This is a genomic window from Pirellulales bacterium, from assembly GCA_036499395.1.
Taxonomy (GTDB): domain Bacteria; phylum Planctomycetota; class Planctomycetia; order Pirellulales; family JACPPG01; genus JACPPG01.
Map to the genome: position 1 here is coordinate 1 of DASYDW010000105.1, position 57671 is coordinate 57671.

The window sequence follows — 57671 nt, forward strand, 5'->3', positions numbered from 1 at the left end:
GTGGCCATGTCCCTTCTCGAGTCGCATGTTGATGTCGATGAATCGCTGGCGAATAGAGGCACCAGGCTCTTCTTTCCAGCGCTTTCGCAGATCGCGTTTTGTGGTCATGATTGATTTGAGGGTGTGACACGAACGAGGACAATTCCAGTTTCGCCGCGAAGTGAATTAATTAGAAGGAGTAGACGTCCTTCGTCCGCATCAGTCACCTTCCGAGGCATAGAGAATGCCCCGACCGTCGGCGATCCGCTCCACCGGTACAAGTTCCAGGATTGTCGATTGCCCGTGCAAGTAGATGTACAGCTCAGGATCGCCTACGAATAGATTCTTGAAACGCGATCCGCGTCGCTTCGCCACAAGGGACGAGCAGTCCATTTCACGCAAGCCGACCGTACCTGACCAATCGAGCACAACGGGGGGCGCGCCGACTCGCGAAAAGTCTTCTCCGATTGGCACAAGATGCGACGGTTCAATCCTCCAGCATACCTCCGTTTCTTCGACAGAGACGCAAAGACTCAATTCGCAATCGAATCGAAGTATCCAATCGGATAGAGTCCAGCAGGCATCAATGAATACGGAGCCTTCGAGGCGCGCCGCGCCATCGCGGGCGTTTGACATTTCTGAGTGGGCCTTGGCGTGTGCAATCGCCTGCTTGGGCGTAGCAAAACCTCGAATCGGATACGGCTTAACTCGTATGGGCTGCATTTGAGAGTTGGCATTCCTGTCCATCGGCGCGCACGTCGGGGCGCAAAATCAAGACGGGTGCCTGAATGAGGTTGCGTGCGCCCTGCCATGCGTGCAGCGATCGTCACCTAGACGTGACCGCGCGGAATCATTACTCGCGTCCGGAGGCAGCAACAAGGTAGAACGTGCCCATCTTGGCTCCAAAGAGATCCTACCCTGCAGGCATATTCGCCGGATTTCGGTGCCATGATATGCGCACACCTTCGATCGGAGTGCTATTTGCGAGCCAATCTGCGCTAGTTACCCCTTCTCGTCCTTGAAAATCTACTGTGCCCAAACTTTGAACGGAGGTCCACGCACTTTTGTCGACTCCGACAACGATTACTCTACCCTCTCCGAAGTGGTTCGCACCACTCACGATGCCAACACCAACCGCTCCAAAGTTCTTAAGCAGGGATTGATCGAGCAACAATCTGACAGTCATTCTCACCGCATTAACGACGTTGAATCTGGTTACAAATTGTTCAAGAAAGACAAGCCAAACGATGAGCATTCTCCGATTGTTAGAGCCGTCCAGTGCTATATCTTCGACTACGGGATCGCAATCCAGCATTTCGCGCAGCGACTCGACTGAAATCAGTGCGTGCCGGATATTCTCAAACTTTGTCATTTGAACCGGTCGCCGCGGTAAGAGAAATCTGCCCCACCATCTCTTTACACGCAATTATACATTCAGCCAAAGGCTCATTTCGCGCACGAGAATCTGCATAGGTGTCGCAGCCGTTCAAACAAAGACGGAACAAATTCTATTCCGATTGTCCGGCACTCGGACGAAGGCTGCTTTTCGACAGAGCCACTGTCGAACGAATGACTGGCGGCCCGTCAAGGCGCAACGCTCTACGGCATCTGAAGAGACGGCGCGCGCCCTGTGATGCGTGCAGCGCAGAGAATCCGCTACGCCAGTCCCGGCGTGCGGCGTGGCGCTTGCAGCAGGGCATCAGCTCGATCCAGCAAACGGCTCGCATGACTGGGTGCCCCCTCCGGATCGGACGCGATCAATGCGCCGCCGCAGTGCTGGCAAACCAGCCGCTTTCCCAAGTACTCGACGCGTACGTGCAACGCACGCCCACACGTCGGACACTCTTGTACAAAATATGTAGTTTTCGCCATCGGTATCTCCTTCTACCGGCAGGCCCGCCGCCCATTCTTGGACCCCGGTATCGTACCCGAAAAGGCGCGCTTTTCAATGTAAATCAGCTTACATTTCGGCCACTCATTCGGCATATACGCTCACTCGCTCCCCGCCGTTTGGGTGACCCCCAGCAGGCTGCGATTCTTGGAGAGACTTGGGCAACGTCGATCGGGTTCGCGCGACAGCGTAATCCTGCTATCGCGCCCCGACAACGATGCCCCACCGACCCCAGGAAGCGATCTAGCTTCTGCCGGCGTAAACCAGCTAAACCAGGCGAACGTGTGTTACGCGATTCTCAAGCACCCAGTTGAGCCAGTTTTCCTGTTCTTCCGAAAGCTCGACTTCGGTTCGATTCTCGCTATCTAGCGGCGACACTAGCAGAATCGCGCCAGCGTCATACCACGATTGGACCTGCTCGAGATCGAGCCAATACTCCCCGGATGGATCGGCCGGGCGGCCTGCCGTGTTGCTCACATCCATGAAATAAGCCACTTCATGGCGAAACCGCTCCGGCATCGCAAACGGCGCCAGCTCCGGATGATCGATTGACTGGACAAGCACCGCCATGACAAACCGTCCTATGTCCAGATGTACCGAACGAGCATCTTCCGAATCGTCAACCGGGCCGAGCGTAAAGCGCTGCTTCTCGCGGCTAACTCCGACGCATCCGGGGGGCCGATTATTCCGCTGACAATGCTAGCGGCTCGATCTTTTCACTCTGCCCCCGGGGCGGGCCGAATTTACCACGCAACCCAAGTGCCGACCAGCAGAAACGTCGATGATCCTTAGAGTCGGCCCGCCGGCCGTGCCGTCGGCGAGCTATGTTTTCCGTAGGCGAGCCTTTCAACCGATTCCATGCCTCGGTCGTTCGGGGCCGGACGGCAGCTCGATCGTATTCGACCATCGGTGAGACTTATGACTCACACAACGACGCCGCGCCGCTGGTTCTTGTTGAGCCTGGTCGCGGCTTTTGCTGGCCTGGGAACGGCGACGGCCGCGCCGCGCAAGGTCCTGCCCAGCCTCGACCAGGTCGAAGCCACGGTCGAGGGCTATTTTTCGCAACAAGCGCGCCTGCAACCCGGCGAGATCATCTCACGATCGCAAGTCCGCGCTGTGCTCGACCTGCTGCAGCGGCAGGGGTGGAAAGTTCCGCACCAGGCAGAACTACTGGAGCGCGTGCTCGACGATTCAGATCCGCTGGTGCGCGAGCTGCGCACCAAGGACGGCCGCAAGTTCTCTAAACAAATCGCGCACTTCCCACACGCCTACGATCGGCTGGATCGATTGGTGCGCATGCCGACCGGCAAGAGCATCCTGTGGCGATCCGTACACACGCCCGGCGGCTATCAGCTCTTTGAATACCTCACCACGGCGCCGGGCGGAAACGAGATGGGCCGGATGTTGATGAACGGTTCGGCAGGGCGCGATTTCAACAAGCCCACGGGCCGCATCTACACGACCTCGGGCTTGATCGCGGAATTGCGTCCGCGCTGGGAAGAATCGTGGAACGGCATCCGCGATATCCAGGCCCGCGCTCTGGATTTGAATCCAAATCGCATTCGTCAGCCGTAGCGTCGCATGACGGTTGCGATCGTCGAGAGCGCTTCTAGCGCGCCTTAGTGGCGGATTCGATCATCACGGTTTGGACCGGCAGCTTCGCGAAGTCTCCTTCGCTGTGCGTCGGCAGTTTCGCAATGCGATCGACGACGTCCATACCTTCGATGACTTCGCCGAAGACGCAATATCCGCACTGCTCAACCGTGTCAGCTTGATAATCCAAGGAAGGATTGTCGGCGACGTTGATAAAGAACTGTCCCGTATCGCTATCCATGCCGTCGCCCGGCCGTGCCATAGCGACTGTGCCGCGCCGATTCGACAGTCCATTATTCGATTCGTTGCGCAGGCTATAGCGGCCGCGCTTCTCAGTCAGGTCCGAGAGAAACCCGCCCGCCAACACGGCAAAGCCAGGCGTGACTTCGTGGAAGATCGTCTGGTGATAAAAGCCGTTCTCGATCTGCGACAAGAAGTTGTCGACCGTCAGGGGCGCCTTGGCCGAATTGAGTCGTACTTTGATCGGGCCTTGCGAAGTGTTCAGCACCACGGTCGGCTCTGCGTCGGCGTGCAGCGCGCTACCGACATCCACCGGCGTTGCGACGGGCATTTCGGCCTGCTGCTCGCTTGTCCCCTTCTCCGCCCGACTGCACCCCGCGGCCAGGGACAGCACGAGCAAACCACGGATTAACCTGGGGTGATTCATACGGTTCACCTTCGCTTGAGCGTTTCGTCACTGCGAACCGGCGGGGCGTTTCCACTCGGGCGACAATCGTTGATCGATCGCCGCCGAACGACCCGAGGCTCAATCAATACGTGCCAGCCCGATGCAACGTCCCACCGGGGCGGCGTACTATCCGAGGATTGGGCGATTTTGGCAAGGGCGGTTCGCACGCCGGCGGCCAAAGCCCAGAATCGGCCGTGTCTTCTGTGGCTGGCCTCTGTGAGGCCGGGATTGGGGTCGCCGACCCCCGGCTACAGAAATAGAGGCCCGCTAGTAGCTTTTTGCTACAATGGTTTATTGCCACCCAGGCCAGGATCGCAGGGCGTGTCGAGGTCCTATCGTCGTGTTCAATCGCGGTTATAGCATCGCCATTCTCGCCTTCTGGCTCGCCTCGATGGGGTGGCTGGTCAAGGAAAAGTTGCTGCCCCCATTGCTGGTAGGCGATCCTCCCAGCTATCGCACGATTCTCGCCGCCGAGCAGGATAGTCGACCCACAGCCTGGGAGATCCTGCTGAACGGCCGCAGCCTGGGGGGCGCGGTCACCAGCGTCGAGCATCTGCCCGACGGCATCAATCAGATGCGCTGCCGCGTCAGCTTGCAGCAGTTGCCGCTCACGGAGCTTACGCCCGCCTGGCTGACGGCGTTCGTCAAAATCCTCGATTCGCGCAGCGCCGAGGGCGAAGCCATTATCGCCGTCGAGAGCGAGGCGATCATCGACTTCGACCCCTTAAACCGGCCGATCCATTTTACTTCGATCACGAAGATCGGCCCGCCCGACCGGGATGCGCCCCATCGCTCGCTAATGGCCGGCGTCGAGTTCAACATCGTCATGCGTGGCAAGGTCGAAGGGGATGTGATGCACATCGTGATGCGCGCCGGCGAATTGGAATATCACACCGATCTCGACATGCCGCACGACGCTTTGATGGGGGATGTGCTGTCGCCGCAAACCCGGCTCCCCGGCCTGCGCGTCGGACAGACGTGGACGGTGCCGATCTACAGCCCGTTCCGCCCGCCGACATCCCCGGTGGAAATCCTGCACGCGGCGGTCGAGCGCAAAGATCCGCTGTTCTGGCACGATCGCATCGTGCCGGCGCTGTTGGTCGTTTACCGAGGCGATCCTGGGCTGGGGCTCACCAGCAATCAGGCTCCCCGCGCCCAGATGTGGGTCGCCTACGATGGCGAGGTCGTCAAACAGGAGATAACTTTGTTATCCTCCTCTCACATGACGTTTGTGCGCTGCGATCCTGACGCGCCGATACCGGCCCATCTGTTGCCTGACACCTCTCTGCCGCTGCGGGTTCCTCCCAGCGGAATGGAAGATTTGCCCGAGACGGAAACGCCCGCTGAGGCCGAGAGTTCGCCATGATCGAGTTTTGCAACGTGAGTCGCAGTTACGGCCGCAAGCTGGCCGTGGCCGGCTTGGACCTGGTCGTAGGAAGCGGCGAGATCTTCGCCTTTCTCGGCCCCAACGGCGCCGGAAAGACGACCTCGATCAAGATGCTCGTCGGCCTGCTGCGCCCCAGCGCCGGCAACATCCGCGTCTGCGGCTTCGACGTTGTCACCGAATCGCGCCAGGCCAACAGCCGCGTCGGATACATTCCCGACGAACCCTATCTGTACGAGAAACTGACAGGGCGCGAGTTCTTGCAGTTCATCGCCGGCATGTACGGTCTGCCTGGGCGCTCGGGCGATGAGCGCATCTCGCGCGAGATCGGCCGCTTCGAGCTGGCCGATTTCGTCGACGATCTGTGCGAAAGCTATTCGCACGGCATGAAGCAGCGCGTCGCGCTGGCGGCGGCCCTGCTGCACGACCCCGAGGTGCTGGTCCTGGACGAACCCACCGTTGGGCTAGACCCGCGCACGATCCGGCTGGTGAAAGACCTGCTGCGTGCGCACGCCGTGGCCGGGACGACAATCTTTATGTCGACGCATTCCTTGTCCCTGGCCGAGGAACTGGCCGACCGGATCGGCATCGTCGATCGCGGTCGCTTGCGCTGCATCGGCACGCTCGCCGAGCTGCGCGCTCAGTCGTCCACCGGCCAGCAATCGCTCGAACAGCTATTTTTGCACCTCACGGCGGGCGACACCGCGAGTCCCTCGGCCGAAGGCCCGGCGATCTCCCGATCCGCGCACGCAAGTGACCCCAGCGCATGAATAGCGCCAGCCGTGATTCCTGGAATGCACCCACTCGCACGAGCGAAATCGTTGCGCCGGCCCGGCCCAAACTTGTCACGATTGGCGCCGAGGCCGACGTGTTCTCACGGCTGCGACGCAACCTGCTGAGCAACATCGTTCGCCAGGCTTTGGCTGTGTCACGATTGCGCGCCTCGTTGGCCGTGTTTCTTACCGCCTTTCTCTGGGCCGGCCTATTCCTGCTGTTCGTGCTCGGGTTTCGCTTTCTCGACGATGCCATTCGCGAGCCTGATACCCACGACGAGACCGTGCGCGCCGTATACAGCGTCTTCTTCGCTTCGCTGACGATCATGCTCATCATCTCGACGGGCATCATCATGTACAGCGGTTTGTACCGCTCGGACGAGGCCACCTTCCTGCTGACCACGCCCGTGCGGTCGCAGCGGATTTTCCTGCACAAGTTTCTGCAAGGCATGCTCTTCAGCAGTTGGGGCTTTTTATTGCTCGGCAGCCCAATGCTGGTGGCCTACGGCGTGGTGGTCCAAGCGCCCTGGTTCTATTACGTCCTGTTGTTGCCGTTCATGAGCGCCTTCGTGGCCATTCCCGGCGCGATCGGCGCGATCGCCTGCATGCTGATCGTGCGCTTTCTGCCGACCAATCGCATTCACATTCTGGCGCTCGCGGCCGGGCTGGCTTTGACCTTGGGGGTGGCGCTCGTCTGGTCGTTGGCCAGCGTGCAAAACCACGAATTGCTAACGCCGGACTGGTTCCTGGAAATGCTCGCGCGCCTGAGGACCAGCGAGAATCGCTTGCTTCCCAGTTGGTGGCTCAGCTCCGGATTGCTCGAGGCGGCCCGCAGCGGGTGGCGCGAAGCGGCCGCCCGCGCGGCCCTGTTCGAAAGCGTGTTGTTCCTGGCCGTGATGATCTCGAATGCGCTTGTTCTGCATCAAATCGCGGTCTGGACGTCGGGGCGGTTTTATCGCTCGGGATATAGCGTGCTGTGTGCTGAGCATACGGTGCGCCGCAAACGCAAGCTGGCCTGGATCGATCGCTTCATGGGGGTGGTACTCCGTCCGCTGGGCATCCGTCTGCGCTTGCTGATCATCAAGGACTTGCGTCTCTTCCGCCGCGATCCCGTGCAGTGGTCGCAATTCCTGATTTTTTTCGGCCTGTTAGCGCTCTACTTCCTCAACACGCGCCGCCTCAGCTATGACGTCAACTACATGACCTGGGTAAATATCATCAGCTTCTTAAACCTGGCCGTGGTGGGGCTGATCTTGTCGACGTTCACCACGCGATTCATCTTTCCGATGATCAGCCTGGAAGGGCGCCGCTTCTGGATCCTGGGGCGGCTTCCCGTTGGGCGCGACATGATTCTGTGGAGCAAGTTTCTGTTCGCCGCGCTGGGCTCCCTCGTTCCCTGCATGACGCTGATCGTGCTCAGCGACCTGATGCTCGGCGTTTCACGGCTGGTTATCCTGGTACACATGCTGGCGTGCGTGCTACTCTGCTCTGGGCTCTCAGGCATCGCCGTCGGCCTGGGGGCCAAGATGCCCAACCTTCGCGAGGATTCGCCCGCCCGGATCGCGGCCGGCTTTGGCGGCACGTTGAACCTGGTGCTCAGCGCCGCCTATATCGTGGCCCTGGTCGTCATTACCACCGTGCCCAGCCATTTCTACTTGCTGGCAAAGCAAGGGGGGAATCAGTCGCTGCAGCTCGATCCTCATCGGCAATGGATCTGGTTAATCGCCGGGGTCAGCGGCGGTTTAGTCTTAGGAGTCGTGGTCACTATCGCGCCGCTGATCATCGGCATTCGAGCGTTTCGCAAGCTTGAGTGTTGAACGCTCGCCCGCGAGTGAATGCTCGCCCGCGGTCGAGTGGCAGAGCATCCCTGCGGGCCACGAAACGACCGGCCCGCAGATTTTGCCCAGCTCATACGGTGTACGGCCATGGCTCTTGGCAACCCTTTTCGGGCCGTGCCGCCCGCCTATAATGAGGTCCCTTGCACCGCGCAACTCGGGCATCGACAGGCGAAGCGGAACGATCGCGGCCCGCGGCCGCCGTAGGAGAAACGACGATGGAGGCCCGAAACCGAATCCGCATTGGTGCGGTCAGCTATCTCAATACCAAACCGCTTGTCTACCAATTCGAAAACTTCGCCCCGCAGGCTGAGCTTGTCTTCGACGTTCCCGGTCGCCTGGCCGATGATCTAACGGCGGCCCGCCTGGATGTGGCGCTCATCCCGTCGATCGAATTCTTTCGCGATCCCTCGTATGTGATGATTTCCGACGCCTGCATCGCCTGTCGTGGGCCGGTGCTGTCGGTGAAGTTATTCGCGCGGGTGCCGATCGCCGAAATTCGCTCGCTGGCCCTGGACGCAGGCTCGCGGACCAGTGCCGTGCTGGTGCAGATTCTGCTCGCCAAGCGGTTTGGCGTTCGTCCTCGCATTGAATCATTGCCGGTCGAGTGCGGACTGGCCGACACGCAAGCCGACGCGGTGCTGTTGATCGGCGACCGCGCGATTTGCTCTCCCGCAGGGCGCTATGCCGCAGTGTGGGACGTCGGGGATGAATGGTGCCAATGGACCGGCTTGCCGTTCGTGTTCGCCATGTGGGTCGCCCGGTCGGGCTGCGAATTGGGTGGCATCGAGACGGCCCTCAGCCAGGCACGTGACGCCGGCCTGGCCCAACTCGAAGAGATCGCCGCGGCCGAGGCGCCGGCACTGGGACTGACGCGGCCGGAATGCCTGTCGTACCTGCGCGATCGCTTGCACTTTCAACTGGGCCATCGCGAACGCGAGGGGTTGGCGTTGTATCGGCGCCTGGCTGAGGAACTGCAACTCATCGGCGGCGCGGCGAACTATGCCGATGAACCGGCCGGCTCGGCAACTCCCTGAGACCGCTCACCATCATGCCAGGCGTGCTTCGCCCGGCTCGACAATCTGCTGAGGAAAATCTTCGTGGTTGCTTCGATCGACAAACTGCTGGACAAAGCCGTGGCCGGCGAGCGCCTCACGCCTGAGGAAGGGTTGCAGTTGCTCGAATCGCGCGACTTGACCGCCCTGGGGCGCGCCGCGGACGCCGTCACCCGCCGCCTGCATCCCGAGTCGTATCGCACCTACAACATCGACCGCAACATCAACTACACGAACGTCTGCTCCGCGGTCTGCGACTTTTGCGCGTTCTATCGCAAACCGAAGAGCCCCGAAGGTTACGTGCTGGATCGTGACGTCGTGATGACCAAGATCCAGGAAACGATCGACCTCGGCGGCGACCAGATCTTGATGCAAGGGGGCATGAACCCCGATCTGCCGATCGAGTGGTACGAGGATTTGCTGCGCGACATCCGGGCGCGCTTTCCGCAGATCAACATTCACGCCTTCAGCCCTCCCGAGATTCACGCACTGACAAAGGTCGCGAAGCTGCCGCTGCGCACCGTGCTCGAACGCTTGAAAGCGGCCGGGCTCGGCAGCCTGCCCGGCGGCGGCGCCGAAATCCTTGTCGATCGCGTGCGCAAGGGAATGACGCGCGGCAAGGTCATGACCGACGACTGGTTGAATGTCTGCCGCGTCTGGCACCAGATGGGCGGCCGTGGTTCGGCCACGATGATGTTCGGACACATCGAGACTCTGGCCGAACGGATCGAGCATCTGGACCGATTGCGCCAATTGCAGGACGAAACCGGCGGTTTTACCGCCTTTATCTGCTGGACCTTTCAACCCGATCATACCGATCTGAGCCACGTGCCACGCGCCGGCTCTCACGAGTATCTCAAGGTGCAGGCCATCGCTCGGCTTTATCTCGACAACATTCCGAATATTCAGTCGAGCTGGGTCACGCAGGGGCTGAAGATCGGCCAATTGGCCCTGTGCTACGGGGCCAACGACATGGGCAGCCTGATGATCGAGGAGAATGTCGTCGCCTCGGCCGGCACGGTGCATTACCTGACGCTTACGCAAATTCGCGAGGCCATTCAGGAACTAGGGTATGAACCGCGCCAGCGGAACGTGATGTATGAATTGATCGACGAAAGCCCCCCCGCTCCTCAGCCGGCGCTGGCATAAGCTAAGCTGTACTAGCTCAATGCTTTCCTGTTCGCTGGGCCGTGCGCGTCGATCGCGGCCGGACCACCCCAACAGCAACGGGGTGAACGAAGGAACGAATCTGCCGTCGATCGTTGCAACCGCGGGTAGATGCCGGCCATGATCCACGTCGAGAATCTCACCAAGGTCTACGCAGACTTGCGGCGCGGCAAGTTTATTGCGCTGCATGGCATCGGCTTCGAGGCCCTGGCCGGCGAGATCTTCGGCCTGCTCGGACCCAACGGCGCTGGCAAGACCACGGCCCTGCGCGTCATCGGCACCATGCTCCGTCCCACGTCGGGCACGGTGCAGGTCAACGGTTACGACGTGCTGACGCAGGCCTCGGAAGTGCGCCATCAGATCGGCTTCGTCTCGGCCAATACCGGCATGTACGACCGCATGACCGCCTGGGAAGTAGTCGAATACTTCGGCCGGCTGTTCGGCCTGGCCGACGACGCCTTGCACGCGCGGATGGATCACCTCTTCGATCGATTGAAGATGAACGAGATCCGCGACGTGTTGGGGTCGAAGATGTCGACCGGCATGAAGCAAAAGGTCTCGATCGCTCGCGCCCTGGTACATGATCCTCCGGTGCTGATATTCGACGAAGCGACGAACGGCCTCGACGTGCTGGCGGCCCGGGCCCTGCTGGACACCATCACCGAGCTGCGCCGGCAAGGCAAATGCGTGATCTTCTCGACGCACATCATGCGCGAGGCCGAGAAGCTGTGCGATCGCGTGGCGATCGTCGATCGCGGTACGATCCTGACCAGCGGCACGCTCGAAGCCATTCGCGAGCTGCATCACGAACACGATCTGGAAGAACTGTTCTTCCGCCTGATTTCCACCCACGACGAATCGCATCCGCAGCGCGCCGCCTCTTGAGCGATACGGCTCCCCTATGAACTGGACGAACGTAAAAGTCATCTTTCTCCGCGAGGTGCGTGACCAGCTGCGCGATCGGCGCACGCTGTTCATGATCGCGGTGCTGCCGGTCGTGCTCTACCCGCTGTTGGGGATGAGCATGTTCCAGGTGACGCAGTTCGTCCGCGAGCAAACCACAAAGATCCTGGTCGTCGGCGCCAACCGGCTGCCCGAGACGCCCCCGTTGTTCGAGGAGGGGCATTTCGCCGAGCGCTGGTTTCTCGCCCCCGATTCAAACTTGGACGCCGTCGTCGATGAAGGTGAAAGCCCGCACGGCAGGGCGCGCCCCGCAAACAGCCACGTGCTGGCGGTCGATTTTCTGCCGGACGAGCGGACGACCGATGATGACAAGGCACAGGTCGACATCTGGCGCGCCGCCCTGGACAGCGGCAAGTACGACGCGGTGCTCTACTTCCCGCCCGATTTTGCCGAACAACTGCACAAGCTGCAGGAAGCCATCCGCGCCGATCGCGCGATTGACGTCGAATCGATTCCGATCGTCAGGGTTCCTCGTCCGCAAGTATTTTTCAGCACTGCATCGGAAAAATCGCAAGTCACGCTGAATCGCGTCGAGCGCGTGCTGGGACGATGGAGCCAGGAACTAGGGCACGAGAACCTGACCGCCGGCCATATTCCCGAGAACACGGCCGCGCCGTTCATGCTCACCAGCCGTGATCTGGCCGACAAAGGGCATCGCGACGCGGCCCTGTGGTCGAAGATCCTGCCGTTTCTCTTGTTGATCTGGGCGCTGACCGGGGCGTTCTATCCGGCGGTTGACGTTTGCGCTGGCGAAAAAGAACGCGGCACGCTCGAGACCCTGCTCTCGAGCCCTGCCGAGCGTATCGAAATCGTGTGGGGCAAGCTGCTGACCGTGATGCTGTTCAGCATGGTGACCTCGGCGCTCAACCTGCTGAGCATGGGGATCACGGGCACGGCGTTGTTGAGCCAGTTACCACGCTTCGGAGCGCCCCCTCCCTTGGCGCCGGTGTGGTTGTTGATTGCCCTGGTGCCGGTTTCGGCCTTGTTCAGCGCGCTGTGCATGGCGCTGGCCAGCTTCGCCCGCAGCACGAAAGAAGGGCAGTACTACCTGATGCCGCTGGTGTTGGTGACGTTGCCGCTGGTGATGCTGCCGATGTCCCCCGGTGTGGAATTGAATCTTGGCAATAGCCTGATCCCCGTGACCGGCGTGGTGTTGCTGTTGCGCGCGATGCTGGAAGGAAACTACTCCCAGGCGCTCGTCTATGGTCCGCCGGTGGTCATGGCGACCCTGGCTTGCTGTTTGCTGGCCATCCGCTGGGCGGTCGAGCAGTTCAATTCCGAGACGGTGCTGTTCCGCGAGAGCGAACGACTGGACGTCCGCCTGTGGTTCCGGCAATTGATGCACGATCGCGAAGACACGCCCACCGTGGCCGGGGCGGTGTTCTGCGGCGTGCTGATCTTGATGATTCGCTTCTTCATGGGTTTCGCGCTGCCGCAACCGCAAAACTTCACGGAAATGGCGCGGCTGACGCTGGTCTCGCAGTTGGTCGTCGTGGCAACGCCCGCGCTGTTGATGACGATCATGCTGGCCCGCAGCCCGAAGCAGACGCTGCTGTTGCACCGGCCGAACGTGGCGGCGCTGCCGGCGGCGGTTCTCTTGGCGCTGTCCATTTATCCGATCGCCGGGTGGCTGACGGTCGTCGTGCAGCAGCTCTATCCGCTCAATCCCTATTTGAAAGAAGCGTTGGCCGGCCTGATGACCGATCATCCGGCGCTGTGGAAAATGCTGCTCGTGATCGCGGTTACGCCTGCGATTTGCGAAGAGCTGGCCTTCCGCGGCTTCATCCTGTCGGGCTTGCGTCACCTGGGCCGTAAGTGGCGGGCCATCGTCGTCAGCAGCCTGTTCTTCGGCATCACGCACGCCGTATTTCAACAGTCGATTATCGCCTTCCTGTTGGGCTTGGTGATTGGCTACATCGCCGTGCAAACCGGCAGCTTGTTGCCTGGCATGCTCTATCACGTCACGCACAACAGCCTGATGGTGCTGACGCTGGCCCTGACGACCGAGACGATCCATAAGTACCCAGTTCTGGGCTACATCATGCGAACCGCGCCCGATGGCGAAGGCCACATCGCCAACATTCCGATGGTGATCATCTCAGGCCTGATAGCCGCAGGGCTGTTGTATTGGTTCTGTCGACTTCCGTACGCCAAAACGCCGGAAGAATCGCTCGAAGACGCCATCAAGCAACACGCTACCCGCGCCCCGATGGCATAACGATTCGGTTGCGGGCGTTCCGGGAGCCGTGTCTTCAATTGCGTGTGGTATTCACGCAGCAGTATCCAGCCCCGTAGTGGCGACAGCGTGTAGCCGTGGGCGCGAGCCCACGGAATCATCTCCGGGGCTTCTGTCGCATTACGCGCCGGTTTACCGTGGGCTCGCGCCCACGGCTACACTATGCCGCCCCTCCGGGGCTAAACCATCGATACGTTCGACAGTACGACCAGAAATTCTCAATGCTGCGTCTGCGCGGCGCCCATCACGCGGCGCCAGCGCAGCACCGCGTCGATCAGAATCACCAATACTGATCCAACCATGAACACCGTAAAGAAGATGTTCAACGATCCTTGCATCAGCAAACGCGTGCTACTCTTCTCCGCGCCGTCGCGGATCATGTTGATGAACGGACCGTTGATCATCCGATAAGCGGCCGTAAGGGTCGACGCCAAAACAAACAGCATCGGTACGACCGTCAGCGGTGCATAGCGCGCACGTCCGGCGTTGATCATCACCGTCGTAACGACCGACAGTGCGATCACGGCCAGCATCTGATTGGCGATGCCGAACATCGGCCAAATTGTCTCAATCGAGCCGGTCCAAATCAGCCCACCCCAGCCGGCCGTGACCAGCCCGGTCGAGATCACGGCTCCCGGCAGCCAATCGGTTCGGTCGAATGGTTTGTAGATTTTGCCGAGCGCCTCTTGCAGCAAGAAGCGGGCGATGCGCGTGCCGGTATCGATCGTCGTGAGGATGAATAGCGCCTCGAACATGATCGCGAAGTGATACCAATACTTGATCACCGCTTCGAGATTGACCGCGCCCCCCGCCACGCGATGCATGGCCGTGGTGAAAATCTGCGACATGCCCACGGCCAACGTCACGGCGCCGCCGGTCCGACCGCGCAACGACTCACCACCGACTTGCCGCTCGATCTCGGGCAGGTTATCGGTCGCGGCGCCCAGTTCGGTCAGCCGGTCGGCATACTGTTCCACCTTCGAGAGATCGATATTGATCGCCCAGTAATCTCCCTGCGGCAGGGATGCCGCGGCCAAGAGCGCCACGATGCCGACCAGTCCCTCGATCAGCATCGCACCATAGCCGATGGTGCGGATGTGGCTTTCGCTCGTGATCATCTTTGGCGTCGTGCCCGACGCGACGAGTGCATGAAAGCCCGAGATCGCACCGCACATGATGCAGATGAAGCAAAACGGAAAGATCGGTCCGTTAAAGTATGGTCCACCCCCCGCGGCGAACAGCGGGTTCACCATGGGCGCTTCGAGCTTCGGATCGGCCACGATCATGGCCGCCACCAGCAGGATCACGGTGCCGATCTTCAAGAAGCTCGACAGGTAATCACGTGGGCATAACAGCAACCACACCGGCAGCACCGATGCGACGAAGCCATAGATGCAAATGGCCCAAATCGTTTCCTCGCGCGATAACGAAAAGTACGGCTCGAGCGCCGATCCCGGGATCCAGTTGCCCGCCACCGTAGCGGCCAGCGTCGCCGCCGCGCCAATCAAGGATGCCTCGACGACATGCCCCTTGCGGATCTTGTACATGTACAGCCCGATCAAGAGCGCGATCGGCACTGTACAGGCAATCGTGAACGTCCCCCACGAACTGCCTGCTACGAACTGCTTGGATCCGGCCGGCAGCGTTACCGCACTGCCGGTGTGCTGAAAGACTTCGGCCGGCTTCGTCACAGCTTCGGCCGGATGATCGACCGCGACCGAGAACTCTTCGCTGCGCGTCACTGTGGCACCGCCGGCGTAAGTGATCTTCGATCCGGCCGGCAAATGCGCGACGTAGCGCGAACCACTGTCGTCGACCTCGATCGCATGGTCGGCCGGCGCTTCGAGCACGGTGCCGGCCGCCAGCTTGATCTCCTCGCCGCCGAGCGCCTTCACCACGACCACTCCCAGCCCCGAGAGCGCGATCACGACGACGAATAGAATTGCCAGCGAGGCGGTCGTGCCGGCCACGGGTCCGATTTCGGCCCGCGCGATTTCGGCCAGCGAACGTCCGCCGCGGCGCACGCTGGCGGCCAGCACCAGCATGTCTTGCACGGCGCCGGCGAGGCACACCCCAACCACCAGCCAAATCAAGCCAGGCAGATAGCCGAACTGGATCGCCAACACCGGTCCGATCAACGGTCCCGCGCCGCTGATGGCCGCGAAGTGATGGCCGAACAGTACCCACTTGTGCGTGGGATGAAAATTCTGGCCGTCGTTGAATTCGAACGCCGGTGTCACCCGGCTATCGTCCAGCACCGCCACGCGTGCCGCCAGAAACGCGCTGTAGTAGCGATACGCAATCGCCAGGATGCAAAGGACGCCGATCATGATGGGCATGGCATGCATGGCGATAACCGTCTATCTGTAGGGTGCCCTGTGGGCACCATGATCGAAAAACATGCGGTGTGCGCACGACCGCGAAAGAGAATAGTGTCCTGCCCGACGCCCAATTCGTTGGAGTGCGCTAACGAACGCTCTTAAGCCCGGTGCCGGGTTGGCAACACACGATATCCATCCCAGTGTGTACAGGCAAGTTCCAGCACGGTAGACCCACGCGCGACAGACCCTATAATTCCTGCTTCCGAGACAAAAACGTCCGCGCAGGACGAAGCTTTCGTTGGGATCGAAATCACAGCAAGGAGCGCATCACCGTGGCTGAAAAGGTCGTGATCATTGGCAGCGGGCCGGCAGGCTGGACCGCGGCCATCTACACAGCGCGGGCCAGTCTCGAACCGCTTGTTTTCGAGGGAGCAATCACCGAGGACAACCGCATCAGCGGCACGCTGCCGCTGGGCCAATTGGCACTCACGACCGAGGTCGAAAATTATCCCGGCTTTCCGTCCGGCGATCTCGGCGCGTACCTTGATAATTCGATCGAGAAAGGCCGCCGTGGCACCATGGCCCCGCACGAGAAGGAGGGCGTTAGCGGACCGGAATTGATGGAGCTGATGCGTCAGCAGGCCACGAATTTCGGCACGCGTATCGTGACCGACGATATCGTCGACGTCGATTTCTCGCAGCGTCCGTTCCGACTCACCGCCTCGAGCGGGCAGGTGTTCCACGCTCATGCCGTGATCGTGGCCACTGGGGCCCGGGCGAACTACCTGGGGCTGCCCTCGGAAGAGGCGTACAAGAATCGTGGTGTCAGCGCCTGTGCCGTGTGCGACGGTGCGCTGCCGCGGTTTCGCAACAAGCCGTTGATCGTCGTCGGCGGTGGCGATTCGGCCGTCGAAGAGGGAACGTACCTCAGCAAGTTCGCCAGCCGGGTCCACCTGATTCATCGCCGCGACGAACTGCGCGCCTCGAAGATCATGGCCGACCGCGCCAAGAACGACCCCAAGATCACAATCGAGTGGAATAGCGCCGTCGACGAAGTGGTCGGCAACGATAAAGAGGGAGTCACCGCGGTGCGCATCAAGAGCACCACTGACGGCGCCGTGCGCGAGGTGCCGGCCACCGGCATGTTCGTGGCGATTGGCCACACGCCCAATACCAAGTTTCTGGAAGGCAAGCTCGACCTGACAGCGAAGAAGTACATCAAGTGGACGGTCCCGTTCCGCACGAACACCAGCGTCGAAGGGGTGTTCGCCGCTGGTGACGTGGCCGACGATAATTATCGCCAGGCCATCACGGCCGCCGGCAGCGGCTGCATGGCGGCGCTCGACGCCGAACGCTGGCTGGCCGCGCACGAATAGACACAAAGGGCATCGCATGGAAAGCATTCGCGTCGCCGAAGCACGGAAGGAAGCGGCCGTCGGACGACAGGTTCGGCTGCAAGGTTGGATTCGCACCCGCCGCGACAGCAAAGGGGGCTTCAGCTTTCTCGAAGTCAACGACGGTTCGTCACTGGCCAATGTACAGGTAATCGCCGACGGCACGCTCGCCAACTACGAAAGCGAAGTGAAGCACCTGGCCGCCGGCGCCAGCGTCACGGTCGAAGGGCTCGTCAAGGCATCGCCCGCCAAGGGGCAAGCCACCGAGGTTCAGGCCGAGCGTGTGATCGTACACGGCCTGGCCGATCCCGAGACTTACCCGCTGCAGAAGAAGCATCACTCGTTCGAGTTTCTGCGCACGATCGGCCACCTGCGGCCGCGCACGAACACTTTTGGCGCCGTCACGCGCGTGCGCAATTGCGTCAGCCGCTCGATTCACAATTTCTTTCAGGAAGAAGGCTTCCTCTACATTCACGCGCCGATCATCACCGCCAGCGACTGCGAAGGGGCCGGCGAGATGTTCAAGGTCTCGACCCTCGACCTGGCGAAAGTTCCGAAGACGCCGACCGGCACGGTCGATTACGCGCAAGACTTCTTCGATCGTCCGGCGTTCCTCACCGTCAGCGGCCAGTTGCAGGCGGAAATCTTCGCCTGCTCATTGGGCAAGGTCTACACGTTCGGCCCGACGTTTCGCGCTGAGAATTCCAACACCTCGCGCCATCTGGCCGAGTTCTGGATGATCGAGCCCGAGATGGCCTTCTTCGAACTCACGGACAACATGGACCTGGCCGAGCGCTTCCTGAAGCGCATCTTTCGTGATGTGCTGGCCCAGTGTTCCGAGGATATGGAATTTTTCCGCGAGCGCGTCGACAAGACAGTAATCGACACGCTGACAGGCATCGTCGACAGCGATTTCGTCCGACTGTCATACACCGAGGCGGTCGACATCTTAAAAGGCTCGGGGCAAACGTTCGAATTCCCCGTCGAGTGGGGGCACGACCTGCAAGCCGAGCACGAGCGCTATCTAACCGAGCAGAAATTTCAGAAGCCGGTCATCCTGTACGACTATCCGAAAACGATCAAAGCCTTTTACATGCGCCTGAACGACGATGATCGCACCGTGCGGGCCATGGACGTTCTGGTCCCCAAGGTGGGTGAGATCATCGGCGGCAGCCAGCGCGAAGAACGGCTCGACGTGCTCGAGCGCCGCATGCAGGAGCAGAAACTCGATCCGGCCGCCTACTGGTGGTATACCGACCTGCGCCGCTACGGCACCGTGCCGCACTCAGGCTTCGGCCTGGGCCTGGAACGCATCGTGCAATTCATCACCGGCATGGGCAACATCCGCGACGTAATCCCCTTCCCGCGCACACCCGGAAGCGCGGAGTTCTAGTAGGCAAAAGTAGGGTGCGCTGTGCGCACCATGACCTTCTATCAGACGTTCACCTGTGTAAAACGATCATGGTGCTCACAGAGCACCCAACGGAGAACAAACATGCTCCCACGCCTCGCATCGCTCGCGCTAGTCATGGCAATTTCGCTCTCAGCCGCCCGCGCATCAGCCGAGCCTGAGCACACGAAAGACTCGCTCGACACGGTCAAGCATCAGGTGGAAGAGAAGAAGGCGGTGTTGCTCGACGTCCGCGAGCAAAAGGAATGGGACGCCGGCCATGTGCAGGGAGCGGTGCTGGTGCCGCTGGGGGATTTGGCCAAGAAATCGAAAGACCCGGCGTTCCTGGCCGACCTGGAGAAGAAGCTTCCGAAAAACAAAACCGTCTATTGCCACTGTGCCAAAGGAGGCCGGGCCTTGATCGGGGCCGAAACGCTCGAGAAGCTTGGCTATAAGGATGTCCGCCCATTGAAGCCTGGCTACAAGGATTTGATTGACTCCGGCTTCCCCAAAGCCGAACCTCGATAAGCGAGCAATCATCCATGGCAAAGAAGACGGTCAAACGCGCCAAGACGGCAAAACGCCCGGCCGCGAAGGCCGCGGTCAAGGATTCTTTACCGCCAGGACTTTCGCAGCCAGCCCTGCGAGCCTTGGCGCGCGCTGGGTACACCTCGCTCGCGCAGTTGGCCAAGCTCGACGATGCCGAACTGCTGAAGCTGCACGGCTTCGGCCCCAAGGGGATCGCGACCGTCCGCGCGGCGCTCAATCGCAAATCTTAGTCGGCGGCGCGCGTCACGGTCTGCACCCGAGGATCCGCTTGCAGCTTCACGAGCAGCGGATGGTTCGCCGGCGCGAATTGCACCATCGCTGCGAAGGACAACTGGACGTTGTTGTCGTCGAGCAATTTCGGGTCAGGCACGTACGCGGCGCTCAGGACCGACCACAACAGGTTTCGCCCCATGTACCAATACGGGCGGAACCAAATCGTGTGAATCGTCTCGCACTCTCGCCACGTGCGAAAACCGATATCGATCAGTTCTGATCCCTTGTGAATGCCGATTTTCGAAATCTCCGTCAAAGCGTTTAGTTGGCGAATGAGCACCAGGCCGCACGCCCACGCGATGGCCGCGGCGGCAAATCCCAGGGCAACGAAAATGTCTACCGGACGTAAGATGATCGCAAGGAGCGAACACGGGATCGCCAGACCGACGAGCACGCGCGGCAGCCCGCGAGAAATTCGCCAGGCATTGGTGCGGATCAGCACAGACGTATCGCGTGGATTGTCAGTCATCGGCCTAAGAATGGGAATGCGGCAGACGATCGTGAATCGTTTTCACCCTACAAAGTCTAGTTCATCTGTAAGTCACACGGGGCTCCCGCAATTCGCGCAGCGCCGCTCCCCGTCGCAGTAGATCGCGCAGTCATCGCAGCTTGGCGGCAAGCTACCAGTGCCAGCACGCCACGCGCTTTCTTTTCTGCAACGTTGCTCGCGCCCCGACCGGTCGCCATTGTGAATCAGACCGGCAGTTGGTACGAATCCTGTCCGCGGCCGCTGGTCACGCACAGCGCCGCACCTTTCGCTCGCCCCATCTCTTTGCGGTCGCACTCGTGCTGACACACGTTCCCTTATCGCGCTTGCGCGTTCGGCTGATTTGCGCCTGGGTCGCGCTCGCATTGCTGGCCACGGCCGGTTGCGCCACGGCTCCTTACACGTACGGCCATTTTCACGATGGTATGGCCGACGAACAGCAGAACGAAACTGCCTCGGTCGAATACGGCAAGCCGAACAAGACGCTCGATACCATCGGCAAGATCGTCGGCTTCCCGGCGAAAATCTTGCCGATGAATTCCAAGATCAACGATCACGAGATCACGCCCGCGACGGAAAAGAAGCTGCAGGAATATCTGGCGCGCAACGATCTCACCGACATCGCGGTGTACATCAATCACTACGACCCCAATGGACAGTGGCGGCGTTTGCGCGACAACAAGCGGATCGGCGCCGGCTGGCGCTACTCACTCGGCGCGGTCAGCGTGATCGGTTACACGGTGTTTCCCGGGCGCATCTTCGGCGGCGATCGTTACAACCCGTTCACCAACAGCTTGTACCTGAACTCGGACGTGCCGGCGCTCGTGCTGCGCGAAGCGGCGTACGGCAAAGACGTCCATTCGCACAAGATGCCAGGCACCTACGCCGCGATTCAAGAAATGCCTTTCCTCGGACTGTGGAGCGATACGCGCGCCGTGAAGGACGTAGTTGGCTACGCACGTGCGCAAGGGGACTGGGAAACCGAGAAGGAGGCGTACCACGTCCTCTTTCCGCAAATGGGCGCGGAAAGCACCTCGGTCGGCGGCGTTTTCGTTTCTTCGCTGTGGTGGGGCGGGCCGGTGCTGGGGATCGGCGGAGCAGCCATTGGGCATGTGGCCGGACGCACAGTTGCCAAACAGGAAGAAGCCAAGCGCGACGCATTAGCCGCGAAGGGAGCGCCACCAGCCGATGCCACCCCCACGGCAGAAGCCTCGGCCGCGACGGCTCAGCCGGTGAATTATCTCGCTCCGACGGGCCCGCCGGGCGAAGAGCCCCGCGTCTATCGTCTGCCACTCCCGTAACGCTCTGCGCGCCGAACCAATGGCCGCCGGCCCGCGTAGGAAACGCGCGTAGGGCCGCGCGCCGGTGGCATGACCAGCGGCTCACCGTGGACGGCGCCAAACTGCGCTTGTCCAATCGCGGCAAGATGTTATGTTCAAAATCCTTGCCTCGAACAGACGTCGGCCGGCGGGCCACAGAGGAACGACCCTGGCCCGCTGCCCAGCCCGCTTACCGCCGCAGGCCAAGCTTGCTGCCAGGCCTGCCAACTGCCCACCGCGTTGCCCAGAACACTGCACCGCTTAGAAAACAGTACCGCTCGCAAAAAGGCACTCTGCCGCCATGCTCTCTTTGAAGAACGTCAAGAAGTCGTTCGCACAGCCCGACGGTACGCGGCTGCCGATTCTCGATATTCCCGAATTCAACGTCGCGGCCGGCGAGCAGATGGCGCTGATGGGGCGCAGCGGCTGCGGCAAGACCACGCTCTTGCATGTGATCGCCGGCATCAGCCGCCCCGATTCGGGCCAGGTGCAGGTGGGGGGCCGTGACCTCGGCTCGCTATCCGAGCATAGCCGCGATCGCTTTCGGGCCGATCACATCGGTTACGTTTTTCAAACGTTCAATCTGTTGCCCGGCTTCTCGGCCCTCGAAAACGTCCTGTTGGGGATGAGCTTCACGGCCGGCCGTGTTGACGAAGCGCGGGCGAGGCAACTCTTGGCCCATGTCGGCCTGGGGCATCGACTGGGTCACAAGCCGGCGATGCTTTCCGTGGGCGAGCAGCAACGCGTGGCCGTAGCCCGCGCCATGGCCAATCGCCCCAAGCTGCTGTTGGCCGACGAGCCCACGGCCAATGTCGACACCGGGCATCAGCAACAAATCATCGACCTGATTCGCACTTCGTGTACGGAAGAGAACGTGGCGCTCGTGCTGGTGACGCACACACCCGAGGTCAGCGAACAGTTCACACGCATCGATCACTTGGACCAACTCAATCACGCTGTGGTAAACGCATGAGCTTGTGGAAGATCGCCTGGCGAAGCATTCAACAGCGGGCACTGGCTTCGAGCCTGACGGCCTTTAGCATGGCGCTCGGCGTGGCGCTGGTCGTGGCGGTGCTGGTCGCGCAGGGAGTTATCTCCGACTCGTTCACGCGCGGCGCCGGCGGCTACCATCTGGTCGTCGGCAAGAAAGGGAGCCAGTTGCAACTGGTTCTGAACACGGTCTATCACCTGCAAGATCCGATCGAGAACATTCCCTACAGCTTCTATAAGGAATTCATCACCACGGCCGATCACCAGGGGAAGTTCGCACCTTATGTGCAAACGGCGATCCCCTACTGCCTGGGCGATAACTACGAAGGCTTTCGCGTCGTAGGCACGGTACCGGACTTGTTCGACAAGATCGAATACGCCGGCGGCAAGAAATACGAATTCCAGCCCGGAGGTCGCAACTTCGAGTACGAGCATTTCTTCGAGGCCGTGATCGGGGCGAGCGTTGCGAAGAAGACCGGACTCAAGGTCGGCGACGAGTTCCAGCCTACGCACGGCCTGTCGAACGAAGGGGACGGCCACAAGCACGATGCCTTCAAGATCGTCGGCGTCCTCAAGCCGACCGGCACGGCCAACGATCGCGCCCTGTTCGTTAACATGGAAGGCTTCTACCTGCTCGACAAACATGCCAAGCCTGTCGAGGAAGGTGCCGCCGGCCATGACGATCATCACGCGGCCGGCGAACCGCACGACGCGCATCACGACGACCACGATGCCGATCACAAGCACGATCATGACGCCGCGCATGCGGACGCCCACGGCCACGCGGATGAACATGCGCACGCCGAAGAAGCAGGCCACGCCGAAGAGCCCGGCCACACGCACGATGAGCACGCTGCCGATCACGCGCACGACGAGCCAGCCGCCGCATCAGCCGCCGCTGCCGAACCGCACGATCACGATCCGGCCACGAAGGACGATGCGGCAGCTAAGGATAAAGATCATGACACCCATGATGGCCACACCCATGATGAGCATGCCCATGATGAAGGGGCTGACCACGATCATCCGCACGCCGCCGGCGAGACGGCCGCGCACGACGATCACGACCATGACCACGAAAAGGCCGCCGCACCGGCCGCCGCGGATCACGATCATGACGCCCACGATCACGATGCCCATGACCACGCCGGGCATGATCATGACCACGATGCCCACGGCCATGATCACGATCATGGGCACGAAGGGCACGACCATCACCATGCCCCGCTGCCTGAAGATCAGCGCGAGGTGACGTCGATCCTAGTCCTTGCCGGCAACGACTTTAGCGCCGAGAGTTTGCGGACTACAATTAATGAGGGCGAAACGGCCCAAGCCGTCTCCCCCATTCGTGTTATCAGTGACTTCTTCAAAACGCTGGTCAACGGCGTCAGCATCGCCCTGTTGGCCCTGACGGTGCTGATTATCGTCGTGGCCGGAGTCGGCGTGATGGTCAGCATCTATAATTCGATGAACGACCGCCGCCGGGACATCGCGGTGATGCGGGCCTTGGGGGCCGGTCGCCAGACAGTACTGTCGGTGATCCTGCTGGAGTCGATCCTGCTGGCGCTCGGCGGAGGGTTGCTGGGCTTTCTGATGGGTCACGCGTTGGTGGGAGTTTTGGGGCCAATCGTCGAGGCGTTTTCCGGTGTCACGCTTGGTTTCATGCAGTTTGTGCCGTATGAATTAATCTTGGTCCCTGGCTTGATCGTGCTCGCGGCTCTGTCCGGCTTCCTACCCGCCATGAGTGCCTATCGCACGGACGTGGCGAAGGCTTTGTCGGCCAGCCCCTGACGAATTTAGACGGGGACGCGCGACAAGGGCGCCGGTTCGCCCCCTGCGAAGCAGCACGAGCGGGCAGTCCGCTGCCGTGAGAGAATCGAACACCGGGGCCAGGATCGCATCTATTAAAGAATTCCGCCGCTAACCTTCCTCCGAGGAGTTTACCGTGAACACTTCCTGGATCCGTTCATGGTCGTTCGCCGCAAGTGCCGTCGTGCTCGCGGCCGTGGCAATCGCACCGCTGGCCATCACGCGCGCTTGTCCGTTTTGCAGTGCCGTGTCGATGACGTTGGGCGAAGAGCTGAAGTCTTCGGACGCGGCTGTGATCGCCACGCTGGTGGATCGCCCCCCCTCGGTCGATGCGGCCGCCGGCGGCAACCCGGCCAAGAGCAAGTTCAAGATCACGAAGGTCCTCAAGGGCGAGAAGCTGCTGGCTGATAAGCCGACGATTGAGATGCTGTACTTCGGCACGCAAGATCCCGGCGCGACGTTCCTGATCTTCGGCGTCGATCCGAAGGAGCTGGCCTGGGGGACGCCGAACGCGCTCACTGACGAAGGGACGAAGTACATCGAGAAGGTCGCCGAGCTCACTGAGGATCCCGCCGAGCGATTGGCCTTCTTCCAGGAATATTTCGAGAACCCCGATCAACTGTTGCAAGGGGATGCCTTCAACGAATTCGCCAAGGCCCCCTATGCCGACGTGGTGCAACTCAAGGACAAGATGCACCGCGAGAAGTTGATCGAGTGGATCAAGGACGAAAAAGTTCCTCCCAGCCGTCGCCGGCTCTACCTGACGATGCTCGGCATGTGCGGCACGCCGGACGATGTGCCCATGATCGAGGGCATGATCAAAACCGAGGATCGCCAGGTGCGCAGCGCCCTGGACGCCATGATTGGCTGCTACCTGAACCTGCGCGGTGCCGACGGTCTGACGCTCATCGAGGATCAATTCCTCAAGAACGATAAATCGGAATACGTCGACACTTACTCGGCCATCGTCGCCCTGCGTGTGTTAGGTCAAGAGACCGACGTCATCCCCAAGGAAAAGCTGGTCGCCTCGTTGCGTCACATGCTCGATCGTCCGCAGTTGGCCGATCTGGTCATCCCCGACCTCGCCCGTTGGCAGGACTGGGGCTCGGTGGGCAAGCTGGTCGACTTGTTCAAGAACGCCAACGAGGAATCGTCGTGGGTGCGCGTCCCGGTCGTGCAATTCCTGCGTGCCTGCCCTGATCCGAAGGCCAAGGAATATATCGACGAGCTGGCCAAGATCGATCCCGATGCCGTGAAGCGCGCCACGAACTATCTAGCACTGCCGGGCGCCGGCGGCCCGGCCGTTGCCACCACGGCCGCACCGGCGAAGGTCGAAGAGCCCGCCGCAGCGTCAACAGAGGGCGCGCCTGTCGGCATCGCCGCCGAGTTGGCCAACGACGCCACGAAAGGCGTCACAGAATCCGTTCTGGTCGTTGAAGGTGCGGCCGCCGCCGACAAGACCGAGGAATCGACCGAAGAGCAAGCGAAGTTCACCGTGGCGGATTCCGCTGCGAACCCTGAGAATTGGAAAGAGCTGGAATCCAACGCCGCCGCGGCAGACAAGCAAGAAGCTCCGTCGGAAGCCGAGACGCCGAAGAAAAAACGGCCCGAGATCGAAGAGCCGTACAATCCCACGCGTAACTACGAGAACGTCGCTGACGATCCTCACGAAGTCCCTGCCGATTCGAAAGCCAAGAAGCCCTCGGGCGCAGCGACGCTGCCGGTCGCGTCGGACTGGGGGGTCATCGCGGCGGTCGTGGCGGTCGTGGCCGTAGGCTCGATCATGTTCTTCCGTCGTTAGGGAATGTTCTTATGATCCCTCGCCCCTCAGGGGAGAGGGTTGGGTGAGGGGTGGAGAGTCGTGGAACTGCTGAGGCGAGAAATCGTTTTTGGGGTGCTGTGATGGGCGTGCAAGTCGAGTCGGGCATGTCTCCCGACATGTTGGACGATTATTCGCAATACCGAGCGTTGAGTGTCCTGGCTGTCGCCAGTTGCATTCTGGGGCTACTCTCGGCCACCAGCTTTTTGGCGTGGGCCTTGGCCGCGATCATTCCAGCCCTGGGTGTCATTACCGGCATCGTGGCGCTGGTAAGGATCAGAAAGAATCCTACCGAGCTGACCGGCCAGGCGGTTGCCGTGGCCGGCATCGTGCTGAGTATCCTCTTCCTGGGCGCGGGAGCCTCGTACCTGACGTACGACTACGTCACCGAAGTACCGCCAGGCTACGAACGCTTGAACTACGCCGAGCTGCAGCCCGACCCCGAGACGCAGGGCGAGATTTTTCCGCCGGCGATCTCCGAGCGCAGTGGCGAGCGGGTCTTTATCAAGGGCTACATCTATCCCGGCAAGCAGACCACCGGTATCAAACAGTTCGTGCTCTGCCGCGACAATGGCGACTGCTGCTTCGGCGGCCAGCCCAAGCTCACGGATCGCATCATGGTCAATCTGAAGGGCCCGTTGTCGCTCAATTACTCGACCAAGCTGCGGCGACTGGCCGGCACCTTCCGCGTCGAGCCAGGACGAGCCACCGATGGCCTGGGGGGCGTCATTTACCACCTCGACGCGGATTACCTGAAGTGAATCGAACGAGCGCTATTCTCGCCACTCTGAGCTGCGTCACGGCGTTATCGCTGGTCGTGACCGGTTGCGAGGAAAGCCGCGCGCCGGCCGCCTCGGAAACTCGTTCGACCGCAAACGTGTCCGAGACTCAGCCCGCAGCCAAGGAACAGCCGGAATCCGAGAAGACGGCCCCCGAAGAGTCCGCCGCGAAGGTCCCCGCGTCCGAGTCCGCCCCACCGGCACCAGAAAGTCCTGTAGCAAAGTCGGATAAGTCCGCAACAAAGTCGGAACAAGCTGCCGCAAAGCCTGACATTCCTGCGCGAAAGCCACCTGCGCCGGCCGGCACGCAAAACATCACCTTCGATACGCTCAAATTCGCGATCGAAAAGAACGACGATTACCAGCGCTCGAAGCTGACGCCTGAGATCGAAGCCCTCGACGGGCGCGACGTCAAATTGCGCGGCTACATCCTCCCCAGCTTCCAACAGTCCGGCATCACGCAGTTCGTGTTGGTGCGCGATAACATGCAATGCTGCTTCGGCCCTGGTGCGGCGCTGTACGACTGCGTCGTGGTCGACATGAAGCCCGGCAAGATGACCGAGTTCACCGTCCGCCCGGTGGCGGTCGAAGGAAAGTTTGAGCTGCGCGACTTCAAGGGGCCCGACGGTAAGTTCCTGGCCATTTACCATCTCGACGGCGAAGCCGTCCGGTTCTAATGACACGCTGGCTTCTATCGCCGGTGTTCGTGCTCTCGCTCGCGGCGGTCGCTGCGGCATGCCCTTTCTGCACCGCTGTAAAGCCCAGCCTATCGGAACGCATTGCAGGCTCCCGGCAAGCGGCGCTTGTGGAAATCACCAACGACACGCCCGAGCAGCTTCGTTGCGAGGTCGCCAAGCAGCTTCTTACGGACAGTACAGCCGCCGCGGCCAAACCCTGGTCCACGGGCCGCCAGTTCACGCTCCCCAAACGCGTCGTGATGGGCACTAGCAAGCTCGGTCAACTCGCTCTACTGATGGCCACCGGCGGCGACGATGCGGCGAAGACAACCTGGGAAGTGATCCCGCTCGACGAGGTCAGTTTTGCATATCTCGCCCGGGCGCCGGCGCGTCGCCAGCCAGCAAGCGAACGGCTGCCTTACTACGCGCGCTTCCTGGAAAGCGCGAACCGCATGGTGGCCGAGGATGCCTATTACGAATTCGGCGCCTCGCCGTTTGACGAAGTGGCACAAATCGCCCACCTGCTGCCGATGGCCAAAATGCGCCAGTGGGTGGCGGATCCGGCCGTTTCTGAATCGCGGAGGGGGTTTTACGGACTCGCGCTAGGGCTGGCGAAAAGCGCCGCCGATCGCCCGGCGAACGAGGGCGTTCTCACGCGGTTGGTAGACGCTCGAGCCGATGACTTTCGAGCCGGATTCGACGGCATTCTAGGGGGCTACTTGCTGCTAACCGGCGCCGAGGGAATCAAGCATCTCGACAAGCGCTGGCTCTCGAATCCTCAGGCACCGATCGGGGATCTGCGCCACGCGGCCACGGCCCTGCGCTTCATGCACGAATTCGGCGCGGATGTCGTTCCCGCGCCCGAGATCGCCCACGCCATGCGGCGCTTCCTTGCGCGTCCCGAGCTGGCTGCCGCGGCCATCGTCGATCTGGCGCGGTGGCAGGATTGGGACGCGTGCGCCGAGGTCGCAGCGCTGTTCGATCAAAAGTCATTTGCCGACGCGGCCACGACGCGCGCCATCGTCGGCTATCTGTCGGCATGCCCGCTGCCAGACGCGGCCCAGGCGTTGACGCGCCTGCGCGAACAAGACCCGCAACGCGTCGCCGAAGCTGAAAAGGTGGGCCCGCTGACGCCCGCCCTTCGATAGCCAACAGCGTCAGGAGAATCGCAAAGTCTGTAGCCGGGGTCTGCGACCCCGGAGCAGCACTAAGAAAATCCCGGCCTCACCGTGGCCAGCTACAGAAGGCGCGCAGATTCGCGATTCCGCAGTTGTCCTGCCATTCACGTGGCTTCTCTTTCCGCAGGTTCCACCAGCGACTATAGTGGCGTTGCCATGCAAAAGTACGTCGTTCGCTATGGGGTGATGCGGACTCTGGGGGTGTTCAGCACCAGCCGGGGCGAGAATTTCCTGCGCGGAGATCGGGTCATCGTGCGCACCGATCGGGGGCTCGAGGCGGGCGAAATCCTTTGCCCGGCCACCGAGGAAACCACCGGCCAGCTACCGGATGCGCAGCGTGGGCAGATCCTGCGCCAGATGACCGGTGACGACGAGAACGAGCTTTCGCGAATGCGCGAGCAGGAACGCAACGAGTTCGAGACCTGCCGCCGCGTCGTGGGCGAGTTGCAACTGCCGATGAAAGTGGTCGATGTCGAGCACGTCTTCGGCGGCGAACGTGTGGTGATCTATTTCCTGGCCGAAAACCGCGTCGATTTTCGCAACCTGGTCAAGACGCTGGCCAGCGAGTTCCAGACGCGCATCGAGATGCGGCAAATTGGCGTCCGTGACGAGGCCAAACTGCTGGCCGACTACGGCGATTGCGGCAAACCGGTCTGCTGCAATACGCACCTCTCCGAGATGCCGCCGGTGTCGATGAAAATGGCCAAGTTGCAGAAGGCCACGCTCGACCCAACGAAGATTTCCGGCCGTTGCGGCCGTTTGAAGTGCTGCCTGCGCTATGAATTCGACACATACGAGGCTTTGCAGAAGGACCTGCCCCCCGTGGGATCGAGCGTTGTCACGGCCAAGGGCCGGATGCGCGTCCTGGCTCACGAAATTCTCGCCAGCCAACTGCTGGTCGAAACCGAGGATCGTACCCGCGTACTGATTCAGGCAGGCGACGTCTTGAGCGTGCTAAACGCTGGCCCCCGCACGGACTGATTGCCTTTCACGCCCACCGCTTGTCCTCAAGAGACGTTGATCCACCCATGTCCGACGCCGCCCAAACGCTTGCCGATCTGTTGCGCGATGATAAGCGCTACCAGCGCTCGGCATACCTGTTTGTCTTCGACGCGCTGAACTATGCGCACTCGGAACTGGGAATGGGTGCTGCCCCCGGGGGCGAAGAGCAGGAGCAAGGCGTGACCACCGAGCGGCACCTGACCGGGCAAGAGCTGTGCGAGGCGATTCGCCTCTACGCGCTCGATCAATATGGCTACATGGCCAAGTGCGTGCTGAACAGCTACGGCGTTAATACCACCGGCGATTTCGGCGAAATCGTCTTCAATCTGATTCGCGTCGGCCTGATGCGTAAAACGCCGGAAGACCGTCGCGAGGATTTCGACGACGTGTTCGATTTCGAGACGGGCCTGGAACAAAGTTTTCAGATTACGCCGCCCGAGTAGGCCGACCGGCATTAACCGGTGGCAATCGCACAAATCGCAGCCCCCCGCGGATCTTTTTTCCATGTCGAAGCGGCGTAAGCAAGCCGGTCTGAATTCCGCGGCCCTGCGTCGCACGGAACGCGCCACCGACCGCGCCGCCTCGGCGAGCGCGGCGCCCTTGAAAACGCTGCGGCCGAATGGGCTGCCCGCGCGCACGTCATTGAACGAACGGGCCGGGCGTACGATTACGCCCGACCCGCCGCGCAAGCATTACGACTTTCTGATCGGCACGGCCGTCGCCCTGACGGCGTGGATCACTTTCCTGGTCGTGATGGTGATGCGCAGCTAATCGCCGCGCATCGGCCCATCGCGCCGATTCTAGCGGCGCGCTTGCTTGGGAAAGTATCGCGACGTGTCGTTGAACGTCGTCGGGTGCCCGGTGCCGCGCAGCTTCTGATTCCCCTGGGCCGTGGATTGCGATCGCGTCGGCGCCGCCGACCGTTGCAACTGGCCGATCGCGGCTCGATTGCTGCGATTCACGCCCTGCTGCTCCAATTGCGGGCGGACCAGGCTTTGATAGTTCGTCGCCGCCCCCTGGGGATTGTTGACCAGGTTCATATAGGGGCTGACTCGCGGGCGGCTGGCCTCGTTCTCGAAGGGCCTCGTCGGACGGTTGGCGCCCCGCGCCGATGTGGCGCCGAGGGAAATTCCCACCATTAATGCGAGGCCTGCGCGCAGAGTTACTCCGTTCATGATGCGTCTCCTTGGTGCGTGTGCGTGGACGTGCGTGTACATCGCGAGCGCGATGAGCGAACGACGGGCGATTTGCCAGCATCCGGCGGCGGATAACAGACTTCCCTAACACCGCGCCGGCGCTGCGTTCGGTCGTCAAGATACCGACGCGCTACAACCGTGGCTACTGAACGGCGCGTGAGAATGTCGTTAAGGATGCAAATTGGAAAAAAATGCAGGCGTGATTCTTTTTCAACCACGGCGCGCAAAAAAAATCGGCGCGATACGAAATACTCAATGGGTGCGTACCGTAGCGATTTCGCAGGTCTGCTAGCACGCGTGCCAGGCGTTCTCACGAAAAACTAGCGCGTCTCTCATCGGCACAAAATCCTCGTAGCCGATGATTCTCACGAGAGGCGATCAGGATGTCGCCCCCGGTTTTCCCAACTCATGGAAGCGATCGTCATGTTGAACTTCGACACCGTCGTCGTCAGCGATTTGCACTTGGGTGCGCGGAACAGTCGCGGCAACGATTTTCTCAGGTTCCTGCACACGCTGCAGACCGATCGCCTGGTTCTGGCCGGCGATCTATTCAACGACCATCGACTGCGCGGCCTGCAAGAGCGCGACGTGCAAGTGGTCGAGCTGCTGCGCCAATACGCCCGCGGAGTGCATGTCGATTGGGTCGTCGGCAATCATGACCCCAGCCCCGATTGGTTCGCCGGGCTGCTAGGGATCACGGCCGTCGAGGAAGTGATTCTCGATGTCGGCCGCGAGCGGTACCTGGTGTATCACGGTCACGGTTGGGATCCGTCGCTCACCTGGCCGCAACTCGTGGTCGACACGGCAGACGCGATCTATTTCGCCTGCCAATGGCTCGACCCTTCGCATCGGCTGGCGCGGAGCCTGAAACGCAGTTCGAAACATTTTCTGCACGTGACCGACGTTCTTCGCCGCCGCGCGATCGACGAGGCGCAGCGTCGCGACTTCGCAGGCGTGATCCTCGGCCATTCGCACCTGGCCTGCGAGGTGCGTGACGCGGGGGTCCACTACCTGAACAGTGGTTGCTGGACCGAGAAGCCGTCATCGTTCGTCGGCATCCGCTCCGGCCGCGCACGGCTCTACGATTGGGATCCGGTGGCCCGCGCGGCCTGGCTGCGCGAGACCAGCATCGACACGATGCGTTGCGAACGCATGGAGCTCGCAGAATCGCCCAGCGACGAAGCATCAAGCGCCGCGTGAGCTCGTCGCAATTGGTAACAGCGCCGTACACGTGCCCCGCTTAGCATTGGTGTGCGGGCGCGCTCATAGTGCCGACAAAAGCGTGGCGATTTCCTGTAAATATCGCCATGTTCGTGGTTTTTTCGGTTTTTCTTGACCGCGGGGGGTGTGGGGCCGCACCCGGCCCGATGGATGGGGTTTTTGCTCCCCCACCTGTGATCACACTGGTGATTTGACCCTCCTGGGCGGCTGGCAAGCCGTGAAGTGAACACCCCTTACGAAAAACGGCGCGGCTGAAATGCGCAGATTGCCTCGTTTCCCCTCTTTGCAATGCGTCGCGAAATGACAATTGTCGCTGCGCATATCGAACAGAATCGCGCGGCCAGTGGGTGGTTGACGCGCGATATCAAACCCTTACCGTGGCAACCTACGTTCGATTTTTAAAGGCCCCAGCGCGTCGGGGCGGGAAGACGCGCGCATCAGGTGAGGAGCTTCCAGTTATGAAGCGTAAGATTGCTGCCGTTTGTGCTCTGTTGTTGGTTTTGGCCATGACCGTTCAGGCTGACGCTCGCTGCCGTCGTTGCCGTGGTGGTCGTTGCGGCGCTGCTGCCGCCCCCGCCTGCTCGACCTGCAAGTAGAGCTCGCGTTGTACGCCACGCTGGTCTCGCGACGGTACCAGTCCGCCGCGAGACCAGCGTACGGCGCGCCGTGTCAAACGCAGGCCGCCGGGCATTTCTCTCGTCGCACGGCAATCGCTGGCCTCGCCTCGCCCGGGCTCGTTCCGAAGTACCCGCTTCCGCAGCGATGAATCTTCTTCGGTCGATCTTCGCTATCCGATGGGCACGACGCATTCCGGTTGATCATTCTTGGGACTATTCACCAGCGTCGTTACCGGCTCGGCGCGCAGCAGATCGTCGGCCGCCGGTTGCAAAAGCGCTTCGAGCGCTGCGCGATCGCGTAGCGTTGGATCAAGCCAGCGGTCGTAATCCGCCGGCTGCAGGATTACCGGCATCCGTTCGTGCAGACCACGCATCATCGAATTGGCCGCGGTCGTGATGATCGTACACGACTCCAGATTCTCCGGCCCCCATCGCTCCCACAGCCCGGCGAAAGCCAGCGGAGCATGATCCGGGCGGTGGATGAAATAAGGCTGCTTGCCGTCGGGCGTCTTATGCCATTCGTAGAATCCGTCGGCCACGACCAGGCAGCGCCGCGCCACGAATGCCTGACGGAAGGCCGGCTTCGTCGCGATCCCCTCGGCCCGGGCGTTGATCATGCGGTTGCCGATTGACAGGCTATCAGCCCACTTCGGCACCAGTCCCCACCGCTGCAGGGCGAGCACGCGCCGCCGCTGCTCGGGATCAAAGCGCACCGTGGCCACGCTTTGCGTCGGCGCGATGTTGTAGCGCGGCGACAGGTCCGGCAATTCCAACAGTTCAAAGGCTTCGGCCACGGCATGCGGCCGGGCGCGCAAAGTAAATCGTCCGCACATAAGGCCGATTGTAGCAAAGGGCGGAGCGGCTTCGATTCGCCGGTGGGAGGAAGAAGTAATCTGCGAGCCCCGCACGGGGCGGCAGCGTGTAGCCGTGGACGCCAGTCCACGGTAAATGATCGTGAATCGATTCGTCGTAAGCCCCGCAAGGGGCGACATCGATTTTGGAGTGACGCTTCGCTGTCGCCCCTACGGGGCTTTTGTCGCGCCATGAGACGGTTCACCGTGGGCTCGCGCCCACGGCTACACTATGCCGCCCCGCGCGGGGCTTCGAATACGTGACCTGACGGCCGGTTACTACTGAATCATTCGCACGACGCATCGCCACACGCCCGACGCATTTGACCCGGCCACGGCTACGCCTCGAAGTGTGGCGCGAGCGCCGGCGCCGGTGTCACCGCCGCCGCGCGGCGCCCACGCAGCCGGGCGCCCAGCGTTCTCAACAGGTCGAGATAAAGATATACGACAGGCGTGGTGTACAACGTCAGTATCTGGCTGAAGATCAGCCCACCAACGATCGCGATTCCCAGCGGCCGGCGTAGCTCGGCGCCATTGCCGGTTCCCATCGCCAGCGGTAGTCCTCCCAATAGCGCCGCCAACGTGGTCATGATGATCGGGCGGAAGCGCAGGATGCAGGCTTCGAAAATGGCATCGGCCGGTGCCTTGCCCGAACCGCGCTCGGCCTCGAGCGCAAAGTCGATCATCATGATCGCGTTTTTCTTCACAATGCCGATCAGCAGAATGATGCCGATCAAGCCCATGACGTTCAACTCGGTCTTGCACAGCATCAGCGCCAACAGCGCGCCGACACCGGCCGACGGCAGCGTCGAGAGGATTGTGATCGGATGGATCAAGCTCTCGTACAGAATGCCCAGCACGATGTACACGGTTACCAGGGCCGCCAGGATCAGCACGGGCTCATTCCGCAGCGAGGCCTGAAACGCTTGTGCCGCTCCCGAGAAGCTGCCGTGAATCGTGACGGGCAAGCCCAAATCGTGCTGCAGCTTTTCGACCTGATCTACGGCATCCCCCAGCGCCACGCCGGGGGCCAGATTGAACGAGATTGTGACCGAAGGGAAAAAGCCCGAATGCGTCACCGCCAGCGCCGTCGTATTGGTCGAGAACTTCGCGAATTCACTCAGCGGCACCTCGGCTTTGTTCGCCCCGGCGACGTAAATGTGCTTCAGCCCTTCGGGATTTTGTCGGAAGGTGGGATCGACTTCCATCACGACGTGATACTGGTTCAGCGGCAGGTACATCGTCGAGACTTGCCGCTGGCCAAACGCGTCGTACAGCGTATCGTCGATCGCTTGCTGCGTAATTCCCAGCCGTGCGGCCATCAATCGGTCGATCACCAGCGTCGCCTGCAGCCCGCGATTCTGCTGATCGGTGCTGACGTCGACCAGTTCCGGCAGTTTGCGCATCTCGCGCAGCAGGACCGGACCCCATTCGACCAGGTCGGTCAGGTTGTCTCCCTGCAACGTGAACTGATATTGCGAACTGCTGGACCGGCCGCCGATGCGCAGGTCCTGCACGGCCTGCAGGAACAGAGTGCCGCCGGGAATGCTGGAGAGCTTGCCGCGCAACCGCGCGATCACCTGATCGGCGCTGAGCTGGCGCTCCTCGAGTGCCTTAAGCGAAATGAACATGCGCCCCGCGTTCGATGTGCCCCCTTGCCCGCCGGTGAACGCGATCAGCCCTTCCACGGCCGGATCTTCGCTGACCGTGGCCGCGAACCGGGTCAGCAGATGCTCCATGGCCTGGTAGGAAGTGTTCTGATCCGCCTGGATCGAACCTGAAATGCGCCCCGTATCCTGCTGCGGGAAAAATCCCTTGGGAATCACAACGTACAAGTAAATCGTGAATACCAGGGTCAGGATCGTCACCACCATCGTGATTCGCTGATGGCGCAACACCCAGCCCAGCGTGACTTCGTAAAACTTCAAGATGATGTCAAAGACCCATTCGCTGGCCATGTACAGCCGGCCGTGCTTTTCCTCGTCATGCCGCTTGAGCAGCGCGGCGCACATCATGGGCGTAGTCGTCAGTGATACCAGCATCGATACGAAGATCGCCACCGACAGCGTTACGGCAAACTCGCGAAATAGCCGGCCCACGATCCCGCCCATCAACAAAATAGGAATGAACACGGCCACCAGCGAGACGCTGATCGAGAGGACCGTAAAGCCGATCTCCTTGGCCCCGTGCAGCGAGGCCTCGAGCGGCGACATGCCGGCTTCCAGGTGACGATTGATATTCTCGATCACGACAATCGCATCGTCGACGACGAAGCCCGTGGCCACGGTCAGCGCCATCAAGGAAAGATTGTCGAGGCTATAGTCCATAAGGTACATCACGCCGAACGTGCCAATCAGCGACACCGGCACCGCGATGCTGGGAATAAACGTGGCGCGCAAATTGCGCAGGAACAGGAACACCACCAGAATCACCAGGCCGACCGAGATAATCAGCGTGAACTGCACATCTTCGACGCTGGCTCGAATCGTGGTCGTGCGATCCATGGCGACCGTCACGTCGATGCCGGCCGGGATTTCGGCCTGCAGTTGCGGCAACAACGCCCGCACCCGGTCGACAGTTTGAATGATGTTCGCACCGGGTTGGCGAAAGACGATGATCGTCACCGCCGGTTTTCCGTCGCACAAACCCTTCGCGAAAATATCCTCGACCCCGTCTGTGACGTCGGCGATATCGCCCAGTCGAACCGGCGCGCCATTGCTGTAGGCCACGATCAGCGGCCGGTATTCATCCGCCTTCAACAGCTGATCCGTGGTGCTTACGGACCAAGCCTTCTTATCGTCCGCGATTTGCCCCTTGGGACGGTTGGCGTTAGCCGTCCCGAGCATCGTCCGCACGTCCTCGAGCACTAGCCCTAGATGATTTAACATCGTGGGATTCACTGAGACGCGCACGGCCGGCGCGGCGCCGCCGCCGACGGTCACCTGTCCCACGCCGCGCACCTGCGAGAGCTTCTGCTGCAGAATCGTCGCCGCCGCGTCGTACACGCGAGATGTTTCGTAAGTGTCCGAGGTTAACGCTAGGATCATCACCGGCGCATCGGCCGGATTCACCTTGCGATAGGTGGGATTGCTCGGCAGGTTCGCCGGCAACTGGCTGCGGGCCGCGTTGATCGCCGCCTGGACGTCGCGCGCCGCGGCGTCGATATTGCGATTCAAATCGAATTGCAGCGTGATCGACGTCGAGCCCAGAAAGCTGGTCGACGTCATTTCGGTAACGCCCGCGATTCGCCCGAACTGCCGTTCGAGCGGCGTGGCGATTGCCGAGGCCATCGTCTCGGGACTGGCGCCGGGCAGCGATCCGTTAACCTGGATCGTGGGGAACTCAACCTGCGGCAAAGGCGAAACCGGCAGCAGGAAATAGCCCAGCGTCCCGGCCAGCGTGATCGCGACCGTCAGCAACGTCGTACCCACCGGCCGATGGATAAACGGAGTGGACAGGCTCATGTCCAGTCCTCCGCATGCGACGACGGCGCGTGTCCCAACTCGCGCACCGGCTTCGGCTCGCGACGCAGGTAACGGCCGAGCCGGTCGAAGGCCAGGTAGATCACGGGCGTCGTGTACAGCGTCAACACCTGGCTGACCAACAGCCCGCCGATGATCGTAATGCCCAGCGGACGGCGCAACTCAGACCCCACGCCGTGCCCCAAGGCCAAGGGGAGCGCGCCCAACAGGGCCGCCATCGTGGTCATCATGATCGGCCGGAACCGCAGCAGGCAGGCTTCGTAAATCGCTTCGCGCGGGGCCCGGCCTTCATTGCGCTCGGCTTCGAGCGCAAAGTCGATCATCATGATCGCGTTTTTCTTTACGATCCCGATCAACAGGATGATGCCGATCAGCGCGATCACGTTCAGATCCATCCCGTACCACAACAGCGCCAGTAGCGCGCCCACACCGGCCGACGGCAGCGTCGACAAAATCGTGATCGGGTGAATATAGCTTTCGTACAAGACGCCCAACACGATGTAGACCGTGACCAGGGCGGCCAGAATCAGCAGCGGCTCGTTGCGCAGCGAAGCCTGAAATGCCTTGGCCGTTCCTTGAAACGTGGCGTGGATGCTGGGGGGCATACCCAGCTCGGCCGTGACGGCGTCCACCGCGTCGACCGCGTCTCCCAGCGAAGAGCCCGGTGCCAGGTTGAACGAGACGGTCGCCACCGGAAACTGCCCTTGATGATTCACGACCAAGGGAGCCGTCACTTCCTCGATCCGCGTCAGCGTGCTCAGCGGCACCTTGCCCGCCAGCGGCGCGTGAATGTAGATGTTGCCGATGTCCTCGGGCTTGTCCCGGAATTCGGGTTTTACCTCTAGCACCACGCGGTACTGGTTCAATTGCGTGAACATCATCGAGATCTGTCGCTGACCGAAGGCGTCGTACAGCACGTCGTCGATCATTTGCGGCGTGATTCCCAGCCGCGAGGCTGAGTCACGGTCGATCACGACGCGGATCCGGCGCCCTTCGTCCTGCTGGTCGCTCGTCACGTCGCGCAGTTGCGGGCAGGACTGCAACCGGCTGACCAACTCCGGCACCCACTCGCTCAATTCTTTCGCGTCGGGATCTTCCAAGCTGTATTGGAATTGCGTGCGGCTGACGCGCGTCTCGACGGTCAGGTCCTGCACGGGCTGCATGAACAGCGTGATTCCCTCGACCGGCTCCAAGGATTTTTGAATGCGGCGAATCACCTCGCTGGCCGTGGCATGGCGATGCTCGAGCGGCTTCAGATTGATTTGGATGCGCCCGCTGCTGAGCGTGGTGTTCGTCCCGTCGATGCCAATGAACGACGACAGGCTGTCGACGGCCGGATCCTGGATGATCACCTTGGCCAGCTTTTGCTGCAGTTCGGCCATGGCCGGAAAGCTGGTGCTGTTGGGGGCCTCGGAAATGCCCAGGATCACGCCCGTGTCCTGCACCGGAAAGAACCCCTTGGGCACGATCACGTACAGATAAACCGTGGCTACGAGCGTGGCAATCGCCACCATGAGCGTTGCCACCTCGTGCCGGAGCACCCACGTCAGCGTCGAGCCGTACCAGCGGTTCACGGTATCGAAGAAGGCCTCGCTCGCGCGAAACAACAGTCCCTGCTGCGCCTCGGGATTATGCCGCAAGATGCGGGCGCTCATCATCGGGGTCAGCGTCAGCGAGACCAGCGCCGACATGAGGATCGTCACGCTCAGCGTCACGGCGAATTCGCGGAACAGCCGGCCGACGATGTCCCCCATGAACAACAGGGGGATCAACACCGCTATCAAGGACACGGTCAGCGACACGATGGTGAAGCCGATCTCCTCGGCCCCCTTCAGCGCTGCGGCCATTGGCTGTTCGCCCTGCTCGATATAGCGCGAAATGTTTTCGATCATCACGATCGCGTCGTCGACGACGAAGCCGGTCGAGATAGTCAGCGCCATCAGCGTGAGGTTGTTCAGGCTGTAGCCCAGCATGTACATCACCGCGAACGTGCCGACCAGCGACAAGGGCACCGCCACGCTGGGGATGATCGTCGCGCTCAGGCTGCGCAGGAACAGGAAGATCACGAGCACGACCAGGCCGATCGTTAACACCAGCTCAAATTGCACGTCTTCGACGCTGGCCCGAATCGTCGTCGTGCGGTCAGTCAGCACCGTGACCGTGATGGCCGCCGGCAGCGACGCCTTCAACTGCACCAGCAGTTGCTTGACGCGCTCGACGACGTCGATAATGTTTGCGCCGGGCTGACGCTGAATGTTCAAGATCACGGCCGGCACGTCGTCCATCCAGGCCGCTTGCCGCTCGTTCTCCACGCCATCGACGACGTCCGCCACGTCCGACATCAGCACCGGGGCGCCATTGCGATAGGAGATGATCAGCTTCCGGTATTGATCGCTCGTCAGCAGTTGGTCATTGGCGCCGATCGTGAACGCCTGCCGGCTGCCGTCGAAGCTTCCCTTGGCCTGGTTGACGTTGGCCTGCGTCACGGCGGTGCGCAGGTCTTCCATGCTCAGGCCGAGCGCCGAAATCGCCATCGGATTCACCTGCACGCGCACGGCCGGTTTCTGACCGCCGCTGATGCTCACTAGGCCGACGCCCGACAGCTGCGAGATCTTTTGCGCCAACCGGGTATCGGCGAAGTCCTGCACCTTCGACAGTGGCAACGTCGCCGAGGTCAGGGCCAGAGTCAGAATCGGAGTGTCGGCCGGGTTCGTCTTGCTATAGATCGGCGGCACCGGCAGATCGCGCGGCAGGAACGTGGCCGCCGCGTTGATCGCGGCTTGCACTTGCTGCTCGGCCACGTCGATGTTCAGGTCCAGGATGAATTGCAGCGTGATCACCGAACAGCCTTCCGAGCTGTTCGACGTCATCTGGTTCAAGCCTGGCACCTGGCCGAATTGCCGTTCCAGCGGGCTCGTCACGCTGGATGCCATGACGTCCGGGCTGGCGCCAGGATAGAAGGTCACGACCTGGATCGTCGGATAGTCGACCTGCGGCAGTGCCGAGACCGGCAACTGGTAATAGGCCACGATGCCGGCCAACAGAATAGCGACCATCAGCAGCACCGTCGCCACGGGCCGCAGAATGAATGGCCGGGACGGATTCATTACGAACCTTGGGCAGGAGGACGGCTCGCGGTCTTGCGTACATCACCGCCGCGGGGCGCACTTTCGCGTAGCGCCACCTTCGTGCCCTGACGCAGCTTGTCCACGCCGTCAACGACGACCAACTCTCCGTCCTTGAGATCGTTCGTGATTACCGTACCGTCCCCTTCGCTGGGACCCACGGTCACGTTGCGAACCTCGACTTCCGAGTTCTTGCCCACGACGTACACAAAGGTCCCGTTCGGGCCCTGCTGCACGGCGGGCGTAGGCACGATGACCGCGTCATGCACCTGGTCCACCATCAGCTGGGCGTTCACGAACTGGTTCGGGAACAGCATATTGTCTTCGTTCGGAAAGATCGCCTTAAGCTTCACGGTGCCGGTCGACGTGTCGACCTGGTTGTCGAGCGCCTTGAGATCGCCCGTGGCCAGCTTGTTCTTGAAGTCGCGGTCGTAAGCGTCGACCTGCAACTTTACGCCGGCGTTGATTTGCTTCTGCACCCGGGAGATATCGTCCTGCGGGATCGTGAATACAACTGTGATCGGTTGCAGTTGATTGATCACAGCCATGCCGGTCGGGTCGTTCGCCTTGACCATATTGCCCGGGTCGACCAACCGCAGTCCGATCGTGCCTGGGATGGGAGCGATGATTTTGCAGTATTGCAATTGCAGATCGATGTTCTTGATCTGGGCCTGGTCCGCTTCGATCGCCCCTTCGGCCTGCTTGACCAGTGCGAGTTGCTCGTCGACCTGTTGCTGCGTCACCGTCCGGTTGGGCAACAGCAACATATAGCGATCGAGGTTCAACTGCGCGATCTTCATCGCGGCTTCGTCCTTCAGCAGTTGCCCTTGTGCTTGTCGCTTCATCACTTCGTAGGGGCGCGGGTCGATCTCGGCCAGCAGGTCCCCCTTCTTCACCACCTGTCCTTCGGTGAAGGCGACGTTGATCAACTCGCCATCCACGCGGCTCTTCAGCGTCACGGTGTAGAGCGCCGTCACGCTTCCCAAGCCGTTCAGGTTCAGCTTCATGTCGCCGGTGCGCGCGGGGACTGCCACGACGGGAATCGGACGCGGCGCGGGAGCCTCGACCGTCTTGGCGCTGCCCAGCAACGACCACGTCGAAACGATCTCCCAGGGAACGGCGAAGTAGGCGGCCGCCGCTACGACCGTCAGCGCAGCCAACCACAGCAGGCCGCGCTTGCGGCGACGCGGGCGAAGCGTCGGCTCGGGCGAAATGCCAGTCGCCGTTTTGGGCCGTTCGACCGGCGTTTTAACGAGGACCTTCGAGATCATACTGGCCACCCTGAACGATGCTGCGGGCACGATCGAAACGCTTGTCGCGGTCTAGACTTCACTATCCGCAAAGCGATTTGCGTGGCCGCCCCTGCCGCAGCCTCTATCCCTCCAAATAACCCACCCTCAGTATCATGTACGTAAATTCGCCTTGCGGCAATCGCAAGGCAGCAGGTTTATACCTATGCTATTCGGCATAGGGTTCAAGTGGCCACGAAATGACCACGATTTCCGGGTAGCCGCGACCATCGTTATAGTGAACTGATGGGGAGCTAACTCGGCGCGATTTAGCCGCGGAAAGCCGGCGAATCTTCATCGTCCTGGACGTTACGGCGCAGGCGGACGCGGTCCCGGAGTCATCTCAATGAGCAGCGTCGCTGTAGGCAACCAACGTTCGGGAAGCAGTCGATTATCGAAAAGTAATCTGGTGACTGCGCTCCTTGTGGTCCTCGCAATCAGCACAATCGTCCCAGGCCGGCCGGCCCTGGCGCTCGACCCCAACCGGTCGCTCTCGCAGGCCTTTCACCGCGTCTGGCAAGTTCCGCAAGGACTGCCGCAAGCCACGATCAATACCATCCTGCAATCATCGGATGGCTACCTGTGGCTGGGCACGCCTGCCGGACTGATTCGCTTCGACGGCGTTCGCTTTACCACCATCGCCGATTGCGCAGGAATCGCACCACAAAAATTGTGGATTCATGATCTTTGCGAAGATCACGCGAGTCATTTGTGGATCGCCACCGATGGTGTCGGACTGATTCGCTTCCGCGGCGAACAAGCACTTCATTACACGCGCGAAAACGGCCTTCCCTCCGACACTGTGCGCTGCGTGCTCGTGGCGCGCGACGGCACGACTTGGGCCGGCACGGATGACGGGCTCGCGCACCTCTCGAATCACATCGAGGTGCATGGCTCCGATCGTGGACTTCTGCTCAAGGACGTTCACGCTCTCAGCCAGGCATCCGACGCAACGATCTGGGCCGGTGGCATTGGGCATGCGATCTACTCCTTCGACGGCTCGCAATGGAACACCCACGAACTCGCCACGCTTCCGCAGCAAACGATTGTCCGCACGTTGTCCTGCGCCGAAGACGGCACGATCTGGGTCGGCACCTCGGCCGGCCTGGTCCGCTATAAGGACGGGCAGGAAACGCTGTATACCGAAAACGAGGGACTCGCCGGGGATTCGGTGTACTGCCTCGCGCGCGGGTCCGACGACTCGCTGTGGGTTGGCACGCGCGAAGGCTTCAGCCGCGTTTACGGTGATGAGATCACGTCCTTTGGCGCCACGGACGGACTTTCGCAGAGCAATGTCTATGCCATCTGCGAGGATCGGGAAGCCAGCCTGTGGGTCGGCACCAAGCACGGCTTGAATCAATTCAACGATCGCCGCACCGTGCCGTTCACGATGCGTGAAGGGCTGCCCGGCAACAATATCGGTCCGCTCTGCAACGGCGCCGACGGCAGTCTGTGGGTCGGCACGCTCGGCTCGGGGTTGGCCCGTTTCGACGGACGCCGCTTCACCACGCTGACGACGGCCGACGGTCTGGCCAGCAATTCGATCCAATCTTTGGCGCGCGACACGAAGGATCGCATCTGGGCCGGCACCCAGCACGGTCTGAATTGCCTCGAGGGGGGGCGTGTCACGAGAACGTACACCGAGGCCGAGGGCCTTCCGAGCAGCGTCGTAACTTGTGTTTGCCCTGTACCGGAAGGTTCGTTGTGGGTCGGCACGCCGGCTGGTATCGCCGAGTTGCAGGGAGACCGATTCGTCCGCCCGGCCGAAGATTCCCTGGCGGTGCGGTTGCCGGTGCAGACCCTGTTCGCGCAAGAGGATGGCTCGCTACTAATCGCCACGACGAGTGGAGTCTATCGATACTTCGACGTCCAGGTGGCACCGTTCACCGCGTCGCAAGTGGCCGACAAGGATGTCGCCAGCATTTTTCAGGATTCGTCGCAACACTTGTTCCTGGGGACCCAGGGCAATGGACTGTTTATCGTCGGTGATCGCCGAGTGGCGAACGTCACCATGCGGCAAGGATTGCTCGACGATGACATTGCCGGCATCCTGGCGGACGACGATGACCGGCTATGGATGGCCTCGGGCAGTGGCCTGTCCTACACGCAGCGGATTGATCTACTGAATTTCGCCGCCGGCAAGACCAAGACCCTCACCACCACGCCGTTTCGACTATCGGATGGCACGCGCTCGTACGAAGTGCAAGAAGGGGTCCAACCCTGCATTATGAAGTCGAGTGACGGGCGGATCTGGCAATCCACGACGCGCGGTTTGATGATGGTCGATCCGACGCGTCTCAAGCGCGTGCTTCCGCCCACGCCAGTCGTGATCGAGGAAGTGATCGTCAACGGTCAGCCGCGCGAACCGGACCAGATTCACAAGCTGCGTCCCGGCTCGTCGAACCTGGCCTTCGAATACACGGCGCTCAGCCTGGTCGTGCCGATGCGGATCACATTCCGCTACAAGCTGGAAGGCTTTGATAACGACTGGATCGACGCCGGCTCGCGCCGCGAGGCCTTCTACACCAACCTGCCGCCGGGTCAGTACCAATTTCGCGTCGTCGCCCGCAACGTCGACGAAAACGATTGGGAAACCGCGCAGCCGGTTACGTTCACGATTCAGCCCCACTTCTATCAGACGTTCTGGTTCTTGCCGCTGTGTGCGCTCGCCTTGGGGCTGGCCGGCTTTGGCGCCTATCGTTTGCGCGTTCGCACCATCAAGGAACAGATGCGGGCCGTGGTCGCCGAGCGCAGTCGCATCGCACGCGAACTGCATGATACCCTGATGCAAGGCTTCTCGGGCGTGACGATGGAGATGCAGGCCCTGGCGGCCCGGCTGCAACGCTCGAACGAGCGCAGCACGCTGGAAGAGATCATTCGCGACGCCGCCAACTGCGTGCGCGACGCGCGCCGGTCGGTGGCCGGGCTGCGGCACGACCCCGCGGCCGAGTCCGGTCTATCGTCCGCCATCGCGCAGGCCGCGCGGCAGTTGACCGAAACCCGCGAAGTGCGCCTCAAGCTGAATATGCGCAATTGCCCGCTCCGGCTGCCGGTCGACGTCGAGTACAACTTGCTGCGCATCGCCCAAGAGGCGATCGCCAATGCCGTCAAACATTCCGGGGCCCGATCGATCGATGTCTCGCTCGACGGCTCGGGCCGTAAGATCATCCTGATCGTCGAGGATGACGGATCCGGTTTCGCATCTCCGGCCGGCACGCGCGCCGGGCATTACGGCATCATCGGCATGCGTGAACGAGCTAAGCAAATCAGCGCGCATTTATCAATCGATTCCGAGCCGGGGTTCGGCACCACGGTGCGCGTCGCCATGGCCATGCCGGATATACCCCGCGCCGCCGAGCCGCCGGCTCGGTTGCCGACGACCGAGGAAATTACTCCCTCCTGATTTTTAAGTCTCGACCAGGCTGCGTTTCGGGTCCAGCCGACAGGTCGCCCGCCCCTCGATAACGAGTTGATACTGAACTATGGACAGCCCGATTCGCGTTCTCACCGTTGACGATCACTCCCTGGTCCGCAAAGGAATTTCTTCGATCCTGGCCAACGAGTCCGATATCCGCGTCGTGGCCGAAGCATCCAATGGCCGAATGGCCGTCGACCTGTTTCGCGAGCATCACCCCGACGTGACGCTGATGGACCTGCGCATGCCCGATGTCGACGGCATCGAAGCCACGCGGCAAATCCGCAACGAGTTCCCCGAAGCCAAGATCATCGCGCTAACCAGCTTCGACGGCGACCAGGAGATCTATCGCGCGCTGGAAGCGGGCGTGCGCGGCTACCTGCTCAAAGAGATGGTCCATACCGACGTGCTGCACGCCATCCGCATCGTCCATTCCGGCGAGCGGCTGCTGCCGGCCGAGGTGGCCGAACGCCTCAGCCGATACTTTCCGCAGGTCGCTCTCACGCCGCGCGAGGTAGAAGTTCTGACCTGGGTCGCGCAGGGGCTCGCGAACAAGGAAATCGCCGCCCGGCTGGGCACGGCCAGCGGCACGGTGAAGATGCACATGCAAAACATCCTGGCCAAGCTCGACGCCACCGACCGCACGCACGCCGTCACAATCGCGCTGGCCCGCGGCATCATCCACTTGTAAGAAACAAGCCTCACGCCTCCGGCAAACGCCTAACAGGGTAAATACACTATCCCGAAGCGCCAGCGAGGGACTTGCTTATCCGTACCTGCCGCAGAGGTAGAGTGCGTCCGCGACGCACCGTTCTCTCAACAAGTGCCCCCAGCGTGTTCGCGTCCCGCCGTTACTTCGCCTCGGCGCGGCTGTTGGCCAGCGCCAACAGCGCGTAACCGGTGACCAGGTTCGGGTCACCTTCCATCCAGCGGGCGTTCTTATTGACCCACGAGCCGTCTGGTTGTTGGCGGCTGATGATCGCCGTGACGAGTTCGTTGCGCCAGTCGTGCGACTTGCCGCTCTCGTCGACGATCGTCGGTTGGTTCATCGCCGACAGGGCCTTGGCGAACAACTGGTAGTAGTAATACAGCCCGGCGTCGGCCATGCCCGGGTTTTCGTCCAGGGTGTAATGCTTCTTGGCCCACGTAACCGCGGCTTTCACGCGCGGATCGTCCGGCTTGGCGCCGCAATAGATCATGCTCTTCAGACCGGCATAGGTCATCGAGCCGTAGCTGCGCAACCCGCCGTTCTCGGTATTGCCGGCCATGCTGCGTCCGCCGCCGGCAGGGGTGTAGTAGAAACCTCCGTCGGGATTCTTGGCCGGGAACTCGGTCGTGTTGTGCTCGCTCTCTAGGTTCTGGCAGCGCGAAACAAACACCAAAGCTCGCTTGAACGCTTCATCGTCCGCCCCCTCGCCCGCGGCCTTTAGCGCATCCAACAGGAAGTGCGTGTTCGAAAGGTCAGGTCGCTCGGCCTGACCGTAACCAGCGCCGCCGTAGGCAATGTTCGACGGCTGCACGTTCTCGGATTCGTCCAACTGGCCCGCCTTGAGAAACTTCTCGGCGTTCTTCACCACCGAGTCGAAACGACCATCCTTGTTAGCGGCCGCGAAGCACATCAGGCCGATGCACGTTTCGTAGTTGCGGTGGCGCGACTCAGGCTGATAGATGCCGCCGTCCGGTTGGACGAAGCCTTGCAGATATTTGAGTGCCTTGGCGACAACCGGGTCTTGCGCGGTGCGACCACTCTCCAGGACGCCCGCGGTGACCAGCGCCGTGACGGCCGGTCCGGCTGCCGAACTGAACGAGCCGTCTTCGGCCTGCCCCTTGGTACGCAAATACTCGATCGCCTTAGCGACCGCCTGTTCTTGTGCTTTGCTGTCGACTAGCCCAGCAGCATTTTCCGCAGCTCGCGTTGCGGTGCCGGTGACCACGGCCAAACCCAAGCAGGCTGCGGCGGAGAACGATAAAGCGACTTTCGACATGGAGAGAAATCCTTGGGGAAGTTTTGGACGGCGAATTAGCGATCGGCTGATGAGATTGGTTCGTGTGATTCGCGGTTTCGAATGCGATCAACGCCAGGCCAACGTCTATTCTAACGTTCTGCGTCGGCAGTGACGTGACCGGCCTGCTCGGGCGTTCGGACGTTCCGCTGCAGTCAGCATATTGCGTTCCACGGGAATGGTCCGGCGAAAAATGCTGGCGCGACGCCGTTTCGCGCGCCGGGCGGACAAAAACTGCCGCGAAAATTTCATCGCACGTGGCGAATTATTCGCCAACGTCAGCCCGCGCGCTCCTTATTGGGCAGCCTTCTGCGGTGCCGCGACCGTGGCCTCGGGAGCCGGTTTGCCAAGCGCCCAGAAGATACCGCCGGTCAGCAATTGCCGAAACGTGGCGAGCTGAAAATCGTCCGGCCCGCCCAGCGATGTGTAGAACACGGGCCCGCCGTGGCTGGTCTTGTTGGTCCAGGCGACCGGTTCTTCCAGTTTGCCGCCTGGAATGCGTCCCATCACGAGGGGCGTGGTCGACGCAGCAAGCGGGCTGGTTTTATAGAGCGACGATTTGACGACAAATTCCTCGCCCGGCACATCGCGCAGGATCGGATGCTGCTTCGCCGCGGCGAGGGGCCAGATCGTTGGTTCCAGATTGTTGTCGTGATGCCCTATATAGTGACCGCCCAGAACGTCGGCATCGAACTCGGCCCAGGCGGCATAGCCCTCCGGCGCCTGGTTGTCTCGCTGTGAAAAGGCGTGGCTGGCGGTGCGAATGCCCACGACCGGCTTACCGGCGGCCACAAAGCGGCGAATCATGTCGAGTTGCTCTGTCTTAGGAGTGCGGCGGCGCACGCCGACCAGCAGCGCGTCGGCCGATGACAGAACTTCGAGCCCGGGGAAGTCGTTCTTGTCGCTCGGGCTAGCGTGAACGATCGTTGTGCGAATTCCGCGCGGAGCAAGTTCCCGATCGGCGAACACCGGCAGCGTCTCCTCCATTTTGTATTCGTCCTCGCCGATCACGATCACCAGGTGCGGCCTGTGATCTTCACGGAAGTTGAACGCCACGCCCCCCAGAAAGTCACGGCTGGTAATCGTCGGGCACCAATATTTCTCAATGTGCTCGATCACTTGATCGGTGGCGCGAAAGTGATCGAGCCCTACCGGTTCGGACAGCGAATCGTGCATCGAGTCGGTCAGATCGCGCACCAAAACGACATTCTGCCCCTGGGCACACATGCGGCGAATCGAAAACGGGCGCCCCAGCACGCACATGTTCGTATGCACGCCCAAGACGATCACGTTCTCGATGCCCCGCTCGCGCATCAGGTAGAACGCTTCGTCGTTATCGGTAATGGCATCACTTTCGGCGATTTCGAGCGTGTCGATCTGCCGGCGCCAGGGGCTGCCATGCGCGCACTGGGGCGTGCAATCGCAGCGGTCTTTGGAATTGTCGAACGGCAGCGCCGGCTCGTGGCCCGTTCCGATCGGGCACCATCCGGCGTCCAGCGTTTTCATCGCCACGTGCGGCGCCTGCTGGGCCAGCTTTCGCTGCGGCGTACCTTCGTAGAACTTCATCGTGTCGCTGGGGCAATGGATCACCAGCATGCCGCGCTGCCGGGCGGCCTTCAGCACTTCGTTCATCCGCGGTGCCATTTCGGCCACCCGAGCCGTGGCTCCCTGGCACCAGTGCTGATTCCACATATCGCATACGATCACGGCGGTGCGACGTGGATCGCACTCAACTTGCCGCTCGGCGATCGCGTATTCGCCACTCGCCTTGTCGAGGGTGCGGACGCGCTCGTTGAGCGTGAATGTCGCGACCTGTGAAGGTTTCTCTTCTTTGGCCGATGTGGCGGCGACCGTAACGATCGCGGAGAGAACCGTCAGAGATAACAATTTCGCCAGCAGCAATGAACGGGGCGAATACATACGTTTGTCCGGAGCGAGGAAGGAGACGCGGGAAGGACGACGTTGATTTTGCGGTAATGTGGTGAGAGGAGCAAGCTGCGGCACAGGCTCCCGACAGGCGTCCGGGGCCGCCCGGCGGCTTGAACCGTGCCGCGCCGCATGTTCATATATGGAGAAGCGGTCGGGCTGTCGGGGGCGATCGGGAAGCGGCCCGGCCGAGACGGGCGATGAGATCGCCTGGTTGCCCCTGTTATCGGCTTTGCTAAGCCGATGCAGAACTCACCGAAACGCCCACCCCTGCCATTGATGTCCTTCCAGCCTGCCTGTGCCGCTTGTCACCGTTGCGGGCATCCGTAGCGAGGCGACGCCAACGACGGTCGCACCCACGCTCAAAAAAAAGTACGAACGAAAGGTAGATATGCTCGCAGCTCGAACATCGCTCGGGTCCTTGCTGGTCGCGGTCGCATTCCTGGCCGGCCAGAGTGCCGCGGCGGACGCTCCGCCGCTAAAGCTCGCCAAGGGGGACCGCATCGTCATCGTCGGCAATACGCTGGCCGAACGGATGCAGGAGTTTGGCAATCTCGAAGCGCTGCTCTACAGCCGCTTTCCGGAATACGACCTCACGATTCGCGATCTGGGTTGGTCGGCCGACGAGCTGTCGATCAAGATGCGCTCGCAAGACTTCCAGGATCATGGCCACAACCTGACGGATCATAAGCCTTCGGTGCTCGTGGCCTGTTACGGCTTCAACGAATCGTTCGGCGGCAAGGCCGGCCTGGCAAAGTTCGAGCAGGACCTGGAAAAGTTCATCACCGAAAGCACGACCACCAAGTACGATGGCGTCGCGCCGCCCCGGCTGGTGCTGGTGTCCCCCATCGCGCACGAGAATCTGCACCGCCGCACACTGCCCGACGGCACGAAGAATAACGAGAACATCAAGCTCTATGCCGACGCGATGGCCAAGCTGGCCGCGAAGCACGTCGTCGTGTATGTCGACCTGTTCACGCCCACGCTCAGCCTGATGCAAGGGGCGAAAGAGCCGTGGACGACAAACGGTGTGCATCTGAACGCGCATGGTGACGCCGAAGTGGCGAAACTGATCGATGCTTCGCTATTCGGTGCTCGCCCGACCGATCGCAAGATCGACATGGCGGCGCTCGATCGCGAAATCGACGAGAAGAACCTGCAGTTCTGGTACGACTATCGCGCGGTCAACGGCTTCTATATCTATGGTGGGCGGAAGAAGCCGTTCGGCGTCGTCAACTTCCCGGCCGAGTTCTCGAAGCTGCGCAAGATGATCGCCAACCGCGACGGGCGCATCTGGGCCGTGGCCAAGGGGCAGACCGTGCCCGAAACGATCGACGACAGCAACACGGGCGACTTCGTCAAGGTCGAGACGAACTACACGCAGCCGATCAATCTCACCACACCGGACGACGAGAAGGCGCAGTTCAAATTGCCGGAAGGGTACGAAGTGAACTTGTTCGCTTCGGAAAAGGACTTCCCCGATTTGCAAAAGCCGGTGCAGTTCGAGTTCGACAGCCGCGGCCGGTTGTGGGTCGTCACGATGCCCAGCTATCCAATGTACCTGCCGGGCAAGCCGGTCGACGACAAGCTGCTGATCTATGAAGACACCGACGGCGACGGAAAGGCCGACAAGCAAACCGTGTTTGCCGACAAGCTGTACGTGCCCACCGGGTTGGAACTCGGGGACGGCGGCGCCTATGTCGCGCAGCAGCCGAACCTGATGTTCCTCAAGGATACCGACGGCGACGATCGGGCCGACAAACGCGAGAACGTTTTGCACGGCTTTGATTCGGCGGACTCTCATCATTCGATCAGCGCCTTCACCTGGGGCACCGACGGCGCTCTTTATTTCCAGGAAGGAACCTTCCACCAGTCGGCGATCGAAACTCCGTACGGTCCGGAACGCCTGGCCAACGCGGGTGTCTTCCGTTACGAGCCGCTGACGTCCAAGGTCGACGTCTTCGTGTCGTACAGTTTTGCCAATCCCTGGGGGCACGTATTCGATCACTGGGGGCAGAACTTCGTAGCCGACGCTTCGGGCGGAGCCAACTATTACGGCACCGCTTTCTCGGGACAGGTCGATCATCCGCACAAGCATGGCGGCATGAAGCAGTTTCTGAAGATGCAGTGGCGCCCCACCTCGGGCTGCGAGTTCGTGGCCAGCCGCAACTTTCCTGATGACGTGCAGGGAAATTACCTGCTGAACAACTGCATCGGCTTCCACGGCACGCTGAACTACAAAATGCGCGACGAGGACTCGGGCTTCTTTGCCGACCCGGTGGAACCGTTGTTGCAATCCAAGGACCAGAACTTCCGGCCGGTCGACTTGAAGTTCGGTCCGGATGGCGCGTTGTACCTAATCGACTGGTTCAATCCGCTGATCGGCCACATGCAGCATTCGATTCGCGACCCGAACCGCGACAAGATGCACGGCCGCATCTGGCGCATCACTTACAAGAATCGTCCGCTGGCCAAGCCGCCGCAGATCGCGGGAGCCTCGATCGGCGCACTGTTGGACCTGTTGAAGTCGTACGAAGATCGCACGCTGTATCGCGTGCGTCGCGAGCTGCGCACGCGTGACAGCGACCAGGTGATGGCCGAACTCGACAAATGGGTTGCCGCGCTCGATCCCAAGGATCCCGAGCTGCAGCATCATCTGCTCGAAGCGTTGTGGGTGCATCAGCAGCACGACGCCGTGGACACCGCTCTTTTGAAGAAAGTGTTGCGCTCGCCCGAACCGCGAGCCCGGGCGGCCGCCACGCGGGTGCTCTGCTACTGGCGCGATCGGGTTGAAGAACCGCTCGAGCTGTTGCGAGTCCAGGCGAACGACGAGAATCCACGCGTCCGGCTCGAAGCAGTTCGAGCAGCCAGTTTCTTCCACGATCCGAAGGCCACGGAAGTGGCGCTCGAGTCGCTCGCTCATCCGCAGGACGGCTACCTGGAATACACGCTGAAAGAGACGCTCGACACGCTCGAGCGTCGCGCGAAGCAGGCCGAAACCAACGGCAGCGCGCAGGCGGGGCAGTGATTCGGATGAGTCGATTGCCTTCCGTTCTATGGTTCGCAGTTGCACTGGGCAGCGCGATGCTTGTCGCGCCGTCGCCGTCTCGCGGACAGGATGCCGGTGCGATGGTGCGATTGCTGAAAAGCGGTCGGCTGCCGCCCGAGCGCGTCGGCAGCGTGTTGAAGCTGGTCTGCGACCGCGGCAACGAGCAAGACCTGGCGTATGTCTATGAGCAGGCCGCGAAGCCGGATGGGCTCTCGGCGGAACTGCGGCGTCAGGCGCTCGAAGGGCTTGCCACGGCGGCGCAAACGCGCAAGTTGAAGCCGCCGGTAGCCGCCGAAGGACTGTTGCAACTGATGAACGATCGCGATCCGGCCACGGCGCGGGCCGCCGTGCGACTGGCCGCGGCCTGGCAATTGCCGGGTTTGGCTGCGCCGCTGTCGGCGCGGCTGCTGGATGCGCAGACCACGGATGAATCGCGCCGGCTGGCACTCGAAGCGCTATTGGCGATCGGTGGTCAGCCCGCCCGCGACACGGCCGACAAATTGCTCGCCGCTGACAATCCTCGTCTGCGGGCTTACGGTGTAGCACTGTTGGCGGGCATTGATTTACCGGCGGCGGCCACGGACGCAGCGAAGCTGCTGGAAGACCCGAAGACCGGCGCCAACGTAGATGTGCTCGTCGACGCGCTATTGGACCGGCAGGGAGGGACCGAAAAGTTGGCCGCGGCCTTGGCCACGACGCAACTGCCGACCGATAACGCCAAGCTCGCTTTGCGGCACATGTATCTGGCGGGCCGCAGCGATCCGCAATTGGCCGACGTCTTGAGCAAGGCCGCTGGGCTTGATATCGAAAAGCCGCCCCCGACGCTCGACGAACTGAAAGTCATGGCGGCCGAAGTCCTCGCCAAGGGGAACGCCGCGCGGGGCGAGGCCATCTTTCGCCGTGCCGATCTGGGCTGCATGAAATGCCACTCCGTGAGCGGCGCCGGAGGGGACGTGGGACCGGACCTCAGTCCGGTGGGGGCGACCGGGCCGGTGGATTACGTGATCACGTCGATTCTGCATCCCGATCTGAGCATCAAGGAAAGCTTTCTCACACGCAACTTCATTACCTCGGACGGCATGTTCCACCAGGGCATCGTCGTCGATCGAGATGATAATCGTGTCATTGTCAAAGATGCCACCGGACGCCGCGTCACGATCCCCGCGGCCGACATCGACGAGGAATCGGAGGGCAAATCGCTGATGCCCAAGGGGCTGGCCGCGTTCCTGACGCATACCGAGTTCATGGACCTGGTCCGCTTCGTGGGCGAGTTGGGCAGGGCCGGCCCTTACGCCGTGCGCTCGCAGCCTACGATTCAACGTTGGCGCTATTTGAACGAAACGCCGCCGGCGTTGGCTGCCGGCGTCCCCGACGCGAACGTCTTTGCCGCGCGTATCGCCGGCGCCGAGCCAACCGCCTGGCTGCCCGCCTACGGACGCGTCGATGGCACGCTACCACTTGCGGAGTTGACGACCGACGCGCGGAAGGTACTTTATTTGAGCGCTAACGTCGATGTCACCGAGCCAGGAGACGTGGAGATCAAGCTCAACGATCCACGCGGCATAGCGGTGTGGATCGATGGCAGCCCCCTGCCGGCCGACGGTTCGCAAAAAGCGACTCTCGCCCGGGGGCCGCACACGATCGTGCTGCGGGTCGATACGGCCGAGCGCGGCGCGAAAGACCTGCGGGCCGTGGTCGACAAGCCGGCCGGTTCGACGGCCGCTTACACCGTGGTCGGCGGGCCGTAAGGCGACCGCCCAGTCCGCGAATGTAAATCTTATTAGCGAATCTCAGGAATTGAATTGACCAGCGATTCTGACTTCCCTATGATCCGGGAAGGTTGGGAAGAGGCGCCCGGCCAGACGTAAAAATCGGGTATCGCTACTGAGCCGGATTCTTTTAAGCGGCGCAAGCGCATGCAAATGCGCTTGGACGATCGCTTTCTGTGACACAGTGCTTCTGTGACACGGTGCCACTCTGCGGCGCACGTTGTGATGTCAACGCGCGGATGCTGAGCGGCGCGACACTTCCGTCCCGCATTTTTCTGGGGCGGCTATTCATCGCGATATATGTCTTTTTATTCGTCGATTTTTTTCTGCATGGCAATTCGTCATGCGATTACGGGCGGTCAATTCATGGCGTTTCAACGGTCGGCAGCGGACGAACAAGTGATTGCGAGATCACGCGGCGCTGCCCACCACATTTATCGGGACGAGCAATCATTTATGTCATCGAAACGGGAGCAGTGATCATGGCAGCTTTTCATTATCGAGCCAGAACGGTTTTTCTGGCGATCACGTTGGCAGTCACTTTGGTGGGATCGTTTGCGCAATGTGCAAGCGCCGTGCAACTGAACACAGGGGACATTGTCATTTCGGCCGACATCGGCCCGACATCGGGCGGAGAGGACTACGGCTTGATGCGCGTCGATCCGGTGACCGGCGATCGCACGATCATTTCCGACGCGACGCACGGCAGCGGGCCAGCGTTTGATTTTAGTACTCTCGGAATATCGTCGGTTTCGCGCATGGCCGGCGGGCAATTGCTCGTTGCAGCCGGGAATGGGTTGTTCTCGGTCGATCCGGCGACCGGGGACCGCACCATGATCAACGCTCGCCCCACGGCCGGCGCCATTCAGGTCGGCAATCAGATTTATGCCGTTGATGGGGAGAACCTGTTTCGCGTCGATCCGACGACCGGCAACTCGACGAATCTTGGTCTCGACTACGACGCAACCTATTCTTTGGCCTTTGCCAACGGGGAGCTGTACACACCGATCCGAGGCGGCGTGATCAGCTATTCACTTTCCGGAGATTACCTCGCGAGTTTTCCGTCGTTCGAATTTACGGGCGCGATGACCGCCACGTCCGATGGAAATCTGATCATGGGAAGTGCGTCGCTGATCTTGAACGGGGGTACGGCGTCCGTCGTCAGTTTGAATCCCAATATCCCCGACCCGACCTATTCTGATGTTCATGGGCTTCCTGCTGGAGTGACTTCAATTAACACCGTTACGGGACTCGGCGTGTCGCCGAGCGGTGCGGTTTGGGTTGCAAACATCCTTTACACCCAAAAACGCACCGGAGAGGTGCTCGGTATCGATCCGACGACCGGCGTAGTAACAACCCTTTCCGACGCCACGCACGGCGCAGGGCCAACGTTCGTCCAGCCGTATGGCCTGACGGTCGTGCCCGAGCCGGGATCTTTTATCCTCGCGCTTGTCGCTGGCGTGTCGCTGATTGCGCTGCGCCGGAAGAGATGGCGACCGGAACCAAAACTACCAACCATTCGTCATTCAAATTCTCATTTCTTCTTCGAGGCAGAGCAGGAATCATGGCAAGTTTTCATTGTCAGCTTGTGCGGATTCTTTTCGGAACGACGTTCGTCATCGTCTTGGCGTGCTTGCTCGTGCGATGCGCCAGCGCCGTCCAATTGAACGCCGGTGACATCGTCATCTCGGCTGACATCGGTCCGACATCGGGGGGCGAGGATTACGGCTTGATGCGCGTCGACCCCGCTACTGGCGATCGGACGATCATTTCCGATGCCACGCATGGTAGTGGGCCGCAGTTCGATTTCAGTGAGGCTCCGACCGGCGGACCACCCTCGGGCGTCTCACGCATGGCGGGCGGACAACTGCTCGTTTCGGCGACGAACGGACTGTTCTCGGTCGACCCGGCGACAGGCGACCGCACGCAGATCACTTCGCGCCCGGCGGCCGATGCCATTCAGGTCGGTAATCAGATCTATGCGGTCGATGGGTCCGAGCTGTTCCGCGTCGATCCCACCACAGGTAACGCGACAAACCTGGCCAGCTTAGGTGGCAACGCTGGTGCCCTGCTCTATACCGATGGTTTGCTGTTTACGTCCGGCCCGGGCAGCTTTGAAAGCTATTCGCTAACCGGAAACTTCGTCGGCAGCTATCTTTCGACGACCGTGGTTTACTCGATGGCGGCCACCTCAGACGGCAACATATTGTTTGGCACCCCATCCGCCAGTATTGCTGGGACGGCCGTCGGTAGCTTCAACCCGAACGTCCCTGATCCCTTCGACTACCATTCGATCTCATCTGGTACAGGAGCACCCATCGGGGCGGTGCCAGGGCTCGGCGTCGCGCCCAGCGGCATCGTGTGGGCCGCGAACGTTCTCTTTACCACGAGGGCTACCGGCAACGTGCTCGATATCGATCCCACGACCGGCAATCGATCGATCCTCTCCGACGCCACGCACGGCGCCGGGCCGACGTTCGTCGCGCCGTACGGCCTGACGGTCGTGCCCGAGCCGGGATCGTTCGTACTCGCGGCCGTCGGTGGCTTTGTGCTACTCGCATTGCGCCGAAGGAAATAGCGAACGCCGTCGCGTCGTCGGGTATCGGGTGCCTCAAACGCCGATTTGATATGATTCCCGCTGATCTGGATTAGTAATCCCAAGCGTCGTCCGGACCTTGGCATCGTCAACCGCGCCTGACCGTCACTCGTTGACCCTTCGTGTCTGACGATTGATACTAGTGGTCGAACTCCGACGGTTCCTTCGACGTCATTCCTGTGAGACGGTCCATGTTCCTTAATTCCGTCGTCGGTCGTTTTGGCCGACATTGGCTAAGCGGACTTTCTATTCCGATCATCGTCTGTATCGGCGCAATCATCTCGATAGCCGGTATTTCGCAGGCCAATTCGGCGGAGCCTGCGCGTCGACCGAATATCGTGTTGATTCTGGCCGACGACCTCGGTTGGTCGGACCTGGGATGCTATGGCTCAGAGATCGCGACGCCGAATATCGATCGGCTGGCCGCGAATGGAACGCGCTTCACGCAGTTTTACAACGCGGCCCGTTGTTGCCCGACCCGGGCGGCGCTGCTGACCGGCCTTTATCCGCACGTCGCCGGCGTGGGGCACATGCTGCAAGACTGGCACCCGCCCAGCTACACGCACAGCATTCTTCCCCAGACCGTGACCGTCGCACAATTGCTGCATGCCGCCGGTTATCGCACGTACCACGTCGGCAAATGGCACGTCGGCGGCGCGGACAATGGCAACCGGCCGAATCATCCAATGAACCGCGGCTTCGACCATGCTTACGGCACCGGGGGCGGCGGCGGCTACTTTGATCCGAATCCCTTGTACATGGATCGCGAGTACATCAAGGCGGGCGAGAACTACTACGTCACGGACGCGTTTTCTGATAACGCTGTGAAGTTTCTCGACGATCATGGCCGCGACAACAAAGACGATCCGTTCTTTTTGCACCTCTGCTACACGGCGCCTCACTTTCCGCTGCACGCCAAGCCTGAGGATATTGCCAAGTATCGCGGCCATTACCGCGGCGGCTGGGACCGCTTGCGCGAGCAGCGTTTTGCGCGGCAAAAGGAGATAGGGCTCCTCTCGCCCGAGACAAAACTGTCGCGGCGCGATCCCGTCGCGAAGGCCTGGGACGATCTATCCGAAGCCGATCGCGACGAATGGGATCTGCGGATGGCTGTCTACGCCGCTATGATCGATTGCATGGACCAGGGCGTGGGGCGCGTCATGCAGGCGGTCGATCGACTCGGCGCGCGCGAGAACACGCTCGTGCTGTTCATGTCCGACAATGGCGCCAGTGCCGAGGCGCTCAACTCGTGGCCGAATGCCGGCCGAGGCCACAATCCGGGCACGCCGGTCGGTGCGCCCGGCTCGCATCGCTGCCTCGAGATCGGTTGGGCCAGCGCCGCGAATACTCCTTTCCGCATGCACAAGATGTGGGATCACGAAGGGGGCATTTCGACGCCGCTCGTGGCATGCTGGCCGGCAGGCATAGCCGCGCGCGGCACGCTGACCAGCGAGGTCGGCCACGTGATTGACCTGATGCCCACACTGTTGGAAGTGGCTGGCACGAGCTATCCCGAACAATTCGGCGACCACAAACCGCCGCCCCTTTCAGGGCAGAGTCTGGCCAAGGCTTTGGCGGGCG

General features: G+C 61.5%; 45 protein-coding genes (1 of these 45 running past the window's edge). 31 read left to right on the forward strand and 14 right to left on the reverse strand.

Annotation, left to right across the window (positions count from 1 at the left end; translation table 11 throughout):
• Positions 1-198 precede the first annotated feature (198 nt).
• From VGN12_19075 to VGN12_19090, 4 genes are all read right to left on the reverse strand, one after another.
• Entirely contained in the window at positions 199-372 is a 174-nt protein-coding gene (locus VGN12_19075) for a hypothetical protein (GenBank protein HEY4311557.1), read from the reverse strand.
• A gap of 520 nt (positions 373-892) precedes the next feature.
• Entirely contained in the window at positions 893-1351 is a 459-nt protein-coding gene (locus VGN12_19080) for a hypothetical protein (GenBank protein HEY4311558.1), read from the reverse strand.
• A 284-nt stretch (positions 1352-1635) separates the two neighbouring features.
• Entirely contained in the window at positions 1636-1851 is a 216-nt protein-coding gene (locus VGN12_19085; protein HEY4311559.1) for a hypothetical protein, read from the reverse strand.
• A 286-nt stretch (positions 1852-2137) separates the two neighbouring features.
• Positions 2138-2440, reverse strand: a complete 303-nt coding sequence (locus tag VGN12_19090) for a hypothetical protein (GenBank protein HEY4311560.1) — start codon at positions 2438-2440, stop codon at positions 2138-2140.
• A gap of 348 nt (positions 2441-2788) precedes the next feature.
• Here VGN12_19090 and VGN12_19095 point away from each other — a divergent pair, with 348 nt between their 5' ends.
• Complete coding sequence (locus tag VGN12_19095; protein HEY4311561.1) at positions 2789-3445, forward strand: hypothetical protein; 657 nt, start codon at positions 2789-2791, stop codon at positions 3443-3445.
• Between the two features lie 34 nt (positions 3446-3479).
• Here VGN12_19095 and VGN12_19100 read toward each other — a convergent pair whose 3' ends face one another.
• Positions 3480-4130 carry a peptidylprolyl isomerase gene (locus tag VGN12_19100; protein ID HEY4311562.1) on the reverse strand — a complete coding sequence of 217 codons (651 nt, stop codon included), beginning with the start codon at positions 4128-4130 and terminating at the stop codon, positions 3480-3482.
• Positions 4131-4491: 361 nt separating this feature from the next.
• Between VGN12_19100 and VGN12_19105 the strand changes: the two genes are divergently transcribed.
• The 7 genes from VGN12_19105 to VGN12_19135 all read left to right on the forward strand — a co-directional run bounded on the left by VGN12_19105 (position 4492) and on the right by VGN12_19135 (position 13546).
• Positions 4492-5517 (forward strand): hypothetical protein, encoded by a 1026-nt coding sequence (locus VGN12_19105; protein HEY4311563.1) that lies wholly within the window; start codon positions 4492-4494, stop codon positions 5515-5517.
• Positions 5514-6305 (forward strand): ABC transporter ATP-binding protein, encoded by a 792-nt coding sequence (locus VGN12_19110; protein HEY4311564.1) that lies wholly within the window; start codon positions 5514-5516, stop codon positions 6303-6305. The genes VGN12_19105 and VGN12_19110 overlap by 4 nt, the downstream gene beginning before the upstream one ends.
• Positions 6302-8125 (forward strand): hypothetical protein, encoded by a 1824-nt coding sequence (locus VGN12_19115; protein ID HEY4311565.1) that lies wholly within the window; start codon positions 6302-6304, stop codon positions 8123-8125. The genes VGN12_19110 and VGN12_19115 overlap by 4 nt, the downstream gene beginning before the upstream one ends.
• Before the next feature lie 236 nt (positions 8126-8361).
• The gene (locus VGN12_19120; protein HEY4311566.1) at positions 8362-9180 is read left to right on the forward strand and encodes a menaquinone biosynthesis protein; all 819 of its coding nucleotides are present in this window, start codon (positions 8362-8364) and stop codon (positions 9178-9180) included.
• Between the two features lie 63 nt (positions 9181-9243).
• Entirely contained in the window at positions 9244-10347 is a 1104-nt protein-coding gene (gene mqnC / locus VGN12_19125; protein ID HEY4311567.1) for a cyclic dehypoxanthinyl futalosine synthase, read from the forward strand.
• Between the two features lie 138 nt (positions 10348-10485).
• Positions 10486-11250 (forward strand): ATP-binding cassette domain-containing protein, encoded by a 765-nt coding sequence (locus VGN12_19130; GenBank protein ID HEY4311568.1) that lies wholly within the window; start codon positions 10486-10488, stop codon positions 11248-11250.
• A gap of 16 nt (positions 11251-11266) precedes the next feature.
• Positions 11267-13546 (forward strand): ABC transporter permease subunit/CPBP intramembrane protease, encoded by a 2280-nt coding sequence (locus VGN12_19135; protein ID HEY4311569.1) that lies wholly within the window; start codon positions 11267-11269, stop codon positions 13544-13546.
• Between the two features lie 236 nt (positions 13547-13782).
• Here VGN12_19135 and VGN12_19140 read toward each other — a convergent pair whose 3' ends face one another.
• A complete protein-coding gene (locus tag VGN12_19140; GenBank protein HEY4311570.1) occupies positions 13783-15912 on the reverse strand; it encodes a carbon starvation protein A in 2130 nt (709 codons plus the stop codon).
• A gap of 305 nt (positions 15913-16217) precedes the next feature.
• On the opposite strand from VGN12_19140, the gene VGN12_19145 reads away from it, so the two are divergent.
• The 4 genes from VGN12_19145 to VGN12_19160 all read left to right on the forward strand — a co-directional run bounded on the left by VGN12_19145 (position 16218) and on the right by VGN12_19160 (position 19448).
• On the forward strand, positions 16218-17261 hold the full coding sequence (locus tag VGN12_19145) for a thioredoxin-disulfide reductase (GenBank protein HEY4311571.1): 1044 nt from the start codon (positions 16218-16220) through the stop codon (positions 17259-17261).
• Positions 17262-17277: 16 nt separating this feature from the next.
• Positions 17278-18672, forward strand: coding sequence for an asparagine--tRNA ligase (asnS, locus tag VGN12_19150; protein ID HEY4311572.1), 1395 nt, complete (start codon positions 17278-17280; stop codon positions 18670-18672).
• A gap of 102 nt (positions 18673-18774) precedes the next feature.
• Positions 18775-19197 (forward strand): rhodanese-like domain-containing protein, encoded by a 423-nt coding sequence (locus VGN12_19155; protein ID HEY4311573.1) that lies wholly within the window; start codon positions 18775-18777, stop codon positions 19195-19197.
• A gap of 14 nt (positions 19198-19211) precedes the next feature.
• The gene (locus VGN12_19160) at positions 19212-19448 is read left to right on the forward strand and encodes a helix-hairpin-helix domain-containing protein (GenBank protein HEY4311574.1); all 237 of its coding nucleotides are present in this window, start codon (positions 19212-19214) and stop codon (positions 19446-19448) included.
• Here the strand turns inward: VGN12_19160 and VGN12_19165 are convergent.
• Positions 19445-19960 carry a hypothetical protein gene (locus VGN12_19165; GenBank protein HEY4311575.1) on the reverse strand — a complete coding sequence of 172 codons (516 nt, stop codon included), beginning with the start codon at positions 19958-19960 and terminating at the stop codon, positions 19445-19447. The genes VGN12_19160 and VGN12_19165 overlap by 4 nt on opposite strands.
• A gap of 236 nt (positions 19961-20196) precedes the next feature.
• Between VGN12_19165 and VGN12_19170 the strand changes: the two genes are divergently transcribed.
• The 10 genes from VGN12_19170 to VGN12_19215 all read left to right on the forward strand — a co-directional run bounded on the left by VGN12_19170 (position 20197) and on the right by VGN12_19215 (position 30322).
• Positions 20197-21279, forward strand: coding sequence for a hypothetical protein (locus VGN12_19170; protein HEY4311576.1), 1083 nt, complete (start codon positions 20197-20199; stop codon positions 21277-21279).
• 319 nt (positions 21280-21598) lie between these two features.
• The gene (locus tag VGN12_19175) at positions 21599-22270 is read left to right on the forward strand and encodes an ABC transporter ATP-binding protein (GenBank protein ID HEY4311577.1); all 672 of its coding nucleotides are present in this window, start codon (positions 21599-21601) and stop codon (positions 22268-22270) included.
• A complete protein-coding gene (locus tag VGN12_19180; protein HEY4311578.1) occupies positions 22267-24078 on the forward strand; it encodes an FtsX-like permease family protein in 1812 nt (603 codons plus the stop codon). The genes VGN12_19175 and VGN12_19180 overlap by 4 nt, the downstream gene beginning before the upstream one ends.
• Positions 24079-24232: 154 nt before the next feature.
• Positions 24233-25897, forward strand: coding sequence for a hypothetical protein (locus VGN12_19185; GenBank protein HEY4311579.1), 1665 nt, complete (start codon positions 24233-24235; stop codon positions 25895-25897).
• 101 nt (positions 25898-25998) lie between these two features.
• On the forward strand, positions 25999-26676 hold the full coding sequence (locus VGN12_19190) for a DUF4190 domain-containing protein (protein ID HEY4311580.1): 678 nt from the start codon (positions 25999-26001) through the stop codon (positions 26674-26676).
• The gene (locus VGN12_19195) at positions 26673-27371 is read left to right on the forward strand and encodes a DUF3299 domain-containing protein (GenBank protein HEY4311581.1); all 699 of its coding nucleotides are present in this window, start codon (positions 26673-26675) and stop codon (positions 27369-27371) included. Before VGN12_19190 ends, VGN12_19195 begins: the two co-directional genes overlap by 4 nt.
• Complete coding sequence (locus VGN12_19200; GenBank protein HEY4311582.1) at positions 27371-28519, forward strand: hypothetical protein; 1149 nt, start codon at positions 27371-27373, stop codon at positions 28517-28519. Before VGN12_19195 ends, VGN12_19200 begins: the two co-directional genes overlap by 1 nt.
• Before the next feature lie 186 nt (positions 28520-28705).
• Positions 28706-29530: a regulatory iron-sulfur-containing complex subunit RicT gene (ricT, locus tag VGN12_19205; protein ID HEY4311583.1), complete on the forward strand. Its 825-nt coding sequence runs from the start codon at positions 28706-28708 to the stop codon at positions 29528-29530.
• A 47-nt stretch (positions 29531-29577) separates the two neighbouring features.
• Positions 29578-29994, forward strand: coding sequence for a Minf_1886 family protein (locus VGN12_19210; GenBank protein HEY4311584.1), 417 nt, complete (start codon positions 29578-29580; stop codon positions 29992-29994).
• 61 nt (positions 29995-30055) lie between these two features.
• Positions 30056-30322, forward strand: coding sequence for a hypothetical protein (locus tag VGN12_19215; GenBank protein ID HEY4311585.1), 267 nt, complete (start codon positions 30056-30058; stop codon positions 30320-30322).
• 29 nt (positions 30323-30351) lie between these two features.
• On the opposite strand, the gene VGN12_19220 is transcribed toward VGN12_19215, so the two are convergent.
• A complete protein-coding gene (locus VGN12_19220) occupies positions 30352-30726 on the reverse strand; it encodes a hypothetical protein (GenBank protein ID HEY4311586.1) in 375 nt (124 codons plus the stop codon).
• 444 nt (positions 30727-31170) lie between these two features.
• On the opposite strand from VGN12_19220, the gene VGN12_19225 reads away from it, so the two are divergent.
• Together VGN12_19225 and VGN12_19230 are read left to right on the forward strand one after the other, a co-directional pair.
• Positions 31171-31947, forward strand: coding sequence for a UDP-2,3-diacylglucosamine diphosphatase (locus tag VGN12_19225; protein ID HEY4311587.1), 777 nt, complete (start codon positions 31171-31173; stop codon positions 31945-31947).
• 479 nt (positions 31948-32426) lie between these two features.
• The gene (locus VGN12_19230; protein ID HEY4311588.1) at positions 32427-32564 is read left to right on the forward strand and encodes a hypothetical protein; all 138 of its coding nucleotides are present in this window, start codon (positions 32427-32429) and stop codon (positions 32562-32564) included.
• A 191-nt stretch (positions 32565-32755) separates the two neighbouring features.
• Here VGN12_19230 and VGN12_19235 read toward each other — a convergent pair whose 3' ends face one another.
• From VGN12_19235 to VGN12_19250, 4 genes are all read right to left on the reverse strand, one after another.
• Complete coding sequence (locus VGN12_19235; GenBank protein ID HEY4311589.1) at positions 32756-33418, reverse strand: SOS response-associated peptidase; 663 nt, start codon at positions 33416-33418, stop codon at positions 32756-32758.
• Positions 33419-33774: 356 nt separating this feature from the next.
• Positions 33775-36900, reverse strand: a complete 3126-nt coding sequence (locus VGN12_19240) for a multidrug efflux RND transporter permease subunit (GenBank protein HEY4311590.1) — start codon at positions 36898-36900, stop codon at positions 33775-33777.
• Positions 36897-40025 carry an MdtB/MuxB family multidrug efflux RND transporter permease subunit gene (locus VGN12_19245; GenBank protein HEY4311591.1) on the reverse strand — a complete coding sequence of 1043 codons (3129 nt, stop codon included), beginning with the start codon at positions 40023-40025 and terminating at the stop codon, positions 36897-36899. The genes VGN12_19240 and VGN12_19245 overlap by 4 nt, the downstream gene beginning before the upstream one ends.
• Positions 40025-41314 carry an efflux RND transporter periplasmic adaptor subunit gene (locus VGN12_19250; GenBank protein ID HEY4311592.1) on the reverse strand — a complete coding sequence of 430 codons (1290 nt, stop codon included), beginning with the start codon at positions 41312-41314 and terminating at the stop codon, positions 40025-40027. The genes VGN12_19245 and VGN12_19250 overlap by 1 nt, the downstream gene beginning before the upstream one ends.
• 427 nt (positions 41315-41741) lie before the next feature.
• Between VGN12_19250 and VGN12_19255 the strand changes: the two genes are divergently transcribed.
• Positions 41742-44735, forward strand: a complete 2994-nt coding sequence (locus VGN12_19255; GenBank protein HEY4311593.1) for a two-component regulator propeller domain-containing protein — start codon at positions 41742-41744, stop codon at positions 44733-44735.
• Positions 44736-44814: 79 nt separating this feature from the next.
• Entirely contained in the window at positions 44815-45438 is a 624-nt protein-coding gene (locus VGN12_19260; GenBank protein HEY4311594.1) for a response regulator transcription factor, read from the forward strand.
• Positions 45439-45598: 160 nt separating this feature from the next.
• Here the strand turns inward: VGN12_19260 and VGN12_19265 are convergent, their stop codons facing one another.
• A complete protein-coding gene (locus tag VGN12_19265; protein HEY4311595.1) occupies positions 45599-46732 on the reverse strand; it encodes a prenyltransferase/squalene oxidase repeat-containing protein in 1134 nt (377 codons plus the stop codon).
• A gap of 312 nt (positions 46733-47044) precedes the next feature.
• Entirely contained in the window at positions 47045-48670 is a 1626-nt protein-coding gene (locus VGN12_19270; protein ID HEY4311596.1) for an isochorismatase family protein, read from the reverse strand.
• Positions 48671-49067: 397 nt separating this feature from the next.
• On the opposite strand from VGN12_19270, the gene VGN12_19275 reads away from it, so the two are divergent.
• The 5 genes from VGN12_19275 to VGN12_19295 form a co-directional block, all read left to right on the forward strand.
• Positions 49068-51704 (forward strand): PVC-type heme-binding CxxCH protein, encoded by a 2637-nt coding sequence (locus VGN12_19275; protein ID HEY4311597.1) that lies wholly within the window; start codon positions 49068-49070, stop codon positions 51702-51704.
• Positions 51705-51805: 101 nt separating this feature from the next.
• Positions 51806-53473 carry a hypothetical protein gene (locus VGN12_19280; protein HEY4311598.1) on the forward strand — a complete coding sequence of 556 codons (1668 nt, stop codon included), beginning with the start codon at positions 51806-51808 and terminating at the stop codon, positions 53471-53473.
• Between the two features lie 503 nt (positions 53474-53976).
• Positions 53977-55161 (forward strand): hypothetical protein, encoded by a 1185-nt coding sequence (locus VGN12_19285; GenBank protein ID HEY4311599.1) that lies wholly within the window; start codon positions 53977-53979, stop codon positions 55159-55161.
• A complete protein-coding gene (locus VGN12_19290) occupies positions 55134-56072 on the forward strand; it encodes a PEP-CTERM sorting domain-containing protein (protein ID HEY4311600.1) in 939 nt (312 codons plus the stop codon). Before VGN12_19285 ends, VGN12_19290 begins: the two co-directional genes overlap by 28 nt.
• 209 nt (positions 56073-56281) lie before the next feature.
• A protein-coding gene (locus tag VGN12_19295) for an arylsulfatase (GenBank protein HEY4311601.1) crosses the window boundary here: on the forward strand, positions 56282-57671 show its 5' portion. The gene runs 296 nt beyond the window's last position; 1390 of the gene's 1686 nt are visible here — the first part of the coding sequence; its start codon is at positions 56282-56284; its stop codon lies beyond the right edge, outside the window.

What these genes read in the sequence shown, in the direction of transcription:
- VGN12_19075 (HEY4311557.1), bottom strand. Translation starts at nt 372, where the DNA reads ATGGACTGCTCGTCCCTTGTGGCGAAGCGACGCGGATCGCGTTTCAAG.
- VGN12_19080 (HEY4311558.1), bottom strand. Translation starts at nt 1,351, where the DNA reads ATGACAAAGTTTGAGAATATCCGGCACGCACTGATTTCAGTCGAGTCG.
- VGN12_19085 (HEY4311559.1), bottom strand. Translation starts at nt 1,851, where the DNA reads ATGGCGAAAACTACATATTTTGTACAAGAGTGTCCGACGTGTGGGCGT.
- VGN12_19090 (HEY4311560.1), bottom strand. Translation starts at nt 2,440, where the DNA reads ATGGCGGTGCTTGTCCAGTCAATCGATCATCCGGAGCTGGCGCCGTTT.
- VGN12_19095 (HEY4311561.1), top strand. Translation starts at nt 2,789, where the DNA reads ATGACTCACACAACGACGCCGCGCCGCTGGTTCTTGTTGAGCCTGGTC.
- VGN12_19100 (HEY4311562.1), bottom strand. Translation starts at nt 4,130, where the DNA reads ATGAATCACCCCAGGTTAATCCGTGGTTTGCTCGTGCTGTCCCTGGCC.
- VGN12_19110 (HEY4311564.1), top strand. Translation starts at nt 5,514, where the DNA reads ATGATCGAGTTTTGCAACGTGAGTCGCAGTTACGGCCGCAAGCTGGCC.
- VGN12_19115 (HEY4311565.1), top strand. Translation starts at nt 6,302, where the DNA reads ATGAATAGCGCCAGCCGTGATTCCTGGAATGCACCCACTCGCACGAGC.
- VGN12_19120 (HEY4311566.1), top strand. Translation starts at nt 8,362, where the DNA reads ATGGAGGCCCGAAACCGAATCCGCATTGGTGCGGTCAGCTATCTCAAT.
- VGN12_19130 (HEY4311568.1), top strand. Translation starts at nt 10,486, where the DNA reads ATGATCCACGTCGAGAATCTCACCAAGGTCTACGCAGACTTGCGGCGC.
- VGN12_19135 (HEY4311569.1), top strand. Translation starts at nt 11,267, where the DNA reads ATGAACTGGACGAACGTAAAAGTCATCTTTCTCCGCGAGGTGCGTGAC.
- VGN12_19140 (HEY4311570.1), bottom strand. Translation starts at nt 15,912, where the DNA reads ATGCATGCCATGCCCATCATGATCGGCGTCCTTTGCATCCTGGCGATT.
- asnS (HEY4311572.1), top strand. Translation starts at nt 17,278, where the DNA reads ATGGAAAGCATTCGCGTCGCCGAAGCACGGAAGGAAGCGGCCGTCGGA.
- VGN12_19155 (HEY4311573.1), top strand. Translation starts at nt 18,775, where the DNA reads ATGCTCCCACGCCTCGCATCGCTCGCGCTAGTCATGGCAATTTCGCTC.
- VGN12_19160 (HEY4311574.1), top strand. Translation starts at nt 19,212, where the DNA reads ATGGCAAAGAAGACGGTCAAACGCGCCAAGACGGCAAAACGCCCGGCC.
- VGN12_19165 (HEY4311575.1), bottom strand. Translation starts at nt 19,960, where the DNA reads ATGACTGACAATCCACGCGATACGTCTGTGCTGATCCGCACCAATGCC.
- VGN12_19175 (HEY4311577.1), top strand. Translation starts at nt 21,599, where the DNA reads ATGCTCTCTTTGAAGAACGTCAAGAAGTCGTTCGCACAGCCCGACGGT.
- VGN12_19180 (HEY4311578.1), top strand. Translation starts at nt 22,267, where the DNA reads ATGAGCTTGTGGAAGATCGCCTGGCGAAGCATTCAACAGCGGGCACTG.
- VGN12_19190 (HEY4311580.1), top strand. Translation starts at nt 25,999, where the DNA reads ATGGGCGTGCAAGTCGAGTCGGGCATGTCTCCCGACATGTTGGACGAT.
- VGN12_19200 (HEY4311582.1), top strand. Translation starts at nt 27,371, where the DNA reads ATGACACGCTGGCTTCTATCGCCGGTGTTCGTGCTCTCGCTCGCGGCG.
- ricT (HEY4311583.1), top strand. Translation starts at nt 28,706, where the DNA reads ATGCAAAAGTACGTCGTTCGCTATGGGGTGATGCGGACTCTGGGGGTG.
- VGN12_19210 (HEY4311584.1), top strand. Translation starts at nt 29,578, where the DNA reads ATGTCCGACGCCGCCCAAACGCTTGCCGATCTGTTGCGCGATGATAAG.
- VGN12_19215 (HEY4311585.1), top strand. Translation starts at nt 30,056, where the DNA reads ATGTCGAAGCGGCGTAAGCAAGCCGGTCTGAATTCCGCGGCCCTGCGT.
- VGN12_19220 (HEY4311586.1), bottom strand. Translation starts at nt 30,726, where the DNA reads ATGAACGGAGTAACTCTGCGCGCAGGCCTCGCATTAATGGTGGGAATT.
- VGN12_19225 (HEY4311587.1), top strand. Translation starts at nt 31,171, where the DNA reads ATGTTGAACTTCGACACCGTCGTCGTCAGCGATTTGCACTTGGGTGCG.
- VGN12_19230 (HEY4311588.1), top strand. Translation starts at nt 32,427, where the DNA reads ATGAAGCGTAAGATTGCTGCCGTTTGTGCTCTGTTGTTGGTTTTGGCC.
- VGN12_19235 (HEY4311589.1), bottom strand. Translation starts at nt 33,418, where the DNA reads ATGTGCGGACGATTTACTTTGCGCGCCCGGCCGCATGCCGTGGCCGAA.
- VGN12_19240 (HEY4311590.1), bottom strand. Translation starts at nt 36,900, where the DNA reads ATGAGCCTGTCCACTCCGTTTATCCATCGGCCGGTGGGTACGACGTTG.
- VGN12_19245 (HEY4311591.1), bottom strand. Translation starts at nt 40,025, where the DNA reads ATGAATCCGTCCCGGCCATTCATTCTGCGGCCCGTGGCGACGGTGCTG.
- VGN12_19250 (HEY4311592.1), bottom strand. Translation starts at nt 41,314, where the DNA reads ATGATCTCGAAGGTCCTCGTTAAAACGCCGGTCGAACGGCCCAAAACG.
- VGN12_19260 (HEY4311594.1), top strand. Translation starts at nt 44,815, where the DNA reads ATGGACAGCCCGATTCGCGTTCTCACCGTTGACGATCACTCCCTGGTC.
- VGN12_19265 (HEY4311595.1), bottom strand. Translation starts at nt 46,732, where the DNA reads ATGTCGAAAGTCGCTTTATCGTTCTCCGCCGCAGCCTGCTTGGGTTTG.
- VGN12_19270 (HEY4311596.1), bottom strand. Translation starts at nt 48,670, where the DNA reads ATGTATTCGCCCCGTTCATTGCTGCTGGCGAAATTGTTATCTCTGACG.
- VGN12_19275 (HEY4311597.1), top strand. Translation starts at nt 49,068, where the DNA reads ATGCTCGCAGCTCGAACATCGCTCGGGTCCTTGCTGGTCGCGGTCGCA.
- VGN12_19280 (HEY4311598.1), top strand. Translation starts at nt 51,806, where the DNA reads ATGGTGCGATTGCTGAAAAGCGGTCGGCTGCCGCCCGAGCGCGTCGGC.
- VGN12_19285 (HEY4311599.1), top strand. Translation starts at nt 53,977, where the DNA reads ATGGCAGCTTTTCATTATCGAGCCAGAACGGTTTTTCTGGCGATCACG.